The sequence below is a fragment of the Pantoea sp. S18 genome (genome assembly GCF_045689705.1).
In the GTDB taxonomy this organism is placed as follows: Bacteria; Pseudomonadota; Gammaproteobacteria; order Enterobacterales; family Enterobacteriaceae; genus Pantoea; species Pantoea symbiotica.
Genome location: NZ_CP142688.1, coordinates 288358 through 345333, shown reverse-complemented (window position 1 = coordinate 345333; position 56976 = coordinate 288358). Strand labels below are relative to the sequence as shown.

Annotated in this window: 52 protein-coding genes, 1 pseudogene and 1 riboswitch (2 of these 54 cut by a window edge); of the genes and pseudogenes, 23 read left to right on the top strand and 30 right to left on the bottom strand. The window is 56.1% G+C overall.

Annotated elements, in window-relative coordinates; all coding sequences use genetic code 11:
- From VIJ98_RS01530 to VIJ98_RS01510, 5 genes are all read left to right on the top strand, one after another.
- On the top strand, window positions 1-660 hold the 3' portion of the coding sequence (locus tag VIJ98_RS01530) for an alkaline phosphatase family protein (protein ID WP_154154744.1). Its footprint begins 150 nt before the window's first position; the window shows 660 of its 810 coding nt (coding positions 151-810); the start codon falls outside the window, past its left edge; the stop codon is at window positions 658-660.
- The gene (locus tag VIJ98_RS01525; protein WP_008109927.1) at window positions 660-1505 is read left to right on the top strand and encodes an ABC transporter permease subunit; all 846 of its coding nucleotides are present in this window, start codon (window positions 660-662) and stop codon (window positions 1503-1505) included. The genes VIJ98_RS01530 and VIJ98_RS01525 overlap by 1 nt, the downstream gene beginning before the upstream one ends.
- Before the next feature lie 10 nt (window positions 1506-1515).
- Window positions 1516-2301, top strand: a complete 786-nt coding sequence (locus VIJ98_RS01520) for an ABC transporter permease (protein WP_008109925.1) — start codon at window positions 1516-1518, stop codon at window positions 2299-2301.
- A 2-nt stretch (window positions 2302-2303) separates the two neighbouring features.
- Entirely contained in the window at window positions 2304-3296 is a 993-nt protein-coding gene (locus VIJ98_RS01515) for an ABC transporter ATP-binding protein (RefSeq protein WP_154154747.1), read from the top strand.
- A 108-nt stretch (window positions 3297-3404) separates the two neighbouring features.
- Window positions 3405-5030 carry a Na/Pi cotransporter family protein gene (locus VIJ98_RS01510; RefSeq protein WP_008109921.1) on the top strand — a complete coding sequence of 542 codons (1626 nt, stop codon included), beginning with the start codon at window positions 3405-3407 and terminating at the stop codon, window positions 5028-5030.
- 43 nt (window positions 5031-5073) lie between these two features.
- Here the strand turns inward: VIJ98_RS01510 and gntU are convergent, their stop codons facing one another.
- The 3 genes from gntU to gntR all read right to left on the bottom strand — a co-directional run bounded on the left by gntU (window position 5074) and on the right by gntR (window position 8091).
- On the bottom strand, window positions 5074-6414 hold the full coding sequence (gntU, locus tag VIJ98_RS01505) for a gluconate transporter (protein ID WP_008109919.1): 1341 nt from the start codon (window positions 6412-6414) through the stop codon (window positions 5074-5076).
- 2 nt (window positions 6415-6416) lie between these two features.
- Complete coding sequence (gene gntK, locus VIJ98_RS01500; protein WP_036621490.1) at window positions 6417-6953, bottom strand: gluconokinase; 537 nt, start codon at window positions 6951-6953, stop codon at window positions 6417-6419.
- 142 nt (window positions 6954-7095) lie between these two features.
- Window positions 7096-8091, bottom strand: a complete 996-nt coding sequence (gntR, locus tag VIJ98_RS01495) for a gluconate operon transcriptional repressor GntR (RefSeq protein ID WP_154194851.1) — start codon at window positions 8089-8091, stop codon at window positions 7096-7098.
- Window positions 8092-8334: 243 nt separating this feature from the next.
- Between gntR and VIJ98_RS01490 the strand changes: the two genes are divergently transcribed.
- Together VIJ98_RS01490 and VIJ98_RS01485 are read left to right on the top strand one after the other, a co-directional pair.
- Window positions 8335-9906: an AbgT family transporter gene (locus VIJ98_RS01490; RefSeq protein ID WP_323271932.1), complete on the top strand. Its 1572-nt coding sequence runs from the start codon at window positions 8335-8337 to the stop codon at window positions 9904-9906.
- 228 nt (window positions 9907-10134) lie between these two features.
- Window positions 10135-10629: pseudogene (locus VIJ98_RS01485) on the top strand (GNAT family N-acetyltransferase).
- An 83-nt stretch (window positions 10630-10712) separates the two neighbouring features.
- Here VIJ98_RS01485 and ggt read toward each other — a convergent pair.
- Complete coding sequence (gene ggt, locus VIJ98_RS01480; RefSeq protein WP_323271930.1) at window positions 10713-12464, bottom strand: gamma-glutamyltransferase; 1752 nt, start codon at window positions 12462-12464, stop codon at window positions 10713-10715.
- A 329-nt stretch (window positions 12465-12793) separates the two neighbouring features.
- Between ggt and VIJ98_RS01475 the strand changes: the two genes are divergently transcribed.
- Window positions 12794-13072: a DUF2756 domain-containing protein gene (locus VIJ98_RS01475; protein WP_312180078.1), complete on the top strand. Its 279-nt coding sequence runs from the start codon at window positions 12794-12796 to the stop codon at window positions 13070-13072.
- Here the strand turns inward: VIJ98_RS01475 and ugpQ are convergent.
- The 10 genes from ugpQ to VIJ98_RS01425 all read right to left on the bottom strand — a co-directional run bounded on the left by ugpQ (window position 13069) and on the right by VIJ98_RS01425 (window position 23090).
- A complete protein-coding gene (gene ugpQ / locus VIJ98_RS01470; protein ID WP_323271927.1) occupies window positions 13069-13812 on the bottom strand; it encodes a glycerophosphodiester phosphodiesterase in 744 nt (247 codons plus the stop codon). The two genes, VIJ98_RS01475 and ugpQ, sit on opposite strands and share 4 nt — an antisense overlap.
- Entirely contained in the window at window positions 13809-14882 is a 1074-nt protein-coding gene (locus VIJ98_RS01465; protein ID WP_008109908.1) for a sn-glycerol-3-phosphate import ATP-binding protein UgpC, read from the bottom strand. Before VIJ98_RS01465 ends, ugpQ begins: the two co-directional genes overlap by 4 nt.
- Window positions 14883-15728 (bottom strand): sn-glycerol-3-phosphate ABC transporter permease UgpE, encoded by an 846-nt coding sequence (gene ugpE / locus VIJ98_RS01460; protein ID WP_008109907.1) that lies wholly within the window; start codon window positions 15726-15728, stop codon window positions 14883-14885.
- Window positions 15725-16612, bottom strand: coding sequence for a sn-glycerol-3-phosphate ABC transporter permease UgpA (ugpA, locus tag VIJ98_RS01455; protein ID WP_323271925.1), 888 nt, complete (start codon window positions 16610-16612; stop codon window positions 15725-15727). Before ugpA ends, ugpE begins: the two co-directional genes overlap by 4 nt.
- 63 nt (window positions 16613-16675) lie before the next feature.
- Window positions 16676-17992 carry a sn-glycerol-3-phosphate ABC transporter substrate-binding protein UgpB gene (gene ugpB / locus VIJ98_RS01450; RefSeq protein ID WP_008109903.1) on the bottom strand — a complete coding sequence of 439 codons (1317 nt, stop codon included), beginning with the start codon at window positions 17990-17992 and terminating at the stop codon, window positions 16676-16678.
- Between the two features lie 230 nt (window positions 17993-18222).
- Window positions 18223-18936, bottom strand: coding sequence for a high-affinity branched-chain amino acid ABC transporter ATP-binding protein LivF (gene livF, locus VIJ98_RS01445; RefSeq protein WP_008109901.1), 714 nt, complete (start codon window positions 18934-18936; stop codon window positions 18223-18225).
- A gap of 1 nt (window position 18937) precedes the next feature.
- A complete protein-coding gene (livG, locus tag VIJ98_RS01440) occupies window positions 18938-19705 on the bottom strand; it encodes a high-affinity branched-chain amino acid ABC transporter ATP-binding protein LivG (RefSeq protein WP_008109900.1) in 768 nt (255 codons plus the stop codon).
- Window positions 19702-20973: a high-affinity branched-chain amino acid ABC transporter permease LivM gene (locus tag VIJ98_RS01435; RefSeq protein ID WP_061718402.1), complete on the bottom strand. Its 1272-nt coding sequence runs from the start codon at window positions 20971-20973 to the stop codon at window positions 19702-19704. The genes livG and VIJ98_RS01435 overlap by 4 nt, the downstream gene beginning before the upstream one ends.
- A complete protein-coding gene (gene livH, locus VIJ98_RS01430) occupies window positions 20970-21896 on the bottom strand; it encodes a high-affinity branched-chain amino acid ABC transporter permease LivH (protein ID WP_008109897.1) in 927 nt (308 codons plus the stop codon). Before livH ends, VIJ98_RS01435 begins: the two co-directional genes overlap by 4 nt.
- 66 nt (window positions 21897-21962) lie before the next feature.
- Window positions 21963-23090 (bottom strand): branched-chain amino acid ABC transporter substrate-binding protein, encoded by a 1128-nt coding sequence (locus VIJ98_RS01425; RefSeq protein ID WP_061718403.1) that lies wholly within the window; start codon window positions 23088-23090, stop codon window positions 21963-21965.
- 191 nt (window positions 23091-23281) lie between these two features.
- Here VIJ98_RS01425 and VIJ98_RS01420 point away from each other — a divergent pair, with 191 nt between their 5' ends.
- A complete protein-coding gene (locus VIJ98_RS01420) occupies window positions 23282-23407 on the top strand; it encodes a hypothetical protein (protein ID WP_323271922.1) in 126 nt (41 codons plus the stop codon).
- A gap of 85 nt (window positions 23408-23492) precedes the next feature.
- Complete coding sequence (gene panM / locus VIJ98_RS01415; RefSeq protein ID WP_323271920.1) at window positions 23493-23879, top strand: aspartate 1-decarboxylase autocleavage activator PanM; 387 nt, start codon at window positions 23493-23495, stop codon at window positions 23877-23879.
- Window positions 23880-24028: 149 nt separating this feature from the next.
- Here panM and rpoH read toward each other — a convergent pair whose 3' ends face one another.
- The 4 genes from rpoH to ftsY all read right to left on the bottom strand — a co-directional run bounded on the left by rpoH (window position 24029) and on the right by ftsY (window position 28215).
- The gene (gene rpoH / locus VIJ98_RS01410; RefSeq protein WP_008109892.1) at window positions 24029-24886 is read right to left on the bottom strand and encodes an RNA polymerase sigma factor RpoH; all 858 of its coding nucleotides are present in this window, start codon (window positions 24884-24886) and stop codon (window positions 24029-24031) included.
- A 239-nt stretch (window positions 24887-25125) separates the two neighbouring features.
- Window positions 25126-26109 (bottom strand): permease-like cell division protein FtsX, encoded by a 984-nt coding sequence (ftsX, locus tag VIJ98_RS01405; RefSeq protein WP_008109891.1) that lies wholly within the window; start codon window positions 26107-26109, stop codon window positions 25126-25128.
- Window positions 26099-26767, bottom strand: coding sequence for a cell division ATP-binding protein FtsE (gene ftsE / locus VIJ98_RS01400; RefSeq protein WP_323271917.1), 669 nt, complete (start codon window positions 26765-26767; stop codon window positions 26099-26101). The genes ftsX and ftsE overlap by 11 nt, the downstream gene beginning before the upstream one ends.
- A 5-nt stretch (window positions 26768-26772) precedes the next feature.
- Window positions 26773-28215, bottom strand: a complete 1443-nt coding sequence (gene ftsY / locus VIJ98_RS01395) for a signal recognition particle-docking protein FtsY (protein ID WP_323271915.1) — start codon at window positions 28213-28215, stop codon at window positions 26773-26775.
- Window positions 28216-28447: 232 nt separating this feature from the next.
- Between ftsY and rsmD the strand changes: the two genes are divergently transcribed.
- Window positions 28448-29044: a 16S rRNA (guanine(966)-N(2))-methyltransferase gene (rsmD, locus tag VIJ98_RS01390; protein ID WP_323271913.1), complete on the top strand. Its 597-nt coding sequence runs from the start codon at window positions 28448-28450 to the stop codon at window positions 29042-29044.
- Window positions 29034-29303, top strand: a complete 270-nt coding sequence (locus VIJ98_RS01385; RefSeq protein ID WP_008109883.1) for a DUF1145 family protein — start codon at window positions 29034-29036, stop codon at window positions 29301-29303. Before rsmD ends, VIJ98_RS01385 begins: the two co-directional genes overlap by 11 nt.
- Window positions 29304-29371: 68 nt before the next feature.
- On the opposite strand, the gene VIJ98_RS01380 is transcribed toward VIJ98_RS01385, so the two are convergent.
- Window positions 29372-29728: a DUF2500 domain-containing protein gene (locus VIJ98_RS01380; protein WP_323271910.1), complete on the bottom strand. Its 357-nt coding sequence runs from the start codon at window positions 29726-29728 to the stop codon at window positions 29372-29374.
- 164 nt (window positions 29729-29892) lie between these two features.
- On the opposite strand from VIJ98_RS01380, the gene VIJ98_RS01375 reads away from it, so the two are divergent.
- Together VIJ98_RS01375 and VIJ98_RS01370 are read left to right on the top strand one after the other, a co-directional pair.
- Window positions 29893-30522, top strand: a complete 630-nt coding sequence (locus VIJ98_RS01375) for a lysoplasmalogenase (RefSeq protein WP_323271909.1) — start codon at window positions 29893-29895, stop codon at window positions 30520-30522.
- 92 nt (window positions 30523-30614) lie between these two features.
- Window positions 30615-32891, top strand: coding sequence for a zinc/cadmium/mercury/lead-transporting ATPase (locus tag VIJ98_RS01370; RefSeq protein ID WP_323271907.1), 2277 nt, complete (start codon window positions 30615-30617; stop codon window positions 32889-32891).
- Here VIJ98_RS01370 and tusA read toward each other — a convergent pair.
- Window positions 32888-33133, bottom strand: a complete 246-nt coding sequence (gene tusA / locus VIJ98_RS01365; protein WP_036649974.1) for a sulfurtransferase TusA — start codon at window positions 33131-33133, stop codon at window positions 32888-32890. The genes VIJ98_RS01370 and tusA overlap by 4 nt on opposite strands.
- 193 nt (window positions 33134-33326) lie before the next feature.
- Between tusA and VIJ98_RS01360 the strand changes: the two genes are divergently transcribed.
- Together VIJ98_RS01360 and VIJ98_RS01355 are read left to right on the top strand one after the other, a co-directional pair.
- Entirely contained in the window at window positions 33327-33992 is a 666-nt protein-coding gene (locus VIJ98_RS01360; RefSeq protein WP_008109874.1) for a 7-cyano-7-deazaguanine/7-aminomethyl-7-deazaguanine transporter, read from the top strand.
- A 116-nt stretch (window positions 33993-34108) separates the two neighbouring features.
- On the top strand, window positions 34109-34666 hold the full coding sequence (locus VIJ98_RS01355; RefSeq protein ID WP_097095266.1) for a DcrB family lipoprotein: 558 nt from the start codon (window positions 34109-34111) through the stop codon (window positions 34664-34666).
- A 97-nt stretch (window positions 34667-34763) separates the two neighbouring features.
- Here VIJ98_RS01355 and glgP read toward each other — a convergent pair whose 3' ends face one another.
- The 6 genes from glgP to asd form a co-directional block, all read right to left on the bottom strand.
- Window positions 34764-37211, bottom strand: coding sequence for a glycogen phosphorylase (glgP, locus tag VIJ98_RS01350; RefSeq protein ID WP_061718409.1), 2448 nt, complete (start codon window positions 37209-37211; stop codon window positions 34764-34766).
- Window positions 37212-37232: 21 nt separating this feature from the next.
- Window positions 37233-38666 carry a glycogen synthase GlgA gene (glgA, locus tag VIJ98_RS01345; protein WP_008109867.1) on the bottom strand — a complete coding sequence of 478 codons (1434 nt, stop codon included), beginning with the start codon at window positions 38664-38666 and terminating at the stop codon, window positions 37233-37235.
- Window positions 38667-38731: 65 nt separating this feature from the next.
- Window positions 38732-40027 (bottom strand): glucose-1-phosphate adenylyltransferase, encoded by a 1296-nt coding sequence (gene glgC / locus VIJ98_RS01340; protein ID WP_008109866.1) that lies wholly within the window; start codon window positions 40025-40027, stop codon window positions 38732-38734.
- 10 nt (window positions 40028-40037) lie between these two features.
- On the bottom strand, window positions 40038-42017 hold the full coding sequence (glgX, locus tag VIJ98_RS01335; RefSeq protein ID WP_323271905.1) for a glycogen debranching protein GlgX: 1980 nt from the start codon (window positions 42015-42017) through the stop codon (window positions 40038-40040).
- The gene (glgB, locus tag VIJ98_RS01330; RefSeq protein WP_323271904.1) at window positions 42017-44203 is read right to left on the bottom strand and encodes a 1,4-alpha-glucan branching enzyme; all 2187 of its coding nucleotides are present in this window, start codon (window positions 44201-44203) and stop codon (window positions 42017-42019) included. The genes glgX and glgB overlap by 1 nt, the downstream gene beginning before the upstream one ends.
- Window positions 44204-44560: 357 nt before the next feature.
- Window positions 44561-45670, bottom strand: coding sequence for an aspartate-semialdehyde dehydrogenase (gene asd, locus VIJ98_RS01325; protein WP_154194825.1), 1110 nt, complete (start codon window positions 45668-45670; stop codon window positions 44561-44563).
- A gap of 196 nt (window positions 45671-45866) precedes the next feature.
- On the opposite strand from asd, the gene VIJ98_RS01320 reads away from it, so the two are divergent.
- The gene (locus VIJ98_RS01320; RefSeq protein ID WP_008109858.1) at window positions 45867-46460 is read left to right on the top strand and encodes a YhgN family NAAT transporter; all 594 of its coding nucleotides are present in this window, start codon (window positions 45867-45869) and stop codon (window positions 46458-46460) included.
- 63 nt (window positions 46461-46523) lie between these two features.
- On the opposite strand, the gene panS is transcribed toward VIJ98_RS01320, so the two are convergent.
- The 4 genes from panS to VIJ98_RS01300 form a co-directional block, all read right to left on the bottom strand.
- Window positions 46524-47447, bottom strand: coding sequence for a ketopantoate/pantoate/pantothenate transporter PanS (gene panS / locus VIJ98_RS01315; protein ID WP_008109856.1), 924 nt, complete (start codon window positions 47445-47447; stop codon window positions 46524-46526).
- 174 nt (window positions 47448-47621) lie between these two features.
- Window positions 47622-48314, bottom strand: coding sequence for an aquaporin Z (gene aqpZ / locus VIJ98_RS01310; protein WP_323271903.1), 693 nt, complete (start codon window positions 48312-48314; stop codon window positions 47622-47624).
- Between the two features lie 264 nt (window positions 48315-48578).
- Window positions 48579-49934: a lysine-sensitive aspartokinase 3 gene (gene lysC / locus VIJ98_RS01305; protein WP_008109853.1), complete on the bottom strand. Its 1356-nt coding sequence runs from the start codon at window positions 49932-49934 to the stop codon at window positions 48579-48581.
- A 112-nt stretch (window positions 49935-50046) separates the two neighbouring features.
- Window positions 50047-50241, bottom strand: a riboswitch (Lysine riboswitch).
- A gap of 149 nt (window positions 50242-50390) precedes the next feature.
- Window positions 50391-50525 carry a hypothetical protein gene (locus VIJ98_RS01300; RefSeq protein ID WP_256698111.1) on the bottom strand — a complete coding sequence of 45 codons (135 nt, stop codon included), beginning with the start codon at window positions 50523-50525 and terminating at the stop codon, window positions 50391-50393.
- A gap of 89 nt (window positions 50526-50614) precedes the next feature.
- Here VIJ98_RS01300 and pgi point away from each other — a divergent pair, with 89 nt between their 5' ends.
- The 6 genes from pgi to VIJ98_RS01270 all read left to right on the top strand — a co-directional run.
- On the top strand, window positions 50615-52261 hold the full coding sequence (pgi, locus tag VIJ98_RS01295) for a glucose-6-phosphate isomerase (RefSeq protein WP_154194821.1): 1647 nt from the start codon (window positions 50615-50617) through the stop codon (window positions 52259-52261).
- 523 nt (window positions 52262-52784) lie between these two features.
- Complete coding sequence (yjbE, locus tag VIJ98_RS01290; protein ID WP_008109848.1) at window positions 52785-53033, top strand: exopolysaccharide production protein YjbE; 249 nt, start codon at window positions 52785-52787, stop codon at window positions 53031-53033.
- A gap of 73 nt (window positions 53034-53106) precedes the next feature.
- The gene (locus VIJ98_RS01285; protein WP_323271902.1) at window positions 53107-53754 is read left to right on the top strand and encodes a YjbF family lipoprotein; all 648 of its coding nucleotides are present in this window, start codon (window positions 53107-53109) and stop codon (window positions 53752-53754) included.
- Complete coding sequence (locus tag VIJ98_RS01280) at window positions 53751-54488, top strand: capsule biosynthesis GfcC family protein (protein ID WP_323271901.1); 738 nt, start codon at window positions 53751-53753, stop codon at window positions 54486-54488. The genes VIJ98_RS01285 and VIJ98_RS01280 overlap by 4 nt, the downstream gene beginning before the upstream one ends.
- A complete protein-coding gene (locus VIJ98_RS01275) occupies window positions 54488-56578 on the top strand; it encodes a YjbH domain-containing protein (RefSeq protein ID WP_154194817.1) in 2091 nt (696 codons plus the stop codon). Before VIJ98_RS01280 ends, VIJ98_RS01275 begins: the two co-directional genes overlap by 1 nt.
- 180 nt (window positions 56579-56758) lie before the next feature.
- Window positions 56759-56976: the 5' end (the start) of an IS4 family transposase gene (locus VIJ98_RS01270; protein ID WP_323271900.1), read on the top strand. It continues 970 nt past the right edge of the window; the window shows 218 of its 1188 coding nt (coding positions 1-218); it begins with the start codon at window positions 56759-56761; its stop codon lies beyond the right edge, outside the window.

Sequence of the window (56976 nt, the reverse complement as noted above, 5' to 3'; positions counted from 1 at the left end):
TGCATTCTCACCGGCATTCCACCGGTGCGCAGCGGCATTATTCATAACGGCGTCAGCCGCTTGAGTAATCAGCGCAGCATCTTCCATTACGCGCGTGCCGCCGGTCTCACCACCGCTGCGGCCGCCTATCACTGGGTGAGTGAGCTCTACAACCAATCCCCGTTCAACGCGGCGCGCGACCGCCACACGGTCGCGCCCGATCTGCCCATTCAGTATGGCCACTTTTACTGGGATGACGGTTATCCGGATTCCCACCTGTTCGAAGACGCAGAAAGCCTGCGTTTGCGGCACGATCCTGACTTCCTGCTGATCCACCCGATGAACATTGACGATGCCGGGCACAAGCACAGCTTGTCATCGCCGCAATATCGCAACCGCGCGCGCATGGCCGATGGTTATCTGTCGCAGTGGATGCCGGGCTGGCTGGCGGCCGGTTATCAGGTGATTGTCACCGCCGATCACGGCATGAACGATGACCGCTCGCACGGCGGCATTTTGCCGGAAGAGACGCAGGTGCCGCTGTTCGTGTTTGGCAAAGGCTTCTCGCTGCAGCCGGATCTCCAGCCACAGCAAACCGAACTGTGCGGCATCGTCTGCACCTTGCTCGGCGTCGAACATGACAAGCCGGTCTGTCACGCGTTACTGGCGGAGCCGCAGTAATGAAGGGCAAAACGCTCGCTGCGCTATTGCTGCTGCCGTTTGCGCTGTTTTGGGTGGCATTCCAGCTCGCGCCGCTGTTGTGGATTGCCATCAACAGCTTCTGGAGCGACATCAATGAGCGCTGGGGCTTCGATAATTACAGCGACATCCTCACCTCGCCGTTCTATTTGCAGGCATTTCGCCTGTCACTCGACATATCCATCTGGTCGAGCATTTACGGATTGCTGATTTCGCTGGTTGCCGGATACTCGCTGCATCGCCTTGGCAGCGGCCGTTTTCAGCGCTTTTTGATGTCATTTACCAACATGACCAGCAACTTCGCCGGCGTGCCGCTGGCGTTTGCCTTTGTGATTCTGCTCGGTTTGAACGGTTGTCTGACGCTGCTGCTGCGCCATTATGGCGTGCTGGAGGGCTTCAAACTGTTCTCGCGTGACGGCATGGTGCTGGTTTACACCTGGTTCCAAATTCCGCTCGGCATTTTGCTGCTCTATCCGGCATTTGACGGCCTGCGTCAGGATTGGCAAGAGTCCGCCGCGCTGCTGGGTGCAGGCCGCTGGCGCTATTGGTGGCACATCGGTTTGCCGATTTTGTTCCCGGCGCTGCTTGGGACTTTTGTGATTCTGCTCGCCAATGCGCTCGGCGCTTACGCCACCATTTACGCACTCACCACCGGCAACTTTAACGTGGTGCCGGTGCGCATTGCTGCGCTGGTATCTGGCGATATCTCACTTGATCCCAATACTGGCGGCGCGCTGGCGATGCTGCTGGTGCTGATTATGGCGCTGATTACCGTGGTGCAGCAGTATCTGGTGCGCCGCAGCTATCTCAACGCCAAACCTTCCTGAGGAGCCAACCTTGTCGCGCGCGGAAAAACTTTACCATCGCCTGATTGTCTGGCTGTTGCTGGGCATTTTAGCCGCGCCGCTGCTGGCGACGCTGCTGTACGGCATATCCACCAGCTGGAGCGATACCATTCTGCCGCAGGGCTTTACGCTGAAGTGGCTCACCGCATTATGGAGCGATCCGCGTTTTCTGACCGCGCTCGGTCATTCGCTGCTGGTTTGCTTCGGTGCGCTGCTGTTCTCGCTGGTGCTGGTGCTGCCTGCCATGTTTGTGATCGCTTACTACTATCCGAAACTGGATGCGGTGATGAACGTGCTGATCCTGATGCCATTCGCCGTGCCGCCGGTAGTTTCGTCGGTCGGCCTGCTGCAGCTCTATTCGTCGTCGCCGCTAATGCTGACCGGCACACCGTGGATTTTGATCGGCTGCTACTTCACTATCGCCTTGCCGTTTATCTATCGCGCCATCTCCAACAATATGCAGGCCATCAATTTGAAAGAGCTGATTGATGCCGCCCAGCTGCTCGGTGCCAGCACCTGGCAAGCGGCGCTGTTTGTGGTGCTGCCGAACCTGCGCAAAGGCGTGTTTATCGCGGTGCTGCTCTCCTTCTCCTTCCTGATTGGCGAGTTTGTCTTCGCCAATATGCTGGTCGGCACCCGCTATGAAACCTTGCAGGTTTATCTGTTTAACATGCGCAACGGCAGCGGCCACTTCACCAGCGCGCTGGTGATCTCCTATTTTGCCGTCGTCCTGCTGGTCACCTGGCTGGCGAATGCCCTCAATCCTGAACGAGGCTGACCATGAGTTATTTGAGCGTCACCCAGCTGAATAAAAGCTATGGCCCAACCGCTATTTTTGAAAACATCGATTTCAGCGCCGAAGAAGGCGAATTTGTCACGCTGCTCGGCCCCAGCGGCTGCGGCAAATCCACGCTGCTGCGCTGCATCGCCGGATTGACCGAAGTGGATAGCGGCAAAGTATTGCTGCAAGGTCAGGATATCGTGCCGCTGCCGCCGCAGAAGCGCACCATCGGCATGGTGTTTCAGAGTTACGCGCTGTTCCCCAACATGACGGTTGAGAAGAACGTGGCGTTTGGCCTGAAAATGCAGAAACTGGCGAGCGGCGAGATTCAAAAACGCGTGATGGAGGTGCTGGCGCTGGTGGAACTCACCGAGTTCGCGCGGCGTTATCCGCATCAGCTTTCTGGCGGACAGTGTCAGCGCGTGGCGCTGGCGCGTTCGCTGGTGACGCGTCCACGCTTGCTGCTGCTGGATGAACCGCTGTCGGCGCTGGATGCGCGCATTCGTCGCCATCTGCGCGAGCAAATCCGCCATATTCAGCGCGAGCTGAAACTCACCACCCTTTTTGTCACCCACGATCAGGAAGAGGCGCTGACCATGTCCGATCGCATCGTGTTGATGAACCGGGGCAAGATCGTGCAGAACGGCAACGCGGAAATGCTCTATACCCAACCGGCCGATCTGTTTGCTGCTGGCTTTATTGGCAACTACAACCTGCTGAGCGCGGAACAAGCAACGCAGCTGACCGGACAAACTTTCAGCGGCCAGGTCGCGATTCGCCCCGAGTCGATCCAGCTATGCGCACCGCAGGCTGGCATCCACGCCACCATCCTCAGCCACAGCTTGCTTGGCAACGTGATTCGCTATCGAGTGCGCGCGCAAAACGTGGAGCTCTCAGTTGATGTACTCAACCGCAGCGTGGCAGATTTGCATCCCGCTGGCATGCAGATTGGGCTACAGTTAGAGATGTCGACGTTGCGCCAGGTTGCTTAATTTAAACGAAAAAAGGCGACACAACGCGGCGAAGGTTTTACCGGTTGTGCTCACCGTCAGGCTGGCAATCGGTGTGGTTTGAGCCTGACGGATGAGGAGCCTCTATACGTGTTAACTCTGCTTAATCTACTCTCCGCCGTTGCGCTGCTGGTGTGGGGCACACACATTGTGCGAACCGGCATCATGCGCGTTTACGGTGCCGATCTGCGTCGCGTACTTAGCCGCAGCGTCGAAAAAAAACCGATGGCGTTTCTTGCCGGCATTGGCGTCACGGCGCTGGTGCAGAGCAGTAACGCCACCACGCTGCTGGTTACCTCCTTTGTTGCCCAGAATCTGGTAAGCCTTACACCCGCGCTGGTAGTGGTATTGGGCGCGGATGTCGGGACCGCGATCATGGCGCGTATCCTGACCTTCGATCTGTCGTGGCTGTCGCCGCTGTTTATCTTCTTTGGCGTGGTGTTCTTCCTCAGCCGCAAGCAAACGCGCGTTGGGCAGCTGGGCCGCGCCAGTATCGGGCTCGGACTGATTCTGCTGGCGCTGCAGCTGATAGTGGCGGCCGCCAAACCGATCACTCAGGCGGCGGGCGTACAGGTGCTGTTTTCAACGCTGACCGGCGATGTGATGCTCGATGCGCTGATTGGCGCGGTGTTCGCCATCATTAGCTACTCCAGCCTCGCGGCGGTACTGATTACCGCCACGCTGACCGCCACCGGCGTGATCTCCTTCAAAGTGGCGCTCTGTTTGGTGATTGGAGCCAACCTCGGCAGCGGCTTGCTGGCGATGATCAACGCCAGCGGCTCCAACGCGGCGGGCAAACGCGTCGCGCTCGGCAGCCTGCTGTTTAAGCTGATTGGCAGCATCGCCATTTTGCCGTTCGTCAATGTGGTCGCCGACGTGCTGGATAAAATGCCGGTCAACGATGAAGAGTTGGTGATCTTCTTCCACGTGTTTTACAACCTGATCCGCTGCTTAGTCATGGTGCCGTTTGCCGATCCGATGGCGCGCCTGTGCCGCCGTATGATCGCCGATGATCCTGAAAACGAAACGCATCTCAAACCCAAACACCTCGACAGCAGCGCACTGGATACACCCGCGTTAGCGCTGGCTAATGCCTCACGCGAGACGCTGCGCATCGGCGATGTGGTCGAGCAGATGATTGAGTCATTCAATAAAGTGGTGCACGGCGACCTGCGCGAAGAGCGCGCGGTGCGGCGGCTGGATGATGATGTTGATGTGCTCTACACCGCGATCAAACTCTATCTGGCGCGCATGCCAAAAGAGGATTTGCCGGAGGATGATTCACGCCGCTGGGCGGAGATCATTGAGATGGCGCTCAACCTTGAACAGGCGGGCGACATTATCGAACGCATGTGTGCCGACGTGGCGGATAAGTCGCTAACCGCGCGCCGTGCCTTCTCAGCGGAGGGATTGGAGGAGCTGCAAACCTTGCAGGAGCAGGTGCTGTATAACCTGCGGCTGAGTTTGTCGGTGTTTCTGTCGCACGATGTCACCAGCGCCAAACGCCTGCGCCGCTCTAAACATCGTTTCCGCATCCTGATTCGCCGTTTCTCACACGCGCACGTCGAACGTTTGCATCTGCAGAACGTGCAAAGCATCGAAACCAGCTCGCTGCATCTTGGCTTGCTGGGCGATATGAAGCGTTTGAATTCGCTGTTCTGCGCCGTGGCGTACACGGTTTTAGATCAGCCAGATGATGAGCGGGAAGAGGATTAAATGTCGTTTCGTAGGGTCGCCATTGATGGCGACCACACCAAATTTACGACAACAAACTAAACGCAATCATGCCAACAATCGCGCCGGTAGTTCCCAGAATGGTTTCCATCAGCGTCCATGTCTTCAGCGTTTCGGCTTCGGTGGCGCCGGTAAAGCGGCCAAACAGCCAGAAACCGGCATCATTCACGTGACTGATAATGATCGAGCCGCCGCCGATACAGATCGACAGCGCAGCCAGCTGCGCGCCGCTGTAGTGCAGCGGTTCAATCACCGGCATCACCAAACCAACGGTAGTTAAACACGCCACGGTGGCCGAACCCTGAATCACGCGAATCGCGCCAGAAAGGATGAAGCAAGCCAGCGCAATCGGCATGCCTGCACCGGTTAACGCATGCCCTAAAACCGGGCCAACGCCCGAATCCACCAGCACCTGCTTAAACACGCCGCCCGCACCAATCACCAGCAGAATAATGCCCGCCGGTTGCAGCGCGCTGCCGCACACCTGCATCACCTTCTCTTTATCCATGCCCTGACGATAAGCCAGGCCATAAATCGCCACCAGACAGGCCAGCAGAATCGCGGTGAACGGATGGCCGATAAACTCCAGCCACTCATACAGATGAGAGCCCGGCGTGGTGAAACGTGCACCGATGGTTTTCAGGCCTACCAGCAGCAGCGGGAACAGAATCAACGCCAGGCTAAAGCCAAACGACGGCAGTTTGCCCTCTTCCACTTCCGGCTGATGATCTTCCGGTGGCGCGCTAAAGCTAACGTGACGCGCGATAAAATTACCAAACAGCGGACCAGCAATCAGCATGCCCGGAATCGCCGCGCACAGGCCCAGCAGAATCATCCAGCCAAAATCGGCGTGCATCTGCGCAGCCAGCAGCATCGGTGCGGGTCCCGGCAGCAGGAACGCGGCAGAAGCGGCAACACCGGCAAACAGTGGGATCACCAGCTTCACTAAATTGCCTTTGGTACGACGCGCCACGGCGAACGCAATGCTGATCAGCAACACCACCGCCACTTCAAAGAACAGCGGTAACGCACAGATCAACCCGGCAACGCCCATCGCATAGTGCGCGCGGCTTTCACCAAAGGTTTTCAACATGCGGATGGCGATCTGATCGACGGCGCCGGTTTCATGCAGGATCTTGCCGAACATCGCGCCCAACGCCACCACAATGGCGAGAAAGCCGAGCGTTCCGCCCATGCCTTTTTCCATGGTTTCAGCGATTTTATCGAGCGGCATGCCAGAGAACAGACCGGCACCAATAGAGACTAACATCAGGGCAACAAAGGCGTGCATACGCGCTTTCATCACCAAAAACAGCAGCAGCAGGACAGAGCCTGCTGCGGTTAACACTAGCGTTGCGGTACTCATGACTAACCCTTGTTGATTGCACCCTCAATGGTCGCAACCGTGGCCGCAACTACCTCATCCAGTGAATGATTGATATCAACCACCAGTACATCGGGCTCATCCGCGCCGGGTTCCTGCAGCGTGGCGAACTGCGTCACCAGCATCTGCGGTTTAAAGAAGTGACCTTTACGCGCTTTCAGGCGGGATTCGATGGTTTCGAAGTCGCCCTGCAGATAGATAAATTTCAGGTTCTCGTTGCCCTGTCGCAGGATGTCGCGATAGGACTTTTTCAGCGCCGAACAGACGATGATGGAGATCTCCTGCGTACGCTGCATGGCAAATGCCGCATCATTCAGCGCCTGCAGCCACGGCTGGCGATCGTTGTCGTCCAGCGGATGACCGTCGGCCATTTTCATGATGTTGCTGCGCGGATGGAGGAAATCCCCATCGAGGAACGCAGTGTTTAACTGATGAGAGACCTGATTGGCGACGGCAGATTTTCCGCTGCCGGAAACGCCCATCAGGATAAAGACGTGGTGCGATGGAGATGGCGTTGTCATTGTTTTGCACTCCGGCAGTGAATTCTGCCCAATGTTACCGATAACAAATCGAGTTGCCATTGTCAGAGCCCACTGAAAGGCTGGCAACCCTTCTCAGGCGGAAAAGCACGAAAGTGTGAACTGACTCAAAAAATCGCCAAAATCAGATGCTGTCACCTTCGGAGATTTCAAAGCCAACATCCAGCGGTTGTGTCATCGTGCGATCGCCGCCAATCCGCGCCAGCAGCATCGCTGCCGATTCGCGTCCCATACGCTCTCGCGGCGTTAACACCGTGGCGAGGCGCGGATTCACCACTTGCGTGATGTCGTGGCCGTGGAATCCGGCAATCGCCATCTGCTCCGGCACACGCAATCCCTGACGCTGACACTCAAACATCGCGCCCACCGCGAGGTCATCGTTAGTACAAAACAGGCTGTCGGTTTCGGGATAACGCTTTTGCGCTTCGCACAGCAGTTGCGCGCCGGCGCTAAACGAGGAGGCATCTTCCATCATCACGCTGTGTGGCGTGAGCCCCGCTTCGCGCATCGCTTTTTCGTAGCCCTGCTGCTTCTGCAAAGTACGTTCATCAAGGCGCGCACCGAGATAGACGGTGTGGCGATGGCCTTTTTTCAGAATAGCATGCGTCATCTGCCGCGCGGCTTCGACGTTATCGAAGCCCACCGCCATATCGAGGCAAGGCGTTACCGAATCCATCATCTCAATCACCGGAATGCCCGCCACTTCCAGCATGCGCAGCGTGCCTGGCGTATGGGTGCGTTCGGTGAGGATCACGCCGTCGATATTCCAGCCGAGCAGCGAGCGCAGCTGCAACTCCTCTTTCTGCGCGTTATAGCCAAAGTGCGCCACCAGCGTTTGATAACCGGCTTCGTCGGTAACGGCTTCGATCCCGCGCAAAACGTCGGCGAAAACCTGGTTAGTCAGCGAAGGCAGCAGCACGCCGATGGCGCGGCTGGTGGCGTTAGAGAGCATATCGGGCGCGCGATTGGGGATGTAACCGAGCTCATCTAGCGCCACGGCGATCTTATCGCGCAGCGCCACCGAGACCTGATCCGGGTTGCGCAGGTAGCGGCTGACGGTCATTTTTGTGATGCCGACGCGATCGGCAACGTCCTGTAATACCGGTCTTTTCTTCTTCATCGTATGCGCCTGAGATCAGAGATAACCCGAGTTTATCATTTTTTTGTCAGGTTAAGGTTTTGCGGGAAATCGGTCGCCATTAATGGCGACCTTACGGTTATACGGCGGGGGTTTTGTAGGATGCGCATTCATGCGCACCAGGCTTCTCGTTACTTCCGAGAATGGTCTTGTAGCTAACCTGGAAGAGAACAAAGAGCATCGGCAGTCCTGCACATCAGACTAAATGACAAAACAAGGATCATTATGACGGACCATTCTTCTACACCAGCCAAACGCCCGATTGAGCGTTTTCTTAACACCGTTGAGTGGCTAGGAAACTTATTACCGCATCCGATTACGCTCTTTGCGCTGTTTGCATTGTTCATCATCGTCGCCTCCGCAATTGCCGCCGCCTTTGGCGTCAGCGTTATCGATCCGCGCCCGGTTGGTGCAGCGGGTCGCGCACCGGATGGTGTGATTCACGTGGTTAGCCTGATGAGTGCCGATGGTTTGCAACGCATCGTCAGCCATCTGGTCACCAACTTCACCGGCTTTGCGCCGCTCGGCACCGTGCTGGTTGCGCTGCTCGGCGTGGGCATTGCCGAACATTCTGGGCTGCTCTCGGCGGCAATGCGCGCGCTGGTGTTTAACGCACCGAAAAAGCTCATCACTTTCACCATCGTCTTCGCCGGTATCGTATCCAATACCGCTTCTGAGTTGGGCTATGTGGTGCTGATTCCGTTGGCGGCGATGATTTTCCACTCATTGGGACGTCATCCATTGGCGGGCCTGGCGGCGGCGTTTGCCGGTGTTTCCGGCGGCTACAGCGCCAACTTGCTGCTCGGCACCATTGATCCGCTGCTGTCTGGCATTACCCAAAGCGCCGCACAGATTATCGATCCTAACTACCATGTTGGCCCGGAAGTGAACTGGTACTTCATGTTTGTCAGTACCTTCGTGATTTCCATTCTTGGCACCTGGATTACTAACAGCATTGTCGAACCCAAACTGGGCAAGTATCAGGACAGCGAAGGCGAGGCGGTGCGTGGCGATATGGGCGCGCTATCGGCAGAAGAACGTCGCGCGCTGAAAGGCGCAGGCTGGGCGGTTCTCGGCGTCACGTTGTTACTGATTCTGACCGTGATTCCAGGCTACGGCGTATTGCTCAACCCGAAAACCGGCACGCTGGCAGGCTCGCCATTCCTGAAAGGCATTGTGGTGTTTATCTTTGTCTTCTTCGCCATTCCCGGCATGGTTTATGGCCGCATGATTGGCAATATGCGCAACGATCGCGACGTGATCAACGCCATGTCTGCCAGCATGAGCAGCATGGGCATGTACATCGTACTGGTATTCTTTGCGGCACAGTTTGTTGCGTTCTTTAACTGGAGCAACTTCGGCACCGTGGTAGCGGTGAAAGGCGCCAATCTGCTGGCATCACTGGATATGGGCGCGCCGCTGCTGTTTGTCTGCTTCATCATGATCTGCGGCTTTATCAACCTGATGATTGGCTCCGCCTCGGCGCAATGGGCAGTTACCGCCCCGATTTTCGTACCGATGTTAATGCTGGTCGGCTTTGCGCCGGAAGTGATTCAGGCGGCTTATCGCATTGGTGATTCGGTAACCAACGTGATTACGCCAATGATGAGTTACTTTGGTCTGATTATGGCGGTGGCGGCGCGCTATCGTCGCGACATGGGTATCGGAACGCTGGTGGCGATGATGTTGCCGTATTCGGTGGTGTTTATGATTGGCTGGACGCTGCTGTTTGTCCTGTGGGTGTTTGTCTTCAACCTGCCGGTCGGGCCCGGTGCAGCAACCTGGTACACCCTGTAAAAGGCAAAAAAAAAGCCAGCACCCGAGCTGGCTAAATAATACTTGGAAGCAATGTGAGCAATGTCGTGCTTACCCGGTTGTCAGGAGACGTTCCCGAGCTCGCATGACAATAATAATCATTATCATTCGCGTCTGTAAAGTATTTTTGCGGATTATTTTGCGTTGACGAATTGCGTTAATCCCTTGATGTTAAAAGGGATTTATTCCATTTTGCACAAGGAGCGCTCTATGAGTCAGATCGTCATTCGTCACGCCATTCCCGAAGATGCCGCCGCTTTAACGCGCATGTACAGCCAGCCTGAACCGCAGGCCAGCACGCTACATCTGCCGTTTCAATCCCCGACGCTGTGGCAGGAGCGCCTAAGCAATCCGCGTCCGGGTGTGCAGATGCTAGTGGCGTGTATTGACGATCAGATTGCCGGACAACTCACTCTTGAAGTGCTGTCGGTGGCGCGCCGTCGCCATGCGGCGACCTTTGGCATGGGCGTCGATTCTGCCTTTCAGCGGCGCGGCGTCGGTAAAGCGCTGATGTCAGCGATGATTGATTTGTGCGACAACTAGCTGCAGGTGACGCGCATTGAGTTGACGGTGTTCGCCGATAACCACAAAGCGCTCGGCTTGTATCAGCAGTTTGGCTTTGAGATTGAAGGCACCGCGCGTCGACACGCGATGCGCGACGGCGAAATGGTGGATACGCATTATATGGCGCGCTTGAAAGGTTAATGTGAATTCGCCGGTTGCTTGTAGGGTGCGCATTAATGCGCACCTGGAAATCAGGTCGCCATGAATGGCGACCCTACAAGTGATTAATAACCTGCACTCAAATCATCTACCGAACGCGGATCCGATGCGCCATAGCGCGTGCCATCCGGCCCAATCATAATGCTCTGCGTGCTGCCCATTGCCGGCATCACTTTCACATGCTGGCCTTTGGCTTCCAGCAGGCGCAGCGTATCCGGGCTGAAGCCTTTTTCCACGCGCAGCTGATCGGGCAACCATTGATGATGGAAGCGCGGTGCGTTGGTCGCTTCCGCAACGTTCATACCAAAATCGATGCTGTTCACCACCATTTGCAGAACGGTGGTGATAATGCGGCTGCCGCCTGGGCTGCCGGTCACCAGCCAGGTTTTACCGTCTTTCGCCACGATGGTGGGCGACATCGATGACAGCGGACGTTTGGCCGGTTGCACCGCATTCGCCTCGCCACCAACTAAGCCGTAGACGTTGGGCGTGCCCGGTTTGGCCGAAAAATCATCCATTTCATTGTTCATCAAGATGCCGCTTTGTCCGGCAACAATGCCGCTGCCGAAGTAGGTATTCAGCGTGTAGGTCACCGCCACCGCGTTGCCATCTTTATCCACCACCGAGAAGTGCGTGGTTTGATTGCTTTCATACGGCGCCAGTTTGCCCGGCTTGATCTCGCTGGATGGACGCGCTTTGTTGACGTCAATCTGCTGCGCCAGGGTTTTGGCGTAGGCTTTGCTGGTCAGCGCCTGCTGCGGCACTTTAACGAAGTCAGGATCGCCAAGGTATTCCGAACGGTCGGCATAAGCGTATTTTTCCGCTTCCGCCATCACCTGCATCGCATCGGCGCTGCCAAAGCCAAACTTCGCGAGGTCGAAGTTTTCCAGGATATTGAGGATCTGCACGATGTGAATCCCGCCGGACGATGGCGGCGGCATGGAGAACACTTCGTAGCCGCGATAGGTGCCGCTCACCGGTTTGCGTTCTACCGCGCGATAAGCCGCCAGATCCGGCTTGCCGATCAGGCCGCCGTGCTGCGCCATTTCACCGGCAATTTCATCGGCGATTTTGCCCTTATAGAACGCCTCCGGACCTTGCTGGGCGATCAACTGCAGGCTATGTGCGAGGTTTTTCTGCACCAGACGTTCGCCCTTTTGGTACGGCTTACCGTCGGCTTTGTAGAAAATCGCACGGCTGTTGTCGTGATTGATCAACGTCTCTTTGCCGTAAGTGGCGAGATCGTCGGCCAGCGCATCGTTCACCACGATGCCGTCACGCGCCAGTTTAATGGCGGGTGCCAGTAATTTGCTCAGCGGCAAGGTACCGTATTTCTGTGCCGCCAGCGCAAAACCGGCCACGGTGCCCGGCGTGCCTGAGGCTAAGTGAGAAGTGAGTGACAACTTACTATCAGCATTGCCCTGCTTATCGAGAAACATATCGCGTGAGGCGCGCGCCGGTGCCATTTCGCGGAAGTCGATGGCGGTGGTACGTCCAGATGCGGTGCGCAGCAGCATAAAGCCCCCGCCGCCGAGGTTACCGGCCTGCGGATGCGTCACAGCTAGCGCGAAACCGACCGCAACGGCCGCATCCACCGCGTTACCGCCCTGCTTGAGAATATCGACGCCAACTTCCGTCGCCATCGCATCCACCGATGCCACCATGCCATGTTTGGCTTTCACCGGGTGAAAGGTATCGCTATCAACACCATACGAAACCGGCGGCGCGTTGGCGGGCGCGGCTTGTGCGCCCTGCACCACGGTAAAACTCATCAATAATGCCCAGCCGAACTGCCGCACGTTGCCCTGTATCCTCATCCTGCCACCACCCTTTTAAAGTTATTTATACCCTTCATACTTCAAGGTGCAGATGCGTTGGCTGCTCTCGTTCACCCGAATCACTTACTTGTGTAAGCTCATCGGGACTCTCTCGTTTGCCGCTTTCCTGCGCCTTGAATTATTTTGGGTATCCATTTGTTATTTATTGATGCAAGTGTTTGCAAACACGGTAAAAAGCGTAGCAGTAAGCTAAATTCGGCGCACTCCTGGATCATAGGTTTGTGATATCGCATAAACTTATGGCTGCAGCGCGTGTTGCCACATTGGCGGCATCAGCACACAGCAGGCTGCATTAATGGAGGAAGACCATGAACAAATGGCTAATTGTGATCGCAGCATTGCTGCCGTTAAGCAGCATGGCAAATACGTTGAACAGCACCAACGACCCGAACAAACCCGGCTATAACCCGAGCCAGCAGCGGATGCAGTCGCAGATGCAGAGTCAGCAGCAACAGCAGAAGCTCAAGTTGCAGCAGAGTCAGCAGCAGCAAAGTCAGGATGTACAGCGCAAGGTGCAGGAACAGCGGGATAGCGCCCAGCAGCGCGTGATTCAGTCGCAGCCGGGCCAGAATCAGCAGCAGAACTAACGGAAGTCGGGCCCGATAATATCGATGCGGTCGGTGCAGATAGCATCGACGCCCCAGTCTAACAGCTCGCGCGCCCGCGCGGGCTGATTCACGGTATACACCAAAATATGCAGACCGGCCGCTTTTAGCTGCGCGGTGCGTTCGGCGTCGAGTAATTTGTGGTTCAGATGGATCGACGCGCAATCCAGACGCGAAGTCAGCGCCTGCCAATCGTCGTGCCATTCATCCAGCAGCAAACCGCGTGGCAGTTCCGGCACCGCTTCCATTGCCGCTTCCAGCGCGGCGTAAGAGAACGAGGAGAGCAGCGGCGCGGTTTGTCCTTGCCACATTTCACGTGCCGCCAGCGCCACATTGCGGCCGGTTTCCACATCCTGCCCAGTGGTGGGTTTGATCTCGATATTCGCCATCATCTGATGCTGGCGACAACGTTCGGCCACTTCACTCAGCAGCGCCAGCGGTTCGCCTTCGTAATCGCGGCTAAACCAGCCGCCGGCATCCAGCTGTGACAGCTTATGCCACGACAGCGCGCCCGCCACGCCCCAACCGTTGCTGGTGCGATCCAGCGTGTCGTCGTGCAGCAGGAAAATCTGCTTATCTTCCGACAGCTTGGCATCAAACTCGATCATGGTGTGACCGTGCTGCGCGCCGACATCAATCGCCGCGAGGGTATTTTCCGGAGCCAGTTTGCCGCCGCCGCGATGCGCGACAATGTGCGGATAAGGCCAGTTGTGTTGACTCATTCCAGACGCTTTCCATAGGTTGAATCGAAGAAGTGTAACGCATCTGACGGCAGATGCAGCCACAAGGTGCTGCCCGCCTGCGGGCGCTCGCTGTGCGGCAAACGTACCACCATGCGCGCATTACCGATGCGTCCGTGCGCCAGATTATCCGCGCCCAGCATCTCTAACGTCTCCACCACCAGCGGAATGCCGCCCGCGTCGCGGCTGCTGAGCTTGATGTGCTCGGGACGAATGCCGAGCGTTAGCGGGCGATTGGCCCATTTGGCTTTGCTTTCGCCCAGCAGCAAGCTGTTGAGCGCATCCAGCGTGAAACGCGTGCCGTCGCTGCTGATTTGTCCCGGCAGTAAATTCATGGCGGGCGCGCCGATAAACGAGGCAACAAACTGGCTGGCCGGACGCTCGTACACTTCCACCGGCGTGCCCACCTGCTCCACCACGCCTTTGTTCATCACCATCACGCGCTGCGCCAGCGTCATCGCTTCCACCTGATCGTGCGTCACGTAGATGCTGGTGGTTTTCAGGCGGCGATGCAGCTGTTGCAGCTCAAGGCGCATCTGCACGCGCAAGCGCGCATCCAGATTCGACAGCGGCTCATCAAACAGGAAGACCGCTGGTTCACGCACGATAGCACGCCCCATCGCCACGCGCTGACGCTGTCCGCCCGACAGCTCACGCGGGCGGCGATGCAGCAGATGATCCAGCTCGAGGCTGCGTGCCGCTTCCATTACGCGTTGATCGATCTGCACTTTGCCCATGCCGCGAATTTTCAGGCCATACGCCATGTTTTCGCCCACCGTCATATGCGGATAGAGCGCGTAGTTCTGGAACACCATGGCGATGCCGCGATCTTTCGGTTCCATGTTGGTGACGCGTTTGTCGTCGATATAGATATCGCCCGACGATACGCGCTCAAGGCCCGCCACCATGCGCAGCAGCGTCGATTTACCGCAGCCGGAAGGGCCGACCATCACCATAAATTCGCCATCGTTAATGGTGATATTCAGTGGCTGAATGATCTGATTTTTGCCGTCATACGATTTGGTAACGGTCTGAAGGGTTACGCCTGCCATTTATTTATCACTCTCTACCAGGCCACGCACAAACGCACGTTGCATCACGAGTACCACCACCACCGGTGGAATCAGGGTTAATAACATTGCCGCCATCACTTCATTCCACTGCGTCGGCCCGCCGCTGCTGTTGATCATACTTTTCACTCCGGCAACGGCGGTGCTGAGGCTGGCATCGTTGATGATCAGCAGCGGCCACAGATACTGGTTCCAGCCGTAGATGAAGGTGATCACGAAGAGCGCGGCGAGATTGGTTTTGGACAGCGGTAACACGATGTCCCAGAAGAAACGCATCGGGCTGGCACCGTCGATACGCGCCGCCTCAATTAGCTCGTCCGGCAGCGACATAAAGAACTGACGGAACAGGAAAGTGGCGGTAGCCGACGCCATCAGCGGCAGCGTTAAGCCGCTGTAGCTGTCGAGCATATTCAGCGTCGAAATCACTTCCACCGTGGGGAAAATACGCACTTCTACCGGCAGCATCAGGGTGATGAAAATCAGCCAGAAAAACAGCGAGCGCAGCGGGAAGCGGAACCACACCAGCGCGAAGGCGGAGAGCATCGAGACGCTGATTTTGCCGATGGTGATGCCGAGCGCCATCAGCAGGCTGTTGAGCATCATCATGCCAAACGCCGGACCGCTGCCATTCACGCCGTGCGTCCAGATGCGCGAGATGTTCTCCCACAAATGCGTGCCCGGCAGCAGCGTCATCGGCACCTGATACACCGCTTCGTTATCCAGCGTCGCTGCGACGAAAGCGATGTAGAGCGGGAACAGAATGGTCAGCACGCCCAGCACCAGCAAGGTATGGCTGAAGATGTCCAGCCCTCGTCGATTCTCAATCATTGGTATTGCACCTTACGCTCGACAAAGCGGAATTGCAGGATAGTCAGGCCAATCACCAGCAGCATCAGCACCACCGATTGCGCGGCGGAGGAAGAGAGATCCAGCCCGGTGAAGCCTTCGCGATAAATTTTGTAGATCAGCGTGGTGGTGGCCTGCACCGGCCCGCCGCCGGTGGCGGCATCGATCACCGGGAAGGTATCGAAGAAGGCGTACACCAGATTGACCACCAGCAGGAAAAAGCTCACCGGCGTGATCAGCGGCAGGGACAAATTGAAGAAGCGACGCACCGGACCGGCGCCATCGATCGCCGCTGCTTCCACCAGCGATTTGGGAATCGACTGCAGCGCAGCGAAGAAAAACAGGAAGTTGTAGCTCATTTGCTGCCAGATCGACGCCAATACAATCAGGAACATCGCCTGACCGCTGTTTTGCGCGTAGTTCCAGTTGTAGCCCATTTGGTTCAGCAGATGGCTGAACAAACCGAGGCCCGGATTGAACAGGAACATCCACAGCACCGCCGCCACCACCGGCGCCACCGCGTACGGCAGCAGCAGCAAGGTTTGGTAGAGCTTGCGCAGGCGAATCACATAATCGACCAGCGCCGCCAGCAGCAGGGAGAAGGTCATGCCGCAAATCGTCACCAGCGCACTGAACTCAATGGTGGTCCAAAAGGAGGCCAGATAGTATTCGTCGCTGAACAGGCGTTTAAAGTTCGCCAGCCCAACGAAGGTGCTGGAGATGCCAAAAGGATCAATGCTTTGCAGCGAATACCACAAGGCTTCACCGGATGGCCACAAGAAGAAGATGGCTGTAATCACCAGTTGCGGCAACAGCAGCAAATAGGGCAGAAAACGGGAGCGAAATACCGGGCGCGATGAGGACATAGCAGGCTCAATCAAAGAAGAAAATCGGGGCGAACGCCAGGCGTCGGCCCCGAGATAACAGCGTTACTTCACTTGCTGCTCAAAACGGCGCAGCAGTTCGTTACCGCGTTTCACAGCGTTATCCAGCGCAGCTTGCGGCGCCTGTTTGCCGGTCCACACGCCTTCCAGCTCTTCGTCCACGATGGTACGAATCTGCGGCATGTTGCCCAGACGCATGCCTTTGGTGAACGGCAGCGGATCTTTGTTCAGCATCTGACGCGTGGCGATGTCCGCACCTGGGTTCTTGTCATAGAAGCCCTGTTGCTTGGTCAGCTCGTACGCGGCAGTGGTGATCGGCAGATAACCGGTTTTCTGGTGCCATTCAGCAGCGATTTCCGGCTGGGCGAGGAACTTCATGAACTCCGCCGCGCCTTTGTAGGTGTTGGCATCTTTGCCTTTCATCACCCACAGGCTCGCGCCGCCAATGATGGCGTTCTGCGGTGCGTTCGGTACGGTTTCATCGTACGGCATCATGCCAACGCCGAAGTTGAATTTGGCGTAGTGTTTGATGTCGGCCAGCGAACCGGAAGACGCGGTGGTGATGCCGCAATCGCCGTTATAGAACTTGGCGGTAGATTCATCTTTGCGACCGAAGTAGGTGAAATCACCCTTCTTGTTCATCGCTTCCAGCATTTCAATGTGGCGCACCTGCACCGGCTTGTTGAATTCCAGCACCGCGTCGGTACCGTCAAAGCCGTTGTTTTTGGTGGCGACCGGCAGCGCATGCCAGGCGCTGAAGTTTTCAATCTGAATCCAGCCCTGCCAGCCGCTGGCGTAACCACAGGTCAGGCCCGCTTTGCGCAGCGCTTCAGCATCTTTTGCCAGCTCCTGCCAGGTTTTCGGTGGCTGATCCGGGTTCAAACCGGCTTTCTTGAACGCGTCTTTGTTGTAGTACAGCACCGGCGTGGAGCTGTTGAACGGCTGAGAGATCAGCTGGCCTTTGCTGTCGCTGTAGTAACCGGCGACGGCTGGCACGAACTGCTTCGGATCCATCTGCACGCCAGCGTCTTTAAACACCTGGTTGACCGGGACGATAGCTTTTGACGCCATCATGGTCGCCGTACCGACTTCATACACCTGCAGCAGCGCAGGCGCTTTACCGGAGCGCACCGCCGCGATACCCGCCGCTAAGCTCTGCTCGTAGTTGCCTTTGTAAGTCGGAACGATTTTGTAATCGGGATGAGCCTGGTTAAAACGTTGTGCCAGAGAATCAACTTCTTTGCCTAACTCGCCTTCCATTGAGTGCCAGAAAGGGATCTCAGTTGCAGCCAGCGCATTACCGCTGAGCGCCAGACCGAGCACTACACTCATCAGGCGGGGACGAAGCGTAAAAGCGGACATAAGGTTTTTCCTGTGCTGTTAAGTACGCGCGAATTCGCGCATTTTTTAGTTCGCGACGTAACATGACACGGGGAAATGACGGATTAATAACAGGTTTATGACGGGGATGTGACAGATAGGTTTTGTTCGATTGGGGTTTAGGACGGGGCAATTGAGCTGCTAAGGTAAAGGTCGCCATAAATGGCGACCCTACGCGATTTTGTAGGGTCGGCATTCATGCCGACCGCCGGTTACGCGCCGAGGTACGCGCTTCTAACCGCTTCGTTGGAAAGCAACGCTTCGCCGCTATCCTCCAGCACTACATGACCGTTTTCGAGCACATAACCCCGATCCGCCAGCTTCAGCGCCTGGTTGGCGTTCTGCTCGACGAGGAAGATGGTCATGCCCTCTTTACGCAACTGCTCAATGGTGTCGAAGATCTGCTGAATGATAATCGGCGCCAAACCCAGCGACGGCTCATCCAGCAGCAGCAAGCGCGGCTGGCTCATCAACGCGCGACCAATCGCCAGCATCTGCTGCTCACCGCCGGACATGGTGCCCGCGCGCTGCGCTTTACGTTCTGCCAGGCGAGAAAACAGCTGATACACGCGATCGATACGCTCCAGATACTGCTGACGCGTGGCGAAGAAGCCGCCCATCGCCAGGTTCTCTTCCACCGTCATGCGCGAAAACACGCGACGGCCTTCCGGCACAATCGCAATCGCTTCACGCATGATTTTCGCGGTTTGCCAGTCAGTGATCTCTTTACCATCAAAGGTGATGTTACCGCTGGTGGCGCGCGGTTCGCCGCACAAGGTGCCGAGCAGCGTGGTTTTACCCGCGCCGTTGGCACCGATCAGCGTGACGATTTCACCCTGATTGATGTGCAGATTAATGTTGTGCAGCGCCTGAATCGGACCGTAATGAGCGCTGACATTCTGCAAAGTTAAAATCGGGTTTGCCATGTTACGCCTCACCTAAATAAGCACGGATCACATCCGGATTGTTACGCACCTGTTCCGGCGTGCCGTTAGCCAGCGGCGTTCCCTGATTCACCACGTAAATGCGGTCAGAAATACCCATCACCAGCTTCATATCGTGTTCAATCAGCAGCACGGAAACCTTGTGTTCACCGCGCAATTCGGCGATCAGCTCATCGAGTTCGTGCGTTTCTCGCGGGTTAAGGCCGGCCGCCGGTTCATCCAGCATCAGGATTTCCGGGCGCGTCACCATGCAGCGCGCAATCTCCAAACGACGCTGCTGACCATACGCGAGGTTGCCCGCCTGACGGTTCGCCAGATCCAGCAGACCAATGCGGTCCAGCCAGGTTGCTGCGCGATCCAGCGCTTCGCTCTCACCGCGACGGAAAGCCGGGGTTTTGAACAGGCCGGAGAACACGCCGCTTTTCAGGTGCTGATGCTGAGCCACCAAGAGGTTTTCAATCACCGTCATTTCACGGAACAGACGTACGTGCTGGAAAGTACGCACGATGCCCATGCGCGCAATTTTCTGGCCCGGTAAACCTTGCAGCTGCTGATCGCGCAGTTTGATGGTGCCGCCGGTCGGTTTGTAGAAACCGGTCAGGCAGTTGAACACCGTGGTTTTACCGGCACCGTTCGGGCCGATCAGCGAAACAATTTCCTGTGGATGCAGCTCAAGCGCCACATTGTTGACGGCTAACAGGCCGCCGAAGCGCATCATCAGGCCTTCAACGGCTAATAAAGGCTGACTCATGCCTGCTCTCCTTGTTTGCTGCTTTTCAACTTCAGATGCGGACGCTTCATCGGCAGCAGACCTTGTGGACGCCAGATCATCATCAGCACCATCAAACCGCCGAGCACCAGCATGCTGTACTCGTTCAAATCACGCATCAGCTCGCGCGATACCACCAGCAGAATTGCCGCGAGGATCACCGCCAACTGCGAACCCATGCCGCCCAACACCACAATTGCCAGCACAAAGGCCGACTCAACGAAGGTGAAGGATTCCGGGCTGACGAAGCCCTGACGCGCCGCGAACAGCGTGCCAGCGAAGCCGGCGAACACGGCGCTGATAGTGAAAGCAGTCAGCTTGATGCGCGTCGGGCTCAGGCCGAGCGAACGGCAGGCGATCTCATCTTCACGCAGCGCTTCCCACGCACGACCTAACGGCATACGCAGCAAGCGGTTGATAACAAACAGCGTCAGCACCACCAGCAGCAGCGCTACCAGATAAAGGAAAATCACGCGGTCGCTGGGATCGTATTTCAGGCCGAAGAAGTCATGGAAAGTGCTCCAGCCGCCTTCACTGACGCGACGGCCAAATTCCAGACCAAACAGGCTTGGCTTGGGAATCTGCGCAATGCCGTTCGGTCCGCCGGTGATCGCGGTGTTGTTCAGCAGCAGGATACGCACGATTTCGCCGAAACCGAGCGTGACGATCGCCAGATAGTCACCGCGCAGGCGCAGCACCGGGAAGCCGAGCAGCAAACCAAAAGCCCCGGCGACTAAACCAGCCAGCGGCAGGCTTTCCCAGAAACCAAAGCCGTAATAATGATTGAGTAACGCGAAGGTATATGCGCCGATGGCGTAGAAACCGCCGTAGCCCAGCACCAGCAAACCGGATAAACCCACCACCACGTTCAGCCCAAGACCGAGCATCACGTAGATCAGCGTCAGCGTGGCGATATCCACGCTGCCGCGCGAGACCAGAAACGGCCAGATGACGGCGGCGGCTATCACCAGCGCCATCAACAGCTTCTGCTTTGGCGTCGATCCATCAAAACCCGGCAGGACAAAACCTTTGCCGCTGCGTTTGAATTTACCCTGCACCAGCGGACGCAGCAGCTGGAAGACAAACACCACCGCACAACCAATGAAAATCCAGTTCCAGCGCACCGCGCCTGCGTTGGCGACCACCAGTTTGGTGCCGTCCAGATCGAGGCGCACGCCCATAAAGAAGGTGGCGAGAATCAGCAACATCACCGTGGAGATCACGGCGTTGACCAAACCGAGGCGTTTCATACTTTCTCCACCTCCGGACGGCCAAGAATCCCGGTTGGCATCACCAGCAGCACCACGATCAGCAGCGCGAAGGAGACCACATCTTTATATTCGGTCGACAGATACGCCGAGGTCAGCGCTTCCGCAATGCCCAGCACCAGGCCGCCAATCATCGCGCCTGGAATACTGCCGATGCCGCCCAATACTGCGGCAGTGAAGGCTTTCATCCCGGCCATAAAGCCGATGAACGGGTTGATCGAGCCGTAGAATTGACCTAGCAGTACGCCCGCCACCGCCGCCATCGCGGCACCAATAATGAAGGTGAGAGAGATAACGCGGTCGGTGTTGATGCCCAGCAGACTGGCCATTTTCAGGTCTTCCGCACAGGCGCGGCATGCGCGGCCCATGCGCGAATAACGGATAAACAGCGTCAGCGCCAGCATCGACAGGAAAGTCACCACCCAAATCACCAGTTGCATGGTGGAGAGCGTAGCAGCAAAGCCGTTGCTCTCGCCCAGCGTCCACTGACCGGTGATCAGGCTTGGCAGCGCGAGATCGCGCGAGCCTTGCGTCAGGCTGACGTAGTTCTGCAGGAATATCGACATACCGATCGCTGAGATCAGCGCGATCAGGCGCTTGGACGATCGCACCGGCTTGTACGCCACGCGTTCGATGCTCCAGCCATAGGCGCTGGAGATGATCACCGCCATCACGAAACCGGCGGCGATCATCAGCCACGAGGTATCGATGCCCATCATCATCAGGGCGGCAATCACGATAAAGGAGACATAGCTACCGATCATGTACACCTCGCCGTGGGCGAAGTTGATCATGCCGATAATGCCGTAAACCATGGTGTAACCGATGGCGATCAGCGCGTAGGTGCTCCCGAGGGTAACCCCGTTGAACATCTGCTGAATGAAATAGAGAAACTGCTCGGACATAGTGAGGACCTGCTCTGGAGCTGAATAATTCCCTCTCCCGCGCGCGGGAAAGGGAATTTTGGGGGATTACTTAACTGCGGTAGAAGAGCCGTCTTTGTGCCATTTGAAGACACCAAATTCGAAGCCTTTCAGATCGCCTTTCTCATCCCAGTTCAGGTTGCCCATTACGGTTGGAACGGCAGCGCCTTCTTTCAGGTTCTTAGCAATCGCATCGGGCTCATCGCTCTTGCTGCGCTCGATACCAGCCACCAGCGACTGAATTGCCGCGTAGGTTGTCCAGACGAACGGACCAGTAGGATCTTTGCGATTCGACGCGGTGTTGGCTTTGATTGCATCCACGATCGCTTTGTTCTCTGGCAGCTGGTCGTAGCGCTTTGGCAGCGTTACAAACAGGCCTTCAGACGCATCACCTGCGATGTTAGACAGAGAAGCGTTGCCCACGCCTTCCGGGCCCATGAAGCCGGCATTCAGGCCAGCGGATTTTGCCTGACGCAGAATCTGACCCAGCTCCGGGTAGTAACCGCCGTAGTAAACGAAATCGACGTTCTCTTTCTTCAGGCGCGCAATCAGCGTGGAGAAGTCTTTATCACCGGCAGTGATACCTTCAAACAGCACCACGTTGCCGCCTTTGGCTTTCAGGGTTTTCTGCACGGATTCCGCCAGACCCTGACCATATTGCTGCTTGTCATGCACCACAGCGATACGTTTTGGTTTGATGTGGTCGAGGATGTAGGTCGCCGCCGTTGGGCCCTGATCGGAATCCAGACCGGTAGTACGCAACACATCAGCATAGCCACGCGCAGTCAGTTCTGGCGCGGTCGCGGCTGGGGTGATCATCAGCACGCCTTCGTCGTTATAGATGTCTGAAGCAGGCTGAGTAGAGGAGGAGCACAGGTGGCCGATAACGTATTTAATGCCGTCGTTAACCACTTTGTTGGCAACCGCTACCGCTTGTTTCGGGTCGCAGGCATCGTCATATTCCACGCCAACCAGTTTGTCACCGTTAACGCCGCCTTTGGCGTTGATGTCCTTAATCGCTTGCGCGGCACCGGTAAACTGCATGTCACCGTACTGCGCGACCGGACCGGTTGATGCGCCTACGATGGCAATTTTGATGTCTTTTGCCAGCGCCGCATGGCTCATCGCCAGGGCAACGCAGCCCGCCAGTAATGCGCGTCCTTTACTCATTTTCATGCGAACTTCCCCATCTGTTGTGTCGTGTTTGTTGTGATTGTTTATTTTCTGCCAGTCAAAGGGGAAAACTCATTCTGCAATAATGGGTTAGCACGCTTTTCTGGCATTTATAGGTAATAAGGCTTTATTTTTCAGGTTATTAAACAGGAACTTTCTTCTGTAAATCAACTGACATATTCAGAATTGGCTGAGTGGATCAGCAGAATCGTCTGGTTGTTATGGCCGATTTTTCAGCAGAATACCAGCGCGTTATGCTGGCTTTTTCGGCTATCGTTGATGGCTTACTCCACAATCCTGGCAAACTGGCTGGCATTTGACCTATTTTCATCAGAAAAAAGTGACAGCGCTCTGACTGTCTAAATTCGCTACACTATCGCCTTTGCACTAGTACAGGTATTAGGTATGAAGCTGACAATCCAGCGCTTAGCATCGTTAACCGCTCAGGATCGTATCGATTTAGCTAAAGTCTGGCCGGAAATCGATATTGTGCAACTGGAGGCGCAACTCAGCGACACGCAGCGTCTGTATGCGGCGCGTTTTAACGACAGATTGCTGGCGGCGCTACAGCTGATCATCAGCGGCACGCAGGGGAAGATCACTCATCTCAACGTGCGTGAAGTCACACGTCGACGTGGCGTGGGTCAATACTTGCTGGAAGAGACGATGGCGCAGAACAGCGCGTTAGCGCATTGGTGGATTGCCGATGACGGCGACGCCGATCAGGGCGTGCGCGCGGCGTTTATGCAGGCTTGTGGTTTTCGTGCGCAGGCTGATGGTTGGGTGCGCTGAAGGGATTTCGTGCGGTTGGTGAAACGGTGCGCATAAATGCGCACCCTACAAAACCCGCGCCGTTCGTAGGGTCGCCATTCATGGCGACCGATTCGCGCGCAATAAAAAGGGCGACTTAAAAGTCGCCCCATTTTTCCACCCGATCGCTATCAGGCTTCAATCGCCACACGCAGTTTCTTCATGGCGTTCTTTTCCAACTGACGCACGCGCTCTGCAGAGACGCCGTATTTGTCGGCCAACTCCTGCAACGTGGTTTTGTTGTCATCGTCCAGCCAACGGGCGCGGATAATATCCTGACTACGCTCGTCGAGGCTCAGCATCGCATCGCTCAGCTTATCAGCCGCATGTGCATCCCAGTTGTCCTCTTCGATGCCATCGGCAAAGTCAGAGGTTTTATCCTGCAGATACAGCACTGGCGCCATTGATTTGCCTTCGCCTGCTTCGTCATCAGACGACATGTCGAAAGTCATATCCTGCGCGGCCATGCGCGATTCCATTTCCAGCACGTCTTTGCTGCTCACGCCCAGCTCGCGTGCGACCATTTCCACTTCGTCCTGGTTGAACCAACCGAGACGCTGTTTGCTTTTACGCAGGTTAAAGAACAGCTTACGCTGAGCTTTGGTGGTCGCGACTTTCACAATACGCCAGTTACGCAGCACGTATTCGTGAATCTCTGCTTTAATCCAGTGCACGGCAAACGACACCAGACGCACGCCGACTTCAGGATTGAAGCGACGCACCGCCTTCATCAGGCCGATGTTACCTTCCTGAATCAGGTCTGCCTGCGGCAAGCCGTAACCGGAGTAGTTACGAGCAATATGAACAACAAAGCGCAGGTGAGAAAGGATCAGCGTCTTAGCTGCATCCAGATCGCCCTGGTAATGCAGCCGCTCAGCCAATGCTTTTTCCTCTTCTGCCGTCAGCACCGGCCAGTTGTTGGCAGCCCGGACGTAAGATTCCAGGTTACCCAGAGGAGCAATCGCTAAAGTTTGCATTTCTTTGGTCATTCAAACCCTCACAAATTCAATGGACTTGCTGCACGGTATTTTGCGCAGACGCTACATTATGTCAACGTCACGAGAAAACCAGAAGCAATCTGTGCTACTTGGACGACAAAGTTATCCACAAGTTCAATTATAGCAGTGAATATTTTACACACAGATGACGGCGGGGGAAATAGGAGAATTCCTCTGCTCCCAGGTCGTCGGCAGCAGAGGAAGAGTATATCAAAAAACGTTGCTTTTGGTTACTGCGGCGTAAAACGGCGTAAATGTTGTACCGTTGCCAGCCAGGCAGCAATCCAGCCGATGATGGCGGCGATCAGCAGTAACAACAGCCCTTCGTCCCAGGAAAAACCTTCCAGCACAAAGGTGGTACCAAACACTGTTGCCACTTGCGCCACCACCGATTGCAGGCGCAACACCAGCACCTCGGAGAGCAGCAGCGACAGCACCGCGCCACCAAAGCCTAACAGCGCACCGCCATACAGGAAGGGACGCAGGATAAAGCCGTCGGTAGCACCAATCAGCTTCTGCACGTTAATGGTATCGCGCCGCGCAAAGATGCTGAGCCGCACACTGTTACCGATCACCAGGAACACCGCGACCACCATCAGCAGGCCAATCATTGAGGCAATCTGCCCCACCAGCCCAGTTAACGCCGCTAAACGCGCGAACCAGCTGTCATCCATGCGCACTTCATCAACGCCTTGCACTTTCGCGACGCGATCGCGCAGATTCGCCATGGTGTCCGAATTCTGGAAATTGAGTTTTGGCGTGATGATAGCCACCGCCGGCAGCGGATTCTGCTCCAGCATGTCCATCGAACCACCAAAACCAGACCAGTTGCGGAACTCATTCAGCGCTTCTTCACGGGTCAGGTAATTGACGTTATCCACGCCATCGAGCTGCTTGAGCTGCGCGGTGACGTTCTCCGCTGCGGTATCATCCAGCGCTTTATCCAGATAAACCGTTAACTGCGGCGCGGGATACCACTGCGTCGCCGCCTGGCTGACGTTCTTCCACACCATGTAGCACACACTCGGCAGCGTCAGGGAAATAGCGATCACCATTACCGTCAGCAGCGTCGCCAGCGGCTGACGCCACATATCCGACAGCGTGCCACGCAGCGCATAGCGCCACTGCTCCTGCCAGCCGCCTTTTAGCGCCTTACTTTTGGAAGGCTGCTTCGCTTTCGGCGCAGGTGCGCGCTTGTTGCGTTTATTGACCATCGTGGCCTCCGTGCAGACGTCCCTGATTGAGCGTCATCACGCGGTAATTCCGGCGTGCAATCAGCGCGACATCGTGCGTTGCCATTAACACCGTGACGCCAACGCGGTTGAACTCTTCGAACAGGCGCAGGATGTCTTCCGACAGCGCGTTGTCGAGGTTACCGGTGGGTTCATCCGCCAGCAGCACCGCTGGCTTGTTCACCACCGCGCGGGCAATGCCGACACGCTGCTGTTCACCGCCAGAGAGCTGAATCGGATAGCTTTTCGCTTTGTCGAGCAGGCCGACTTTATCCAGCGCTGCCGACACGCGACGACGAATATCTTCTCCGCTGGCCCCGGAAATAATCAGCGGGATCGCTACGTTGTCGTAGACCGAACGATCCATCAACAAATGGTGATCCTGGAAAATCATGCCGATCTGACGTCGCAGGAAAGGCACTTCGCTGTGACGCAGACGCGAAATATCGTGGCCGCTAAACCAGATCTGCCCGGCGCTCGGGCGCTCAATGCCACAAATCAGCTTCAGTAAGGTACTTTTCCCCGCGCCGGAATGGCCGGTCAGGAACGCCATTTCGCCGGGACGCAGATGGAAATCCACTCCCTGCAGCGCCTGACGTCCTCCCAGGTAAGCTTTACTGACCTCTTCAAAGCGAATCATCCCAATCATTCCTCTCGGGCAAACAGTGCCTCAATAAAGTCTGCGGCCTTAAATGGCCGTAAATCCTCGATGCCTTCCCCAACACCGATATAACGAATCGGAATGCCGAACTGATCGGCAACCGAGAAGATCACGCCGCCTTTCGCGGTGCCATCCAGTTTCGTCAGGGTGATGCCGGTCAGGCCCACCGCTTCATGGAACAGTTTGGCCTGGCTGATGGCGTTTTGCCCGGTGCTGGCGTCGAGCGTCAGCATCACTTCATGCGGTGCATCTTCATCCAGCTTCTTCATCACGCGGGTAATTTTTTTCAGCTCTTCCATCAGATGCGATTTGTTCTGTAAGCGACCGGCGGTATCAGCGATCAGTACATCCACATTGCGCGACTTGGCGGCCTGAATGGCGTCAAAAATCACCGAGGCAGAATCTGCGCCGGTATGCTGCGCCACCACAGGAATGTTGTTGCGCTGGCCCCAAACCTGCAGCTGCTCAACGGCTGCCGCACGGAAGGTATCACCCGCTGCCAGCATCACCGATTTGCCCTGCGCCTGATACTGACGCGCCAGCTTACCGATGGTGGTAGTTTTACCCACGCCGTTGACGCCAACCATCAGAATGACGAAGGGCGTTTTGCCACCCACTTCCAGCGGCTGATCCACTTTTTCCAAAATGCCGGACATTTCAGCTTTCAGCAGGCCATACAGCGCTTCGGCATCGCGCAGCTGCTTACGATTAGCCTGTTGTGTCAGATTGGTGATGATGCGGCGCGTGGTCTCAACGCCAACGTCGGCAATCAGCAGCTGCTCTTCCAGCTCTTCAAACAGATCGTCATCGATTTTCTTACCACGGAACAGGCCGATAAAACCCGAACCGAGGTTTTCACGGGTTTTGACCAGGCTGCGTTTCAGACGGGCGAAAAAACCCTCTTTGGTAGGACGCTCCTGCTCCTGCGCAATCATCGGCGCAGCGGCCAGAGGCAGATCGCTCACGGTATCCTGCGTAGCTTCGGCTAGCTCGGCATCTTCCGCATAGGTTTCCGCTAACGCCAGCGCTTCCAGTTCTTCATCGGTTAAAGGCGCTTCTTCATCCAGTTCCGGCTCAAGCGCCAGCTCTTCCAGCTGCGGCTCTTCTTCGATTGGTGCCACATCCGGCTGCGTTATCTCTTCCGGCAGCACGTCTTCAACGATTGCGGTAACCGGCTCAGGTTCCTGCGGCTCGATAACCGGCTCTTCAATCAGTTCCGGTTCAACCTGCTGCTGTTCCGCCACCTGCTCGGTGACGGCGACGGTTTCGACAGCCTGCGCTTCGGCGCGATCGAGCGCACTCTCTTCAACGGCAGGCTCAGCGACCACCTCGGTGGTTTGCTGCTGCTCTTCAGCAGGTTGTTGCGTCTCTTCTTCTTTGCCAAAGCCTAACCAGGAAAAAAAGCCGCGTTTTTTCTCTTTTGCCATTGTGTGACCCTACTCCTCGATGGCTTATTCCCGGTAGCACGCTTGTTCCCAGGGGATAAAATATTCAATTTTAAGCGGGTGAGCGGCGTAAAAATCAGGTAATTACGCGCACTATACCAACTCAGTAGTCTAACACTTTCCAGCCAGCGCACCACAGCACCCTTTTTTAACGTTTCTTCTGCCCGCTACGCCCGTTAAACTACGCAACAAATTATGACGAGTTGTGAGCGAAATGAGTAAATCCCCCCGCAACAGCAGCGCTGGCCAGATCCGCATCATTGGCGGTCAGTGGCGCGGCCGTAAATTACCGGTGCCGGATAGCGCAGGTTTGCGCCCCACCACCGATCGCGTACGTGAAACCCTGTTCAACTGGCTGGCACCGGATATCCAGGAAGCGCGCTGCCTCGATTGTTTCGCCGGCAGCGGCGCGTTAGGGCTGGAAGCGCTGTCTCGTTATGCGGCTTCAGCCACGCTGCTGGAGCTGGAGCGTTCGGTGGCGCAACAGCTGTCACAGAACCTGCAAACGCTGCGCGCCACCCAGGCCAAGGTGGTGCAAACCAACACGCTGCAGTGGCTGAGTCAGCCGGGCGAGCCGTTTGACGTGGTGTTTGTCGATCCGCCGTTCCGTAAAGGGTTGTTACAGGAAACGTTGACGCTGTTAGAGCAGAATGGCTGGTTAGCGGCTGAAGCGCTGATTTATGTCGAGAGTGAAGTGGAAAACGGCACGCCCGTAGCACCCGCGAATTGGGATTTGTATCGCGAGAAGATTGCCGGTCAGGTGGCTTATCGCCTTTATCAACGTCAACAGGAGACGCACGATGTGGCTTAATTTGGGACGTTTACTGATGATTTGCGTCTGGGCCTTTTTGCTGCTCAATCTGGTGCAACCTTTCCCGACGCCGCTGCGTTATTTCGTGCACGTGGCGCTGTTCTTTATGGTGATTATGCACGGCCTGCAGCTGGTGTTGCTGCGCGCGACCCAGCCGAAAGACGCGCCGAAACTGAGCGGCGTAACCCAGGCGAAGATCTTCTTCTTTGGCGTGTTTGAGCTGCTGGCGTGGCAGAAAAAGCATTATCCGAAGATGTAGTTTCGTGCGGTTTGTGACCAGGTCGCCATGTCGTGCGGCTTATAGCCAGGTCGCCATGAATGGCGACCCTACTGGGCCGGAGTAAAACTTACAAAACGCGTGCCCTTCATCTTCAACTCGCCCTTCGCGCCCTTATCGATCTGGTGATACTCGTTCGCGTTCACCGTCACTTTGATATCGCTGGCACCGTTCAGCGGATGGAACCAGGCTTCATACTTCATATCTTCCGCCACAATCTCTTCGCGCTGACGTGAACGGCGATTGGGCGACGGAAATTCGCGTTTAGTTTTCACTTCCACGCTCAGCGAGCGCACCGGCGAGGCATCGTTCACCGCCGTTTCGCGGCGCTGTTTAATAAACTGACGGGTCGCCAAAACGGCAATAATGGCCAGTACGATGAAAAAGATTAGCGGTGGTTTGCTCATGATTTATCTCGTGCTTTGCGTTAATTCGGAACGGGTAAAGACGACAAAGCATACAACCAGAGTCGGCTGATTGTCACATTCGGCGGCGGTAACTTACACTGAGAGGGTGATTTTGGGAAAATTCATCAAACTGGCGGACATTTCGTCCAGAAAAGGGAGAAAAAATGCTTTGGTCTTTCCTTGCCGTACTTTTTTCCGGCTGGCTCTACGTCGATGCTTCATACCGCGGTCCGCAATGGCAACGCTGGCTATTTAAACCTGTCACCTTGCTGTTGCTCGTTGCATGGGCGTGGCAAGCTCCAACCTTCAACACCACCGATTATTTGATTCTGGCCGGTCTGGTCGCCACGCTGGTGGGTGACGCGTTAATGCTGTTGCCGCGTCAGCAAATGCTTTATGCGCTGGGCGCGTTCTTCCTGTCGCATCTGCTGTACACCATCAGTTTTGCCGCGCACATGACCATGAGTTTCTTCTGGCCGATTCCTCTCACCTTGCTGATTATTGGTGTGATTGTTATCGGGATTCTGTGGAGCAAACTGGAAGATCTGCGCTGGCCGATCTGCACCTTAATCGGCATGACGCTGGTGATGAACTGGATGGCAGCGGAGAACTACTTCTTCCGTCCAACTGACTTCAGCTTCTCGCTGCTGGTGGGTGCCGCGTTGCTGCTATTGGCTAATATTGTTTGGTTTATCTCGCATTATCGCCGCCGTTTCAGCGCCGATAGCGCCATCGTCGCCGCCTGCTACTTCGCCGGTCACTTCATGATTGCGCGTTCACTGTGGCTCTACTGAAGATAACGTCACCTTCCGCTTGACTCTGGAGTCCACTCCAGAGTGTAGCATTAGGGCGCGGGCATCAGCCCGCCCCTGATTCCGGAGGTTATATGCATCAACATGCTCACCCTTGCCGCTGTGGCAAATCTCACCGTCAGCCGCAGCCGCTGTGCTCAATTCGCAGCATAAAACCCGCAACACTAAAAATCTCCGCGGCGCAGCCCGTCACGCCAGACAGCGATTGCGGCTGCTGTGACAGCGACAGCGGATCGCCCGGCGGCGAAAGCGACGCCGAAAGCGACAGGCCCGCCATCTCTTCACACCAATTTCGCTGGCAGATTGCGGGTATGGATTGCCCCAGCTGCGCGCGTAAAATCGAAACCGCCGTGCAACGGGTACCGCAGGTTCAGCAAGCACGAGTAATTTTTGCCAGTGAAAAACTGGTAGTCGATGCCGACCACGATATTCGCGCCACCATCGAGCAGGTGGTGAAAAATGCCGGCTTCACGCTGAGCGCCAGCGATTCCTCATCGCCTCCACAACCCGAAAGCCGCTGGCAGGAAAATGCCGGTTTGCTGCTGCTTGGCGTACTAATGCTCGCCAGTTGGCTGCTGAGCCAGTTTTCGCCGCTTTGGGGCGATCGCCTGTTTATCGCCACCACCTTGGTTGGCCTCGCACCTATCGCGCGCAACGCGTGGAAACTGCTGCGCAACGGTTCGCCGTTCAGTATTGAGATGTTGATGACCATTGCCGCCGCCGGTGCGCTGGTGATTGGCGCGCATGCCGAAGCCGCGATGGTGCTGCTGCTGTTCCAACTGGGAGAACGCCTCGAAGCTTACGCGGCGGCACGCGCGCGCAAAGGCGTGACGGCGCTGATGGCGCTGCGTCCTGATACCGCCACGCGCATCAACGGCACGCAGCGGGAAAACGTCCGTTTAGAGGAGCTGCAACCCGGCGATGTGATTGAGGTAGCGGCCGGCGGGCGTTTACCCGCCGATGGCGAACTGCTGCAGGCCAGCGCCAGCTTTGATGAAAGTGCGCTAACTGGTGAATCGCTGCCGGTGGCGCGTGAGCCTGGCGAACAGATCATGGCCGGTGCCACCAGCCTCGATCGTTTGGTGACGCTGAAAGTCATTTCCCAGCCCGGACAAAGTGCCATTGACCGCATCCTGCAACTGATTGAGGAAGCCGAAACCCATCGTGCGCCGGTTGAGCGTTTTATCGATCGCTTTAGCCGCATTTATACGCCCGCCATAATGCTGCTGGCGCTGCTGGTGATGGTGCTGCCGCCGCTGCTCGGCTTTGGCGAATGGTTGCCGTGGATTTATAAAGGGCTAACGCTGCTATTGATTGGTTGCCCGTGTGCGCTGGTGATCTCTACGCCTGCCGCTATCACCTCCGGCCTGGCCGCCGCCGCGCGTCAGGGCGCGCTGATCAAAGGCGGCGCGGCGCTGGAGCGTCTCAGTCGTGTGAGCATGATGGCGTTCGACAAAACCGGCACGCTGACCGCCGGTAAACCGCAGATCAGCCACATTCAGCCCTTTGGCGCGATGGCGGAAGACAATCTGCTGAGTATCGCCGCCGCCGTTGAACAAGGATCCACCCATCCGCTGGCGCGGGCGATTGTCAGCGAAGCCGAGCGTCGCGCGCTCACCATTCCGCAAGCTGCACAGCAGCAAACGCTGGCCGGCAGCGGCATTCGTGCCGCGATTGCAGGCGTAACTTATCAGCTGCTCACGCCGCGCGAAGTCGGCCATCTCGACAACGCACAGCAACAGCAAATTGCTGAATTGGAAGCGCAGGGCCAAACCGTGGTGTTGCTGTTACAAGAACAGCAGGTGCTGGGCGCGTTAGCGTTGCAGGACCAGCTACGTAGCGAAGCGATCAGCGCGCTGGCTGAGTTGCAGCAGCTTGGTGTGAATAGCGTGATGCTGACCGGCGACAATCCACGCGCGGCCGCCGCCATTGCGGCTGAACTCAACATCGATTATCGCGCGGGTTTGCTGCCCGCTGATAAAGTTGAAGCGATAAGAACGCTGGGCGCACAGCAATCACTGGCGATGGTTGGTGATGGCATTAACGATGCGCCCGCCATGAAAGCCGCCACCATTGGCATTGCGATGGGCAGCGGCACCGATGTGGCGCTGGAAGCGGCGGATGTGGCATTAACGCAAAACCAGCTGGCGATTCTGCCGCGTACCCTTGTGCTGGCACGGCGCACGCGCGCCATCATTCGTCAGAACGTGGCGCTGGCGTTGGGATTAAAGGCGATTTTTCTGGTCACCACGCTGCTCGGCTTCACCGGTTTGTGGCTGGCGGTCTTAGCGGATTCTGGTGCCACCGCACTGGTGACAGCCAACGCGCTGCGCTTGCTGCGTCAGCGTTAAGCGCCTTTTTTAATCAGAAACTGGTACGGCAGGCTTTCGGTCTGCTGTGCCAGCAACTCATGCTCCATAAAGCGGCAGAAACCGGGAATATCGCGCGTGGTGGCGGGATCGTCAGCAATGATCAGCAAGGTTTCACCAGCCTGCATGCTGCGCACGGTTTTACGCACCATCATTACCGGCTCCGGGCAGCGCAGGCCAAGGGCATCAAGCTGATGGTCTGGCGCAGAAAAGGGATCGCTCATGATTCTCTGTCAGTTGTTAGTGATAGGCGCTCATTCTAGCGCGCGAATGAGCCAACGCAAGGCGATAACGATTGCGTTAAAATTAACCATTGCATAAATTGCGCAACGCGTTAAGATGCCGCCGATTTTTTATTTACCATCGTGCCAACGCGCGAACCTGGGTTCCCTCACCCCATCACTAAAAAGGCTTACAATGATCAACTTCTCTGCACGTCAGCGCATGCATGCGCTGTTTTGGCTATCGCTTTTCCATCTGCTGGTGATCACGTCCAGTAACTATTTGGTACAGCTGCCGGTTTCCATCTTTGGCTTCCACACCACATGGGGCGCGTTTAGCTTTCCGTTTATTTTCCTCGCTACCGATCTCACCGTGCGTATCTTTGGCGCGCCGCTGGCTCGTCGCATTATTCTGGCGGTGATGATTCCTGCGCTGGTGATCTCCTACATCGTTTCCTGCGTGTTCTATCAGGGCGAATGGCAAGGTTGGGCATCACTGGAAGAGGTGAATTTGTTTGTTGCACGTATCGCCTGCGCCAGCTTTATGGCTTATGCGCTGGGACAGATTCTCGACGTCCACGTTTTTAACCGTTTGCGCCGTTTATCGCAGTGGTGGATTGCCCCAGCGGCAGCGATGTTCCTCGGTAATATCAGCGATACGCTGGCCTTCTTTTTCATCGCTTTCTACAAGAGTCCAGACCCGTTTATGGCGGCACATTGGGTCGAAATCGCACTGGTGGATTACAGCTTCAAAGTGCTGATCTGCATGATCTTCTTCCTGCCCGCTTACGGCGTGCTGCTGAATGCCATGCTGAAGCGCCTAGCCGAACGTTCTGCGCAGCAGCAGATCAATTTCGGTTAATTGCATATAGACGAAACGCCACCACACGCTAAGATTTCCTGACACTCCGGCGGTTGCTTTTAACCGCCGATTCCGTTTTGATAACGCCTGACTGGAATCATGTAAAAGGGAAAAGAATGCGTAACGTAGTGAAATATGTGGGTATTGGCCTGTTGGTTATCGGCCTGGCGGCATGTGACCAGAAGAAAGATGATGCGGCAGCGAACAGCAACGGTGCGAGCGCCAGCCAGTCGGCCCAGACGGTTAACCTGATGGACGGCAAACTGAGCTTCTCACTGCCTGCGGGCATGTCTGACAAGAGCGGCAAGCTCGGCTCTGAATCCACCAACATGCACGTCTATGCCGACGAAACCGGTCAGCGCGCGATTATCGTGATTGCGGGTGATCCAACCAATGAAGCGCTTGATGCGCTGGCACAGCGCCTGGAACAACAGCAGCGCAGCCGCGATCCACAGCTGCAGGTGGTGTCTAACAAAGCGGTGACGCTGAAAGACCAGCCGGCACAGCAGCTGGATACGGTGATTTCTGCCAACAATCAGACCTCATGGTCTTCGGTAATTCTGGCAAAAGTGGACGGCAAACTGCTGACACTGCAGATTACCTTGCCAGCGGATAACCAGCAGCAAGCGCAGAGCGATGCTGATGGCATCGTCAAAAGCATCACATTGAAGTAAGCCTTAAAACGGTCGCCATGAATGGCGACCCTACAAATGGCTCAATGCGGTTTTCGTAGGGTCGCCATTCATGGCGACCTGGTTTGCCATCCCCGCTTTACAATCTCACTGGCGAAATGTGCCAGATCTCATCCGCATACTCCTGAATGGTGCGGTCCGACGAGAAATAACCCATATTGGCGATATTCAGCGCCGCGCTGCGTTGCCACTTATCCGGCTGACGATAAAGCTTGTCCACCTTGTCCTGCGTATCCACATAGCTACGGTAATCCGCCAGCAGCTGATAGTGATCGCCGAAGTTCACCAGCGCATCAAACAGATTACGGTAGCGCCCTGGCTCCTGCGGGCTGAACACGCCGCTGGCGATTTGCGTCAGCGCCTGATGCAGCTCGGGATCGTCCTCGTAATACTTACGCGGGTTGTAACCGTCGGTGCGCAGCTTCTCTACCTGCGGCGTGGTGTTGCCGAAGATAAAGATATTCTCCTTGCCGACATGCTCCAGCATCTCAACGTTTGCACCATCCAGCGTGCCGATAGTTAACGCGCCGTTCAGCGCAAACTTCATGTTACTGGTACCCGACGCTTCAGTTCCCGCCGTTGAAATCTGCTCGGAGAGATCCGCCGCCGGAATGATGATCTGCGCCAGGCTCACGCCATAGTTCGGAATGAACACCACCTTCAGCTTGTTCTTCACCTGCGGATCGTTGTTGATCACATTGGCAACGTCGTTGATCAGGTGAATGATGTGCTTCGCCACGTAATAGGCCGACGCCGCTTTACCGGCGAAGATATTGACGCGCGGCACCCATTCGGCGCTGGGATCGGCCTTGATGCGGTTGTAGCGCGTAATCACGTGCAGCACGTTCAGCAACTGACGTTTGTACTCGTGGATGCGCTTGATCTGCACATCGAACAGCGCATGCGGATCAAGCACGATATCCATGTTCTTCGCCACCCAATCCGCCAGGCGTTTCTTGTTGGCGAACTTGGCGTCGGCGATCTGTTCGATAAAAGCCGGATAATCGACCTGCGTGGACAGTTCGTTGAGCTGGCCGAGATCGGTTCGCCAGTTGCGGCCAATCGCCTCATCCAGCACGTCGGAGAGTGCCGGATTGGCCAGCGCCAGCCAGCGACGTGGCGTCACGCCGTTGGTTTTATTGCAGAAACGGCCAGGGAACAGACGCGCGAAGTCAGCGAACAGCGATTGCACCATCAAGTTGGAGTGCAGCTCCGACACGCCGTTTACCTTGTGACTCACCACCACCGCCAGCCACGCCATGCGAATACGGCGGCCATCATTTTCGTCGATGATCGAGATACGCGACATCAAGTCCCAATCATCCGGATAGTATTCCTGGATAGTTTTGAGGAAGTAGTCGTTGATTTCAAAGATGATGCTGAGATGACGCGGCAGGATCTTGCCGATCATATCCACCGGCCAGGTTTCCAGCGCTTCGGTCATCAGCGTGTGGTTGGTGTAGGAGAACACCTGACAGGTCACTTCAAAGGCATCGTCCCAGCTGAATTTCTGCTCATCGATCAGCAGACGCATCAGTTCCGGAATTGCCAGCACCGGATGCGTATCGTTAAGGTGGATGGCAATTTTGTCTGGCAGATTGTCCCAGGTTTCATGCATCTGCCAGTGACGATTGAGAATATCCTGCACCGTCGAGGAGACGAGGAAATACTCCTGACGCAGACGGAGCTCGCGCCCCGAATAGGTGGAGTCATCCGGATAGAGCACGCGTGACACGTTTTCCGAGTGGTTTTTATCTTCTACCGCAGCAAAGTAATCGCCCTGATTGAACTTACCGAGGTTGATTTCGTTACTGGCCTGCGCGCCCCACAGACGCAGCGTGTTGGTGGCATCGGTATCAAAACCGGGAATGATTTGATCGTAAGCCATCGCCACGATCTCCTCGGTTTCCACCCAGCGTACCCGCGCGCCTTCGTGCTGCAGACGGCCACCGAATCGCACTTTGTAGCGCGTGTTAAAGCGCTGAAATTCCCACGGATTGCCGTATTCCAGCCAGTAATCCGGCGATTCGCGCTGTTGCCCATCAACGATGTTCTGCTTAAACATGCCGTAATCGTAACGGATGCCGTAGCCGCGCCCCGGCAAACCGAGCGTGGCGAGCGAATCGAGGAAGCAGGCCGCCAAACGTCCCAAACCGCCGTTGCCGAGGCCAGGATCGTTCTCCTCTTCCATTAGCTCGCTAAGGTCGAGGCCCATCTCCTCCAGCGCCTGATTGAGATCCTCATAAATGCCCATCGCCAGCAACGCGTTGCCGAGCGTGCGCCCCATCAGGAACTCCATCGACAGATAATAAACCTGTCGCACATCCTGCGAGAGCTGCGCGCGGCTGGAGCGCAGCCAGCGTTCCACCATGCGATCACGTACCGCCAGCAAAGCGGCGTTAAGCCACTCATGCTTATTCGCAATCGATGGATCTTTACCAATAGTAAACATCAGCTTATAGGCGATTGAGTGCTTCAGCGCATCAACCGTCAGCGTGGGTGAGGCATAGGTGAAAGGTGCATTCATATCAAGTATCCCAATCTCTCATTACAGCAAACGTTGATAAAGATCGCGGTAGGCTTGTGCTGCCACCTGCCAACTAAAATCCATCCCCATCGCCTGCCGCTGAACGTAGCGCCAGAGTGCAGGACGAGACCACAGAACAAATGCGCGCCGAATCGCCCGCAGCAGCGACCAGGCATTACTGTCTTCGAAAGTGAAACCGCTGGCGACGCCATCCGCCAGGTTCTCAAGCGAGCTGTCTTGCACCGTATCCGCCAGCCCGCCGGTGCGACGCACCAGCGGCAGCGTGCCATACTTCAAACCATACAGCTGAGTTAAGCCGCACGGCTCAAAACGGCTCGGCACCATAATCACATCCGCGCCGCCGACAATGCGATGCGAGAAGGCTTCGTGATAACCAATCTGCACGCCAACGCGGCCCGGATGCTCCGCCGCCGCCGCAAGGAAACCTTGCTGCAACTCGGCATCGCCCTGGCCGAGCAGCACCAGTTGTCCGCCCTGCGCCAGCAAACCCGGCAACGCTTCCAGCACCAGATCCAGCCCTTTCTGTTTGGTCAGACGGCTGATAACGCAGAACACCGGCGCTTTATCATCCACCTTCAGGCCCATGGCAATTTGTAGCTGGCGCTTGTTCTCCGCTTTGCTCTCCAGCGTTTCGCTGTCGTAGCGCGCGGTGAGCAGCAGATCGTGTGCCGGATCCCAAATGCCCGGATCGACGCCGTTCAAAATCCCGCTCAGCCGCCCTTCACGCAGCCGCTGTTCGAGCAGCGCTTCCATGCCGTAACCAAATTCGGGTCGGGTGATCTCCAGCGCGTAAGTCGGGCTGACCGCCGTTATATGATCGGCATAAAACAGGCCTGCCTTGAGGTAAGAAATTTGCCCGAAGAACTCCAGTCCATGCATATCGAAGAAGGCGCGTGGGATCTGGATTTCATCCAGATGACGCGCAGAAAACAGCCCTTGATACGCCAGGTTATGCACGGTAAATACCGTTTTCGCCGGACGACCGCGCGCGGCGATATAGGCGCAGGTTAAGCCTGCATGCCAGTCATGTGCGTGCACGATGTCTGGCTGCCAATCCGTATCTAACCCGCTGGCAATCTCGGCGCCCATCCAGCCCAGCAGCGCAAAACGCAGGTAGTTATCCACGTAAGCAAACTGCGAGGTATCGTGATACGGGCTGCCGGGACGTTCATACAATCCCGGCGCATCGATTAAATAAATACCAACGCCGTTAAAATGTCCAAAAAGTAAGCGTACCGGCCCAGCAAAAGTTTGCAACTCCGCCAGGACCTCAGTATCAGGAATTCCTTTACGCAGATCCGGATAGGCGGGAATCAACACCCGCGCATCCGTACCATCGGCTATTTGCGCCTGTGGTAATGCACCGACGACATCAGCCAGTCCGCCGGTTTTCAACAGCGGGAAAAGCTCTGAACAGACATGTAAAACCTGCATCCTGAACCCCTATTATGTGACCGCTCGCGTTCCCCGCGGCGATTGCCTGTGTGCTTGTTCGTGACCTAGTTCCCTGCTGCGCCAGCCAATTTGGCCAGCATGGCGCGCGTCACCAGTACGATGCCCTCTTCTGAACGGTAGAAACGACGGCTGTCTTCATCGGGGTTTTCGCCAATGACCATGCCTTCTGGTAGTTCGCAGGCGCGATCGATCACGCAGCGACGCAGACGACACGATCGGCCAACCACCACATCAGGCAGCAGCACTGCGGAATCAATATTGCAAAACGAGTTGATGCGAATGCGCGGGAACAGCACCGAATTCACCACCACCGAACCGGAGATGATGCAGCCGCCCGACACCAGCGAATTCATCGTCATGCCGTGGCTGCCGGATCGATCCTGAACAAATTTCGCCGGCGGCAGCGGCTCCATATGGGTGCGAATCGGCCAGCTGTGATCGTACATATCCAGCTCGGGCGTGACCGACGCCAAATCGAGATTGGCGCGCCAGTAAGCTTCCAGCGTCCCGACGTCGCGCCAGTACGGCTCGGCGTTTTCGTCAACCTGCACGCAGGAGAGCGTGAAGGAGTGCGCATACGCCTCGCCGCTGGCGACGATTTTCGGCAGCAGATCTTTGCCGAAATCGTGGCTGGAGTCGGCCACTTGCAGGTCCTCTTCCAGCAGCTGATATAGGTAATCGGCGTTGAACACGTAAATGCCCATGCTGGCCAACGCTCGGCTGTCGTCACCCGGCATTGACGGCGGCTTCGGCGGTTTTTCGACAAAATCGACCACGTTGTTTTCCGCATCCACCGCCATCACCCCAAACGCCGTGGCTTCGGCCAACGGCACCGGTAAGCAGGCGATGGTGCACTTCGCGCCGCGATCGACATGGTCGAGCAGCATGCGCGAGTAATCCATTTTGTAGATGTGATCCCCGGCGAGTATCACGATGTACTGCGCGTTGTAGCGGCGAATAATGTCGAGGTTCTGCGTCACCGCATCGGCCGTGCCGCGATACCAGTGTTCGGTAGCGGCACGCTGCTGCGCCGGCAGCAGATCGACAAACTCGTTCATCTCTTCGTTGAACAGTGACCAGCCGCGCTGGATATGCTGCACCAGCGTATGTGACTGATATTGGGTGATCACGCCGATGCGCCGAATGCCCGAGTTGATGCAGTTGGACAGCGCAAAGTCGATGATGCGGAACTTGCCACCGAAGTGCACGGCAGGTTTGGCGCGTTTCGCGGTGAGATCTTTCAGGCGCGTACCGCGCCCGCCAGCAAGGATCAGGGCAACCGTTTGTGTAGGGAGCTGGCGCGCCAGCATCAGATGATCTGTTCTATCTAATTTCACCATGTCTGACTCCTTATGATTGCTTTAGGAACACACACACACCGTGTGCGGGACCGTGCCAGACAGTTGTCAGGATGGGGTTATCTTCCCCGGCGAAAGGAGGAATGGCACGCCACTCTCCGTCTGGTAAGGCGATATCACTCACCGATTCCATGGCGTTTATTGTTATTAACCAGCGGCCGGAGAGCAGGATCTGCATTCTGTGCGTCCCCTGTTCCCACTGCTCGGCTTCCAGTGGTGTGCCGCTGGCATTGCACCACTGCACGCTGCCATCGCCCTCCTGCCACCAGCGATCCTGCGTCAACGCGGGAATGCGCTGGCGCAGGCGGATTAACGCAGCAGTGAAGTCGACCAGGCCAAAATCATCCTGTTGCCAGTTCAACCAGGTCAGCGGATTGTCCTGGCAATAGGCGTTGTTGTTACCGTGCTGGCTGTGACCGCGTTCGTCACCCGCCAGCAGCATTGGCGTGCCCTGCGCCAGCAGCAGCGTGGTCAGCAATCCATGAACACTACGCCGCCGCCGTTCAACAATATCGAAATTGACCTGCAGTCCCTCTTTGCCGTGGTTATGGCTGAAGTTGCTGCTGCTGCCGTCGCGATTGTCTTCGCCGTTGGCCTGATTGTGTTTGTTGTTGAAGCTCACCACATCGCGCAGCGTGAAGCCGTCGTGAGCGGTGATCAGATTGATGCTGGCGTGCGGCAGACGCGCCTCACGCTGGAAAACGTCGCTGGATGCGGCAAAACGGCGGGCAAAATCGCCATTATTCAGTTGACCATGCAGCCAGTAACGGCGCGCCGCATCACGAAAATGGTCGTTCCACTCGGCGAAGTCCGGCGGAAAGTTGCCGACCTGATAACCGCCGGAACCGATGTCCCACGGCTCGGCAATCAGCTTCACCTTAGAGAGCAGCGGACAGGCTTTGATGGCGGCAAACAGCGGCGCATCCTGATGAAATTCCGGCGTGCGACCCAACACACTGGCGAGGTCAAAGCGGAAACCATCAACATGGCAAACGCGCACCCAGTAGCGCAGTGCTTCCAGCGCCCACGCCATCACCTGCGGATGGCTGAGGTTCAGCGTGTTGCCGCAGCCAGTCCAGTTTTGGTATTCGCCGTTGCCATCCAGCCAGTAATAGCTGGCGTTATCCACGCCGCGCAGCGAAATCGTTGGCCCGATCTCTTCCAGCTCGGCGGTGTGGTTGAACACCACATCGAGAATCACTTCGATGCCCGCCGCGTGCAGCGCTTTGACCGCCTGCTGAAACTCCTGCAGCGGCGATAAACCGTTTTCGCCCGAAGCGTAACGCGCATCCACCGCCCATAAGGCAAACGGATTGTAGCCCCAGTAATTACTCAAGCCTAAACGGCGCAGGCGCGGCTCGCTAGTGAATTGAGCAATCGGCAACAGCTCAAGCGCGGTGATGCCGAGATGGCGCAGGTACTTCACCATAGCAGGATGACCCAGCGCCGCATAAGTGCCGCGCAGCCTTTCCGGAATTTCCGGATGCTGCTGCGTTAAGCCGCGCACATGCGCTTCATAAATCACCGTATTGCCCCACGGCGTGCGCGGCGTGCGATCGCCTTCCCAGTCAAAATCTTCGGCGATCACCAGCGATTTCGGCGCGATGGCAGCGTTATCCACACCGTCCGGCTCACGTTCGCCGCCGTTGAAACGCGCGTCGTCCGCCACTTCATCCGTTACCGCTTTGGCACAGGGATCGACCAAAAGCTTGGCGGGATTAAAGCGATGTCCCTGCTGCGGTGCCCACGGGCCGTGTACGCGATAGCCATAGCGCTGGCCGGGCTTCAGCGCGGGAAAATAGCCGTGCCAGATATCACCGCTGCGCGCGGGCAGCGCGAAACGGCGCTCAGCACCGTGCGCGTCGAACAGGCAGAGTTCGACGCGTTCGGCATGCTGGGAGAACAGCGTGAAATTAACGCCGTGCCCATCATAGTGCGCACCTAACGGTTCCGGCTGCCCCTGCTCCAGCATCAGTCGCTCTCCCGCACCAGCCAAAGCGTTGCCAGCGGCGGTAAGGTCAAACTCAGCGACTGCGGCCGACCGTGGCTTTCAATCTCATCGGTGTGCACCACGCCGTGGTTGCGCGTGTCGCTGCCGTGATAATCGTGCTGGTCGGTATTCATGATCTCGCGCCAGCCGCCACGCTGATTGACGCCAAAGCGATAGTGCGGACGCGCTACCGGCGTAAAGTTGCTGACCACGATGATTTCATTGCCCTCGCGATCGCGGCGCACAAACACAAATACCGAATTTTCATGGTCATCGACCACCAGCCACTCAAAACCTTGCCCATCAAAATCAAGCTGATGCAGCGGCGCAAAATGGCGATAAGTGTGGTTGAGATCGCGCACCAGACGATGCACGCCGTTATGCCAGTTATCCTCACCTTCCAGCAGATGCCAGTCGAGGCTCGCATCGTGGTTCCACTCGCGCCCCTGCGCAAATTCGTTGCCCATAAACTGCAGCTTCTTGCCGGGGAAGCCCCACATCCAGCCGTAATAGGCGCGCAGGTTGGCGAACTTTTGCCAGGCATCGCCGGGCATGCGATCGAGGATCGAACGCTTGCCGTGCACCACTTCGTCGTGCGACAGCGGCAGCACAAAGTTTTCGGTGTAGTTGTAGAGCATGCCGAAAGTCATCAGCTGATGATGGTAGCGACGATGTACCGGATCGAGTTTCATGTAATCCAGCGTGTCGTGCATCCAGCCCAGATTCCATTTGAACCAGAAACCGAGGCCGCCATCTTCCGAAGGACGCGTGACGCCAGGATAATCGGTGGACTCTTCGGCTACCGTGACACTGCCAGGCGCGGCGCGGCCCAGAATGCGGTTGGTATGACGCAGGAAGGAAATCGCTTCGAGGTTTTCGCGTCCACCAAAGTGGTTTGGCACCCATTCGCCTTCGGCGCGGCTGTAGTCGCGGTAGATCATTGACGCCACCGCATCGACGCGCAGCCCATCAATGCCAAAGCGCTCCATCCAGTACAAGGCGTTGCCGGAGAGATAATTGCTGACTTCACGACGACCAAAGTTGTAGATCAGCGTGTTCCAGTCCTGATGAAAACCTTCGCGCGGATCGCTGTGTTCGTAGAGTTCGGTACCATCAAACTTCGCCAGACCGAAATCATCACTTGGGAAGTGGCCAGGCACCCAATCGAGCAGCACGTTAATGCCGGCATCATGCGCGGCGGCAATGAAGTGGCGGAACTCATCGCGCGTCCCGAAACGGCGCGTCGGCGCATACATGCCGAGCGGCTGATAGCCCCAACTGCCGTCAAACGGATGTTCGTTAATCGGCATCAGTTCGATGTGGGTGAAGCCCATCTCTTTGACGTAGGGGACGAGCTGCTCCGCCAGCTCTTTGTAGCTGAGCCAGAAGTTATTATCGGTGTGACGTCGCCATGAACCGAGGTGCACTTCATAAATTGAAATCGGCTGGTCAAATCCATTGGCGGCTTTGCGCCGTGGCTGCATCTCGGTTTTTGGTGGCAGCCCGCAGATCATCGAGGCGGTTTGTGGACGCATTTGCGCTTCAAAGGCGAAGGGATCGGCTTTGATGCGCATCTGACCGGAATTATCCACGATTTCAAACTTATACAGCTGGCCATTCACCGCGCCTGGCACGAACAGTTCCCAAACGCCGAGTTCACGGCGGAAACGCATCGGATGACGTCGGCCATCCCAGAAGTTGAACTCGCCTACCACCGATACGCGACGCGCGTTAGGTGCCCAAACGGCAAAGCGCGTGCCGTGCACGCCATCAATGGTGGTGCCATGTGCGCCAAGGGTTTCGTACGGACGCAGATGGGTGCCTTCACCCAATAACCATGCATCCATCTCCTCGAGCAGCGGGCCGAAGCGATAGGCATCGTCAATCAGGTTTTGCTGGCCATGCCAGTTCACCGCCAGCTGATAGCCAAACAGATTTTTACGGCGCGGAATCACGCCACAGAAAAAACCGCGTGAGTCGAGGCAGGTAAGCTGGGCGCATTTGCGTCCGGTGTTGGTTTCAATCACCCAAACATCGGAGGCATCGGGCAGTAGCGCACGCACTTCAAGGCCTTCGGCTGTTTGGTGCATTCCCAGTAATGAAAAGGGATCGGCATAATTCCCGGCAAAAAGGGCATTGATCGCCTGGCGATCGGGAAGCTCTGACATGACTTTCTTCCTATGATTTTGCGCAGGCGACCAGAGTCGGCAGGATTATCGCCTCGGGTGCGCTGCTTTTCATTGAGCCATAGGTACACCGCGAGGACACAACCGTCCGTGGGAAAGATCATCACCGTGTACAACAACCATTTAGTTCGAAAAAACGAAAACAGTTAACAACCGGCACATCTCTGTTAAATCATAGCTTGAGGCTGGCAGAAGCCAGGGAGGATCGTGAAAAATTCTTATCGGGCGAGCAAAAAGGGGAAGCGGATCACTTGTCAGGCGCAATTTGCATGAATTTTTGCAGCCTGGATAACTAAAAAAAGGCCGGGAAACCCCGGCCTGTCTGGTTTGCCGCTGCGCTTAGTCGATCAGCAGACGCAGCATGCGACGCAGCGGTTCAGCTGCACCCCACAGTAACTGATCGCCCACGGTGAAGGCGGAAAGGTATTCCGGTCCCATGTTCAGTTTGCGCAGGCGGCCCACTGGCGTAGTTAAGGTGCCAGTGACGGCGGCTGGCGTCAGTTCGCGCATGGTAATTTCGCGATCGTTTGGCACCACTTTTACCCACTCGTTGTGCGAAGCCAGCAGCTGTTCGATTTCGTTCAGCGGCAGATCTTTCTTCAGCTTCAGGGTGAATGCCTGGCTGTGGCAGCGCAGCGCACCAACGCGCACGCACAGGCCATCAACCGGAATCACATTGCTGGTGCGCAGAATTTTGTTGGTTTCCGCCTGGCCTTTCCACTCTTCACGGCTTTGGCCGTTATCCAGCTGCTTGTCGATCCACGGAATCAGGCTGCCCGCCAGCGGTACGCCGAAGTTGTCGGTTGGCAAGGTGCCAGAACGAGTGAAATCGGTCACGCTACGTTCGATATCCAGAATCGCCGAAGCCGGATCCTGCAGTGATTTCGCCACGTGATCGTGCAGCATGCCCATTTGTGTCAGCAGTTCACGCATGTGACGTGCGCCGCCGCCCGATGCCGCCTGATACGTGGCAACCGACGCCCACTCAACCAGATCGTTGGCAAATAGGCCGCCCAGCGACATCAGCATCAGGCTGACGGTGCAGTTACCGCCAACAAAGGTTTTGATGCCATTGTCGAGGCCCTGACGAATTACGTTATGGTTAACCGGATCGAGAATGATGATGGCGTCATCTTTCATGCGCAGCGTGGAAGCTGCATCAATCCAGTAACCCTGCCAGCCGCTTTCGCGCAGCTTCGGATAGACTTCACTGGTGTAATCACCGCCCTGGCAGGTGATAATAATATCCAGCGCCTTCAGCGCCTCGATATCAAAAGCATCCTGCAACGCACCGGTCGACTTACCGCCGAATGTTGGTGCCGCCTGACCAAGCTGTGACGTGGAGAAGAAGACCGGATTGATGACATCAAAATCACGTTCTTCGCTCATGCGTGACATCAGCACTGAGCCGACCATGCCACGCCAACCAATAAAACCTACATTCTTCATTTTCTGTCCGTCTCGGGTGCTCTCGAAAGAGGCCGTGTGGTGCGAGGAAAAGACTGGCCGGATAATCGTGCCAGTCTGCGTAATAATCAGGTTTACCTATGACCGTCAACTCTACAAAATGCAGCACTTCTGGCAAGTGAATTAATTCGATTGCGTTAACTTTTTCAGCAGTACAACTAATAATGGCTAACCCAACATGACTGAAATGATATCCGCGACCATATTGCTGCTGTTGATTATGGACCCGCTGGGCAACCTGCCGATCTTTATGTCGGTATTGAAGCATCTGGAACCCAAACGCCGACGCGTGGTGCTGATGCGCGAAATGCTGATCGCGCTGATCCTGATGCTGCTGTTTTTATTTGCCGGTGAACGCATTCTGGCGTTTCTCAATCTGCGCACCGAAACCGTGTCGATCTCCGGCGGCATCATTCTGTTCCTGATCGCCATTCGCATGATTTTCCCTTCGGAGGAGAGCAGCTCCAGCGGCTTACCGGCCGGTGAAGAGCCATTTCTCGTGCCGCTGGCGATCCCGCTGGTGGCCGGTCCGTCGCTGCTGGCGACGCTGATGCTGTTGTCGCATCAATATCCCAACCAAATGACGCATCTGGTCGGCGCACTGCTGATCGCATGGGGCGTGACGGTGGTGATTTTGCTGATGTCAGGGCTGTTTTTACGCCTGCTGGGCGACAAAGGCGTTAACGCCCTGGAGCGCCTGATGGGCTTGATTTTGATTATGCTGGCGACGCAGATGTTTCTGGATGGAATTCGTACGTATCTGAAGTTGTAACAGCAGATAGGTGCGTTTTGTAGGGTCGCCATTCATGGCGACCGCTGTTTACGGAAACCGCAATTACTTCTGCTTCTTGTCGATCGGTTTACCCGACCAGTAACCGGCCAGCAGCGAACCTGACAGGTTGTGCCACACCGAGAACAGCGCGCCCGGCAGTGCGGCCAATGGCGAGAAGTAGAGTTTGCCCAATGTGGCCGCCAGACCTGAGTTCTGCATGCCCACTTCCAGCGCCAGCGTGCGGCAGGTCGATTCATCGAAGCCAAACAGCTTGCCACCCCAATAACCGCCCAGCAGACCAATCGCGTTATGCAGGATCACCGCCACAATCACCATCAAGCCGACGGAACCGATAAAGCCCTGGCTGCCTGCCACCACCGCACTGATGATCAGCAGAATACACACCATCGAAAACGCCGGCAGATAAGGCTCAACGCGGCGCACCACGCTGTTCATAGAATGATGGATAATCAGGCCGAGGCTAATCGGAATCACCACGATTTTCACGATGCTGAGCAGCATGCCGACCACATCCACCTGAATGTGCGTATCAACGTAGAAACGAGTCAGCAGCGGCGTGGCGAAAACCCCCACCAGCGCCGACACGGATGAGATGGTCACCGACAGCGCCACATCACCCTTTGCCAGATAAATCATCACGTTAGAAGCGGTACCGCTCGCCACGCTGCCGACCAGAATCATGCCTGCCGCCAGATCAGGTGGCATCTGGAATAGCTTTGCCAGACCCCACGCGGCCAGCGGCATCACCAGATAATGCAGGAAGGTACCGGCGATCACCGGCGCCGGGCGCACCAGCACACGTTTGAAATCATCAATATTTAGCGTCACGCCCATGCCAAACATAATCAGCATCAGCAGATAGGTCACCCACGGCCCAATGCCGAGAAAGGTGGTGGGAGAATAATAAGCAGCGACCGAGAGCAGCACGGCCCAGAGCGGGAACAGGCGGGTAAGTTTGCCGAGCATAACCAGACTTCCTTAGGAATTTTTTTATATTGCCACAGATGAAATGTCGCGCAGGGAACGACCACAGCGACGGACGCGGGATCATAACATTTCATTATCTTGACGTAAGGCGGGAAGTCGCTTGCGGGGGAAAATGCGGATCGGCTGCTGCCGATCCGCAGAAATACGGCGAAGTTACTCTGCTTTTTCCAGTACAAAGCGGTAGATCGCACCACCAATCGCGGCACCGATAATCGGTAACAACCAGAACATCCACAGCTGTTCTAATGCCCAGCCGCCCTGGAAGATCGCTACACCGGTACTACGCGCCGGGTTAACCGAGGTGTTGGTCACAGGAATGCTAACCAGGTGGATCAGCGTCAGCGCCAGGCCGATAGCAATCGGTGCGAAACCGGCCGGAGCACGTTTATCGGTCGCACCCATGATCACAATCAGGAACACAGCGGTCAGCACCAGCTCAGAGATCATGCCCGCCTGCAGGCTAAAGCCACCCGGCGAATGTTCACCGTAACCGTTCGAAGCGAAGCCGCTGGCCGCTGCATCGAAACCGGCTTTACCGCTGGCGATCAGATACAGCACACCAGCCGCCGCAATCGCACCGACCAGCTGCGCGATAATGTAAGGCACAACCTGCGCTGCCGGGAAACGTCCGCCAACTGTCAGGCCGATGGTGACCGCCGGGTTAAAATGGCCACCTGAAATGTGGCCGACGGCAAATGCCATCACTAACACCGTCAAACCAAATGCCAGCGCGACACCGGCAAAACCAATACCTAATTCTGGAAACGCCGCGGCCAAAACCGCACTACCACAACCGCCCAAAACCAGCACAAAGGTGCCGAGTGTTTCAGCCACTAATCTTTTCATATCTATTCCCTCAAATAATTTAATGTTTTCGCGGCGGGATTATCGTTTTTGGCGATTAAAGCGCAACCGCTGAATGAGAGATTAGTGTGATTCTTAGGCAATTCCAGCGAAAACAAGACGGTTCTCGCTAGTTATAATGGGGTTTCTCAGAAATGTCTGGACCGAAAGTTTAGCTGCCGTTGGGCTTAAATTATTGTTTAAAAAAACTAACCAATAAAAAAGCCGGACCATGTCCGGCTTAATTCAATAACTTAAAAATTTGCCTTAAGAACCAAAAAGATTCTTATGCAGCGCGCGTACCACCTCTTCCGCGTCTGGGGTTGGAACCAGGAAGCAAAGGTTATAACTGCTGGCACCGTAGCAAATCATGCGCAGGTTAAACGGCTCAAGTGCGCCGAACACTTCTTTACCCACGCCGCAGGCTTTCGACAGGTTGTTGCCGATGATCGCCACCAGCGCCAGGTTCTCTTCCACTTCAACACGGCACAGTGAAGAGAGCTCGGTCAACAGCGCCTGAGTCAGCAAGCTGTCGCCGGTGGTGGTTGAACCGGTGCTGTCCAGCGTCAGCGCCACGCTCACTTCGGAGGTGGTCACCAGATCGACGGAGATGCTGTGGCGCGCCAGGATGTTAAACACCTCAGCAAGGAAGCCGTGTGCATGCAGCATATTCAGGCTGTGCAACGTTACCAGCGTCTGCTTACGACGCAGCGCCAGCGCACGGAACAGCGGTGGATTTTTGGTTTCATTGCAGACGCGCGTACCGCCCGCCGCCGGATCTTTGCTCGAACCGACAAATACCGGGATATCGCTGCGTACGGCTGGCAGCAGAGTTGCTGGATGCAGCACTTTGGCACCGAAGATCGCCATTTCCGCCGCTTCTTCGAAGGTAATTTCTTCGATGCGTTTAGCGGTGGACACCACGCGCGGATCGGTGGTGTAGATACCGGCCACATCGGTCCAGATATCGATACGTGCAGCCTGCAGCGCTTCGCCCAGCAGCGCAGCGGTATAGTCGCTGCCGCCCCGACCGAGCGTGGTAGTGCGGCCTTTGATTTCGCTACCGATAAAGCCCTGCGTTACCACCAGCGCTTCCGCAATGCGCGGCTGCAGTTGTGTTGCGGCCAGCTCTTTCAGCGTCGCCACTTCCGGTTCTGCACGACCAAAACGATCGCTGGTGCGCATCACTTTACGCACGTCAAACCATTCGCTGTTGACCTGACGCTCACGCAGAATCTCCACGAACAGCAGCGTCGACATCAGTTCACCGTGGCTCACCAGCTCATCAGTCAGCGCATGTGAGGTCGCCAGCGAGGTGGCTTCAGACAGCATGGTGATGTTTTCAAGCATGCGATCAATCTCTTCGCGGATCACATCCGGCGATTGCAGACGATCGATGATGGCGTATTGAATACGGCGGATTTCATCCAGCAGGTAAGCGCGCTGCGCTTGTTCCTGGCCTTCAGCAAGGGAAACCAGCAGATTGGTGACGCCAGCGGAGGCAGAGAGCACCACTAAACGCGTATTGGCATCCGACAGCACAACATCTGCGCTGCGGTTCATAGCATCAAAATCGGCAACGCTGGTGCCGCCAAATTTAGCCACGATAAGAGTTTGGGACATATTACGAACCCCGTGTCAGGTTATCTTTCTTCCGTTTTGGGGCGGAAGACATAGTAGCAGCCTAGGCACAAGAGAAGAGCAGAATTGGGCAGACAAGATCAGTAGTAGACAAGTCACCAAAAGCGCTTCACCTTGCGAACCGTCCGACTGTGGACGATTCTGGTGACAACCCAGAGGATTCAGCCCCTGCAGCCGACAGTGCAACACCCCGCGTGTTGCCCCACCTCGGCGTCACACCCCCTGATGTGTTATCTGCGGATACGGATCCTCAAACACACTGCCTGGGCGACGCGCCTCTTCTGGCTTACACCCGGAGGTGTAAGTAGCGCGCATAAATTACTGATTATTTTCCCCCCTGTCCATCCCTGCACTTTGAGGATTTCTCACTTTTACACTTCGGTAAACGCATCGTTGAACAAACGCGCCCGCCAACCGCGGCCTAAAGTAGTGTCCGAATCAGACAAAAGCGGCTTTTTTCTGATGCGGCACAGGGAATTCTCCTGGCGCAGCACCGACAATCGCTGCCGGATTTACCTGAAACAGTGCGGCCACGGTCACAAATTTTTTCCCTTCATTGGTAACTGTGGTCATACTCTTCCCCGTGCAAGAGTGCTATGGATGCCGGGCCAGCAGGATGCCCCGGATGGAATGACGGTTCTTATTTCAACTAGAGTGTTGCCATGAAAAATATCAATCCGACACAAACCGCTGCCTGGAAAACGCTGCAGCAGCATTTTGAACAGATGAAATCGGTGCAAATCGCCGACCTGTTTGCGCAAGATGCCGATCGTTTTGCGAAATTCTCTGCCACTTTCGATGACCAGATGCTGGTGGATTTCTCAAAAAACCGCATCACCGAGGAAACCCTCGAAAAATTACAGGCGCTGGCTAAAGAGACCGATCTGGCAGGCGCCATCAAATCGATGTTCTCTGGCGAGAAGATCAACCGCACCGAAGAGCGCGCAGTACTGCACGTTGCGCTGCGTAACCGCAGCAACACGCCAATTGTGGTGGACGGCAAAGATGTGATGCCGGAAGTCAACGCGGTGCTGGCGAAGATGAAAGGCTTCTCTGAACGCATCATCAGCGGCGACTGGAAAGGCTATACCGGTAAAGCCATCACCGACGTGGTGAACATTGGTATTGGTGGTTCAGACCTCGGCCCATTCATGGTGACCGAAGCGCTGCGTCCGTACAAAAACCACCTCAACATGCACTTTGTTTCTAACGTCGATGGCACGCACATCGCCGAAACGCTGAAAGATCTCAGCCCGGAAACCACGCTGTTCCTCGTGGCATCAAAAACCTTCACCACCCAAGAAACCATGACCAACGCCCACAGCGCGCGTGACTGGTTCCTGAAAACCGCCGGCGATCAGCAGCACGTGGCGAAACACTTCGCTGCGCTGTCGACCAACGGTAAAGCGGTGGGTGAATTCGGTATCGATACCGACAACATGTTCGAGTTCTGGGATTGGGTTGGCGGCCGCTATTCACTGTGGTCGGCGATCGGCTTGTCGATCATTCTCTCCATCGGCTTTGAGAACTTTGAGCAGCTGTTGAGCGGCGCGCATGCGATGGATAAGCACTTCGCCAACACGCCTGCCGAGCAGAACCTGCCGGTGCTGCTGGCGCTGATCGGTATCTGGTACAACAACTTCTTTGGTGCCGAAACCGAAGCGATTCTGCCGTACGACCAGTACATGCATCGCTTTGCTGCTTACTTCCAGCAGGGCAACATGGAATCCAACGGTAAATACGTTGACCGTGAAGGCAATCCGGTGGATTACCAGACCGGCCCAATCATCTGGGGTGAGCCAGGCACCAACGGCCAGCACGCGTTCTACCAGCTGATTCATCAGGGCACCAAACTGATTCCATGCGACTTCATCGCACCGGCGCTGAGCCACAACGTGCTGACCGATCACCATCCGAAGCTGCTGTCGAACTTCTTCGCGCAGACCGAAGCGCTGGCGTTTGGTAAGTCACGCGATGTGGTAGAGAAAGAGTTTACCGATGCCGGTAAATCTGCTGAATCTGTCGCGCACATCGTGCCGTTCAAGGTGTTTGAAGGTAACCGCCCAACCAACTCCATCCTGCTGCGTGAAATCACCCCGTTCAGCCTCGGTTCATTGATTGCGCTGTATGAGCACAAGATCTTCACTCAGGGCGCGATTCTCAACATCTTCACCTTTGACCAATGGGGCGTTGAGTTGGGTAAACAGCTGGCAAACCGTATTCTGCCAGAGCTGGAAAATGAAGCTGAAATTAGCAGCCACGATAGCTCCACCAATGGATTAATTAATCGCTATAAATCCTGGCGTTAATTTCCCGGCTAATGTGAATAAGGCGGCGTAAATGCCGCCTTTTTTATGTCGACCAGGCCGCCTCACTCGCAATATTATTATTTACCGCATTAAACAGGGTTAGAAAATTCTTAAAATGCCGTAAGGAAATTCGTAATTCACCTCAATCTGACGCAACTTACTCCGCTTTAAAATGGACCTAATTAAACCCAACATTAAGTTTATCCATATGATAGATATATGATTTTTATTTAACCCTTCTGAGCAAATTCCGATTATTCCCATTCCGTACCAATAATTAGTGCAAAAGTGAAAAATTCTGCCGAAAAATCACCAGGCATTCACTTATTCTATTAGCCCAAAAAAAGGCATTTAAAAAAAGCAGCTAACGCCAATTCGCCTTATTTATCACCAGAAACATCCCTGGTTTCTGCCCTCTTTTACTCATGCTGAACTCTGGTAATTTGTTGCCCTATACTGAACGCGCCCGAAATCTGGGTAAATCCTACATTCATTGATTCATATAAATGCAGGAAACGTTGTTATGAAAAAACTGATGGTTGCCGGTGCAGCCTTACTTTACGTTGCCGTTTCTTCCGCTGCGATTGCCGCACCGGAAGAAGCTGGTGCTGCAGCAGGCGCGCAGGCGGGAGCAATCTCAACTGGCGCGTCTACCGCTGTGGGTATCGGCGCGCTCGGTGCGTTAGTGGGTCTCGGCATTGCTGCTTCTGGCGGCGGTGACGGTGCAAATACCGGTACAACAACAACCACCACAACGAGCACCACTCGTTGATGTAGCACCTTTAAGCATAACCACACACCCGTGTGGTTATTTTTTGCTTGGCTTATTTAGACAGGGATACACAGTGCGCCGACTCTCTTTGCTACTTCTTTGCCTGTTGTTGCAGGCCTGCACACAAACGCAAAAAGGCCTTGAACAAACCGTGATGCTAGCCGTAAACGGCCCGGATGATGTCACGGTCACCGACGAACAGGTTGCTAACCTGCCCTACGCCAGCCTCTATGCCCGCATCAATGAAGGTCCACGCATCTTCGTGGTGCTCGGTTACAACGAAAACGGCCAACAGAAGTGGATCACCCAGGATAAAGCGATGCTGGTGATGCAGCATGGCCGCCTGATCAAAACCCTGGGTTTACCGAGCAACCTCGCTGACGTCAGTAACCTGGCACAGGATCCGCTCGCCGATGCGCTGCATCTGCAAAACGGTGCCAGCTGGACGCGCGTGGTGCAGTGGCGCGAGCAAGACAAAGTGCGTGCCGCCACCGCCGTTTCACGTTTCGATCGCGGTGACGATACGGTGCTGGATATCGCCGGTGAACGCGTGCCGTGTCGCGTCTGGCATGAAACCGTGCGCATGGAGAGCGTGGGCGCGGAGTGGCAGAACACCTTCTGGATCGATAACCGCGATGGCACGGTGCTGCAGGCCAACCAGATGCTGGCCGCCGATGCCTTCCCAGTTGAAACCACTATTCTGAAGCCGGCGAAATCATGAAAAAAATAACTCCAATGCTGGCAGCGTTAACGCTGCTCACGGCTGGCCACGCACTGGCGGCGGCGCAAGTCACCGTGCACGATTTACAGGGAAAAAACACTCTGCAAATCAACGATGCGCAGAATCTCAGTCAGTTACTTACCCATCCTGAACTGCGCAGTTGGTGGCCGGGCACGGTGATTGCCGAGCGCGGCGCAACTTCCGTAGCACAGCAACAGCAGAAACAGCTGCTGGCCGATCTGCGTGCCTGGCAAGCCGACAGCGGCGAGTCTCTGGCCGCAACCATCGGCTCGGTGATCCACCAGCTTGGCGCGGTGCAGGTAACGGGCCGCCAGTTCACCTCGCTCGATCCCGACGCCGTGCGCCTGCGTCCACAGGACAACCGCACGCTGCAAGGCAACTATGACCTCTACACGCTGACGCGACGTTCGCAGGTGCTGGTGCTGGGCGCGTTGAGCAATCCGGGTAAAGAGAGCTGGCAGCCGGGCCGTGAAGTGCGTGATTACCTCGACGGCCACGATCGTCTTTCCGGCGCGGAACGTAGCTATGCCACGGTGATTGCGCCGTCCGGCAGCACCCAGCAAGTTCCGGTCGCGTACTGGAATCATCGCCATATCGAAGTGGAACCCGGCAGCATCATCTGGCTCGGTTTCACCTCATGGAGCTTGCCATGGGGCCAAAGCGATTTGAATGAGCGCATGCTTTCCGTTCTGACTCACCGGATACCAGACTGATGAAAAAACAATTACTTCTCAGCCTGTTGGCTGCTTCTGTTTCCGCCGCTTGCCAGGTGCATGCGGAAACCTGGCCTGAACCGGTCGGTCCTTCTCAATCGGATTTTGGTGGCGTCGGCCTGATGCAGACGCCGACCGCGCGTATGGCGAAAGAGGGTGAATTTAGCGTCAACTTCCGCGATAACGATCAATATCGCTACTATTCCGCCTCATTGCAGCTGTTCCCGTGGCTGGAAACCACCGTGCGCTATACCGATGTGCGTACCCGCCGTTACAGCGCGGTGGAAGGATTCAGCGGCAACCAAAGCTATAAAGATAAAGCCTTCGATGTGAAGCTGCGTTTGTGGCAGGAGAGCTATTGGCTGCCAGAAGTGGCGGTTGGCTCGCGCGATTTAGGCGGCACCGGCTTGTTCGACAGTGAATATCTGGTGGCGAGCAAGGCGTGGGGGCCATTCGATTTCAGTCTCGGTATTGGCTGGGGTTATCTCGGCAACAGCGGCACCCTCAAAAACCCATTCTGCTCCTATAGCGACAGCTATTGCAGTCGCAGCGGCGGCGGCGAAACCGGCACCATCAACGGTTCACAGATGTTCCACGGCCCGGCAGCACTGTTTGGCGGCGTGGAATACCAAACGCCGTGGCAGCCGCTGCGTCTGAAGCTGGAGTACGAAGGTAACGATTATCAGGATGATTTCGCCGGTCGCCTGGAGCAGCGCAGCAAGGTTAACGTCGGTGCGATTTATCGCATCACCGACTGGGCGGACATCAACGCCAGCTACGAGCGCGGCAACACCTTTATGTTCGGCTTTACTCTGCGCACCAACTTCAACGATCTGCATCAGTCGCACATTGATAGCCAGAAGCCAGCCTACAACCCGCAGCCGCAGGGCGACCTGTTGCAGCCAACGGTGGTGGCGAACCAGCTGACCGATCTGAAGTACAACGCGGGACTGAACGGCCCACATATTCAGACCAAAGGCAGCACGCTGTATGTCTCAGGCGAGCAGACCAAATATCGCGACACGCGCGAAGGTGTTGATCGCGCCAATCGCATCATCATGAACAATCTGCCGGCTGGCATCGATACCATCGACGTCACCGAGTCGCGCTTTAATATGCCGCAGGTCAGCACGCGCACCAACGTTGCCAGCCTGCACAACGAGCTGACGGGTTATCCGCTGGGCCATGAACAGCCGCTGCAGCAGACGCGTGAAGATCCGGTTGATCCCGGCACCACCGAGCAAGGTTTCTTTATCCGCAAAGATCGTCTGAACTACAGCCTGTCGCCGGTGCTGAATCAGTCGGTTGGCGGACCAGAAAGCTTCTACATGTATCAGGTTGGCGTGATGGCCAATGCCGATTACTGGCTTACCGATCACCTGTTGGTCGGCGGCAGCCTGTTTGGCAACATCGCCAATAACTACGACAAGTTCAACTACAACGGCGCTCCGGCGGATTCCACGCTGCCGCGCGTGCGCACGCACATTCGTGATTATGTTGAGAACAACGTTTACGTTAACGATCTGCAAGCCAACTACATGCATGCGCTGGGTAACGGTTTCTACGGCCAGGTTTACGGCGGTTATCTGGAAACCATGTACGGCGGCGTCGGCGGCGAAGTGCTGTATCGTCCGATTGATAGCAACTGGGCATTCGGTGTTGATGCCAACTACGTGAAGCAGCGTGATTGGGACAACATGATGCAGTTCACCGATTACAAAGCGCCAACCGGAAATCTGACGGCGTATTGGCGTCCATGGTTTATGCAGGATGTGTTGGTGAAGGCCAGCGTCGGGCAGTATCTGGCGAAGGATAAAGGCGTGACGCTGGATGTGTCGAAGCGCTTTGACAGCGGCGTGATGGTTGGTTTCTATGCCACTAAAACTAACGTCTCTGCCGAACAGTATGGCGAAGGCACCTTCACCAAAGGCTTCTACATTTCGGTGCCAATGGACCTGTTTACCGTGACGCCAACGCGCGGCCGTGCGCAGGTGAACTGGGTGCCTTTGACGCGTGACGGCGGGCAGATGCTGGGTCGTAAATATCAGCTGTATGACCTGACGTCAGATCGGGATGCGCGGTTTAATTAATTGATTCATATAAATTAACCGTAGGGTCGGCATTTATGCCGACCTTTTTCATTTGTGCGGACATGTAAGAAGGTCGCCATGAATGGCGACCCTACGTGCTGATGAATCCCCACAAAAACGAAGCAGGCACAGTGGAAAAATGATCTAATTATTGCGCCAACAAAAAATAAGATCGCCACTATGCCTGCTTCCGCATTTTGCCATAAATTTTTACGGGAATCTTTAGCCAGCACCCATCAGTATCGTCGTAACGCCCTCACTGATATGACGATTTCCCTGACCCGCGGTGCTTCCCTCAATCTGACCAGCATTGGTCGCTCTCTTGCGGGTGATGCCCGCGTTAAGCACAAAATCAAACGCGTTGACCGCCTTATGGGGAATGCCGCCCTCCACCGGGA

What these genes read in the sequence shown, in the direction of transcription:
- rpoH (WP_008109892.1), bottom strand. Translation starts at nt 24,886, where the DNA reads ATGACCAAAGAAATGCAAACTTTAGCGATTGCTCCTCTGGGTAACCTG.
- livG (WP_008109900.1), bottom strand. Translation starts at nt 19,705, where the DNA reads ATGAGTCAGCCTTTATTAGCCGTTGAAGGCCTGATGATGCGCTTCGGC.
- gntK (WP_036621490.1), bottom strand. Translation starts at nt 6,953, where the DNA reads ATGACAACGCCATCTCCATCGCACCACGTCTTTATCCTGATGGGCGTT.
- livF (WP_008109901.1), bottom strand. Translation starts at nt 18,936, where the DNA reads ATGGCAAACCCGATTTTAACTTTGCAGAATGTCAGCGCTCATTACGGT.
- rsmD (WP_323271913.1), top strand. Translation starts at nt 28,448, where the DNA reads ATGAGTAAATCCCCCCGCAACAGCAGCGCTGGCCAGATCCGCATCATT.
- VIJ98_RS01375 (WP_323271909.1), top strand. Translation starts at nt 29,893, where the DNA reads ATGCTTTGGTCTTTCCTTGCCGTACTTTTTTCCGGCTGGCTCTACGTC.
- glgA (WP_008109867.1), bottom strand. Translation starts at nt 38,666, where the DNA reads ATGCAGGTTTTACATGTCTGTTCAGAGCTTTTCCCGCTGTTGAAAACC.
- lysC (WP_008109853.1), bottom strand. Translation starts at nt 49,934, where the DNA reads ATGTCCCAAACTCTTATCGTGGCTAAATTTGGCGGCACCAGCGTTGCC.
- VIJ98_RS01275 (WP_154194817.1), top strand. Translation starts at nt 54,488, where the DNA reads ATGAAAAAACAATTACTTCTCAGCCTGTTGGCTGCTTCTGTTTCCGCC.
- aqpZ (WP_323271903.1), bottom strand. Translation starts at nt 48,314, where the DNA reads ATGAAAAGATTAGTGGCTGAAACACTCGGCACCTTTGTGCTGGTTTTG.
- VIJ98_RS01280 (WP_323271901.1), top strand. Translation starts at nt 53,751, where the DNA reads ATGAAAAAAATAACTCCAATGCTGGCAGCGTTAACGCTGCTCACGGCT.
- VIJ98_RS01355 (WP_097095266.1), top strand. Translation starts at nt 34,109, where the DNA reads ATGCGTAACGTAGTGAAATATGTGGGTATTGGCCTGTTGGTTATCGGC.
- VIJ98_RS01370 (WP_323271907.1), top strand. Translation starts at nt 30,615, where the DNA reads ATGCATCAACATGCTCACCCTTGCCGCTGTGGCAAATCTCACCGTCAG.
- VIJ98_RS01360 (WP_008109874.1), top strand. Translation starts at nt 33,327, where the DNA reads ATGATCAACTTCTCTGCACGTCAGCGCATGCATGCGCTGTTTTGGCTA.
- VIJ98_RS01475 (WP_312180078.1), top strand. Translation starts at nt 12,794, where the DNA reads ATGAACAAATGGCTAATTGTGATCGCAGCATTGCTGCCGTTAAGCAGC.
- glgB (WP_323271904.1), bottom strand. Translation starts at nt 44,203, where the DNA reads ATGTCAGAGCTTCCCGATCGCCAGGCGATCAATGCCCTTTTTGCCGGG.
- VIJ98_RS01385 (WP_008109883.1), top strand. Translation starts at nt 29,034, where the DNA reads ATGTGGCTTAATTTGGGACGTTTACTGATGATTTGCGTCTGGGCCTTT.
- livH (WP_008109897.1), bottom strand. Translation starts at nt 21,896, where the DNA reads ATGTCCGAGCAGTTTCTCTATTTCATTCAGCAGATGTTCAACGGGGTT.
- panM (WP_323271920.1), top strand. Translation starts at nt 23,493, where the DNA reads ATGAAGCTGACAATCCAGCGCTTAGCATCGTTAACCGCTCAGGATCGT.
- ugpE (WP_008109907.1), bottom strand. Translation starts at nt 15,728, where the DNA reads ATGATTGAGAATCGACGAGGGCTGGACATCTTCAGCCATACCTTGCTG.
- ugpQ (WP_323271927.1), bottom strand. Translation starts at nt 13,812, where the DNA reads ATGAGTCAACACAACTGGCCTTATCCGCACATTGTCGCGCATCGCGGC.
- VIJ98_RS01380 (WP_323271910.1), bottom strand. Translation starts at nt 29,728, where the DNA reads ATGAGCAAACCACCGCTAATCTTTTTCATCGTACTGGCCATTATTGCC.
- VIJ98_RS01320 (WP_008109858.1), top strand. Translation starts at nt 45,867, where the DNA reads ATGACTGAAATGATATCCGCGACCATATTGCTGCTGTTGATTATGGAC.
- glgX (WP_323271905.1), bottom strand. Translation starts at nt 42,017, where the DNA reads ATGCTGGAGCAGGGGCAGCCGGAACCGTTAGGTGCGCACTATGATGGG.
- VIJ98_RS01425 (WP_061718403.1), bottom strand. Translation starts at nt 23,090, where the DNA reads ATGAAAATGAGTAAAGGACGCGCATTACTGGCGGGCTGCGTTGCCCTG.
- ugpB (WP_008109903.1), bottom strand. Translation starts at nt 17,992, where the DNA reads ATGTCCGCTTTTACGCTTCGTCCCCGCCTGATGAGTGTAGTGCTCGGT.
- VIJ98_RS01465 (WP_008109908.1), bottom strand. Translation starts at nt 14,882, where the DNA reads ATGGCAGGCGTAACCCTTCAGACCGTTACCAAATCGTATGACGGCAAA.
- VIJ98_RS01490 (WP_323271932.1), top strand. Translation starts at nt 8,335, where the DNA reads ATGACGGACCATTCTTCTACACCAGCCAAACGCCCGATTGAGCGTTTT.
- gntU (WP_008109919.1), bottom strand. Translation starts at nt 6,414, where the DNA reads ATGAGTACCGCAACGCTAGTGTTAACCGCAGCAGGCTCTGTCCTGCTG.
- ftsX (WP_008109891.1), bottom strand. Translation starts at nt 26,109, where the DNA reads ATGGTCAATAAACGCAACAAGCGCGCACCTGCGCCGAAAGCGAAGCAG.
- tusA (WP_036649974.1), bottom strand. Translation starts at nt 33,133, where the DNA reads ATGAGCGATCCCTTTTCTGCGCCAGACCATCAGCTTGATGCCCTTGGC.
- glgP (WP_061718409.1), bottom strand. Translation starts at nt 37,211, where the DNA reads ATGAATGCACCTTTCACCTATGCCTCACCCACGCTGACGGTTGATGCG.
- panS (WP_008109856.1), bottom strand. Translation starts at nt 47,447, where the DNA reads ATGCTCGGCAAACTTACCCGCCTGTTCCCGCTCTGGGCCGTGCTGCTC.
- gntR (WP_154194851.1), bottom strand. Translation starts at nt 8,091, where the DNA reads ATGAAGAAGAAAAGACCGGTATTACAGGACGTTGCCGATCGCGTCGGC.
- asd (WP_154194825.1), bottom strand. Translation starts at nt 45,670, where the DNA reads ATGAAGAATGTAGGTTTTATTGGTTGGCGTGGCATGGTCGGCTCAGTG.
- VIJ98_RS01300 (WP_256698111.1), bottom strand. Translation starts at nt 50,525, where the DNA reads ATGACCACAGTTACCAATGAAGGGAAAAAATTTGTGACCGTGGCCGCA.
- ugpA (WP_323271925.1), bottom strand. Translation starts at nt 16,612, where the DNA reads ATGTCCTCATCGCGCCCGGTATTTCGCTCCCGTTTTCTGCCCTATTTG.
- ftsY (WP_323271915.1), bottom strand. Translation starts at nt 28,215, where the DNA reads ATGGCAAAAGAGAAAAAACGCGGCTTTTTTTCCTGGTTAGGCTTTGGC.
- glgC (WP_008109866.1), bottom strand. Translation starts at nt 40,027, where the DNA reads ATGGTGAAATTAGATAGAACAGATCATCTGATGCTGGCGCGCCAGCTC.
- yjbE (WP_008109848.1), top strand. Translation starts at nt 52,785, where the DNA reads ATGAAAAAACTGATGGTTGCCGGTGCAGCCTTACTTTACGTTGCCGTT.
- VIJ98_RS01435 (WP_061718402.1), bottom strand. Translation starts at nt 20,973, where the DNA reads ATGAAACGCCTCGGTTTGGTCAACGCCGTGATCTCCACGGTGATGTTG.
- ggt (WP_323271930.1), bottom strand. Translation starts at nt 12,464, where the DNA reads ATGAGGATACAGGGCAACGTGCGGCAGTTCGGCTGGGCATTATTGATG.
- VIJ98_RS01525 (WP_008109927.1), top strand. Translation starts at nt 660, where the DNA reads ATGAAGGGCAAAACGCTCGCTGCGCTATTGCTGCTGCCGTTTGCGCTG.
- ftsE (WP_323271917.1), bottom strand. Translation starts at nt 26,767, where the DNA reads ATGATTCGCTTTGAAGAGGTCAGTAAAGCTTACCTGGGAGGACGTCAG.
- pgi (WP_154194821.1), top strand. Translation starts at nt 50,615, where the DNA reads ATGAAAAATATCAATCCGACACAAACCGCTGCCTGGAAAACGCTGCAG.
- VIJ98_RS01515 (WP_154154747.1), top strand. Translation starts at nt 2,304, where the DNA reads ATGAGTTATTTGAGCGTCACCCAGCTGAATAAAAGCTATGGCCCAACC.